The 57671-nt window shown below is 48.2% G+C and carries 57 protein-coding genes and 6 tRNA genes (1 of these 63 running past the window's edge); 17 read left to right on the top strand and 46 right to left on the bottom strand.

Going from position 1 to position 57671, the window contains the following annotated elements; genetic code table 11:
• The 4 genes in view from ACOZB4_RS30690 to ACOZB4_RS30675 are tightly spaced (at most 15 nt apart) and all read right to left on the bottom strand, a layout consistent with a single transcriptional unit that may run on beyond the window.
• Nucleotides 1–867, bottom strand: the 5' portion of a protein-coding gene (locus tag ACOZB4_RS30690) for a type II secretion system F family protein (RefSeq protein WP_076324652.1). It extends 6 nt beyond the left edge of the window; 867 of the gene's 873 nt are visible here — the first part of the coding sequence; the start codon lies at nt 865–867; the stop codon falls past the left edge of the window.
• 15 nt (nt 868–882) lie between these two features.
• Nucleotides 883–1740 (bottom strand): type II secretion system F family protein, encoded by an 858-nt coding sequence (locus tag ACOZB4_RS30685; RefSeq protein WP_339291726.1) that lies wholly within the window; start codon nt 1738–1740, stop codon nt 883–885.
• On the bottom strand, nt 1737–2987 hold the full coding sequence (locus tag ACOZB4_RS30680) for a CpaF family protein (protein ID WP_379416300.1): 1251 nt from the start codon (nt 2985–2987) through the stop codon (nt 1737–1739). The genes ACOZB4_RS30685 and ACOZB4_RS30680 overlap by 4 nt, the downstream gene beginning before the upstream one ends.
• Nucleotides 2987–4141, bottom strand: a complete 1155-nt coding sequence (locus tag ACOZB4_RS30675; protein ID WP_379416298.1) for a hypothetical protein — start codon at nt 4139–4141, stop codon at nt 2987–2989. Before ACOZB4_RS30675 ends, ACOZB4_RS30680 begins: the two co-directional genes overlap by 1 nt.
• Before the next feature lie 310 nt (nt 4142–4451).
• Here ACOZB4_RS30675 and ACOZB4_RS30670 point away from each other — a divergent pair, with 310 nt between their 5' ends.
• The 3 genes from ACOZB4_RS30670 (at nt 4452) to ACOZB4_RS30660 (ending at nt 7327) form a co-directional block, all read left to right on the top strand.
• The gene (locus ACOZB4_RS30670; RefSeq protein WP_339267740.1) at nt 4452–5318 is read left to right on the top strand and encodes a thermonuclease family protein; all 867 of its coding nucleotides are present in this window, start codon (nt 4452–4454) and stop codon (nt 5316–5318) included.
• Nucleotides 5319–5396: 78 nt separating this feature from the next.
• Nucleotides 5397–6809 (top strand): PepSY-associated TM helix domain-containing protein, encoded by a 1413-nt coding sequence (locus tag ACOZB4_RS30665; RefSeq protein WP_379416296.1) that lies wholly within the window; start codon nt 5397–5399, stop codon nt 6807–6809.
• 41 nt (nt 6810–6850) lie between these two features.
• Complete coding sequence (locus tag ACOZB4_RS30660; RefSeq protein ID WP_379416294.1) at nt 6851–7327, top strand: FixH family protein; 477 nt, start codon at nt 6851–6853, stop codon at nt 7325–7327.
• Between the two features lie 12 nt (nt 7328–7339).
• Here ACOZB4_RS30660 and ACOZB4_RS30655 read toward each other — a convergent pair whose 3' ends face one another.
• The 6 genes from ACOZB4_RS30655 to ACOZB4_RS30630 form a co-directional block, all read right to left on the bottom strand.
• Nucleotides 7340–7765 carry a thiol-disulfide oxidoreductase DCC family protein gene (locus ACOZB4_RS30655; protein WP_379416291.1) on the bottom strand — a complete coding sequence of 142 codons (426 nt, stop codon included), beginning with the start codon at nt 7763–7765 and terminating at the stop codon, nt 7340–7342.
• Nucleotides 7766–7853: 88 nt separating this feature from the next.
• Nucleotides 7854–8129 carry a hypothetical protein gene (locus ACOZB4_RS30650; protein WP_076324660.1) on the bottom strand — a complete coding sequence of 92 codons (276 nt, stop codon included), beginning with the start codon at nt 8127–8129 and terminating at the stop codon, nt 7854–7856.
• 89 nt (nt 8130–8218) lie between these two features.
• The gene (locus tag ACOZB4_RS30645) at nt 8219–8461 is read right to left on the bottom strand and encodes a zinc ribbon domain-containing protein (RefSeq protein WP_379416289.1); all 243 of its coding nucleotides are present in this window, start codon (nt 8459–8461) and stop codon (nt 8219–8221) included.
• A gap of 139 nt (nt 8462–8600) precedes the next feature.
• On the bottom strand, nt 8601–9020 hold the full coding sequence (locus ACOZB4_RS30640) for an Ohr family peroxiredoxin (protein ID WP_076324661.1): 420 nt from the start codon (nt 9018–9020) through the stop codon (nt 8601–8603).
• 187 nt (nt 9021–9207) lie between these two features.
• Nucleotides 9208–9290, bottom strand: a tRNA-Leu gene (locus ACOZB4_RS30635).
• Nucleotides 9291–9399: 109 nt separating this feature from the next.
• The gene (locus ACOZB4_RS30630) at nt 9400–9756 is read right to left on the bottom strand and encodes a helix-turn-helix domain-containing protein (RefSeq protein ID WP_076324662.1); all 357 of its coding nucleotides are present in this window, start codon (nt 9754–9756) and stop codon (nt 9400–9402) included.
• A gap of 176 nt (nt 9757–9932) precedes the next feature.
• Here ACOZB4_RS30630 and ACOZB4_RS30625 point away from each other — a divergent pair, with 176 nt between their 5' ends.
• Nucleotides 9933–10577 carry a hypothetical protein gene (locus ACOZB4_RS30625; protein ID WP_379416286.1) on the top strand — a complete coding sequence of 215 codons (645 nt, stop codon included), beginning with the start codon at nt 9933–9935 and terminating at the stop codon, nt 10575–10577.
• A 96-nt stretch (nt 10578–10673) separates the two neighbouring features.
• Here the strand turns inward: ACOZB4_RS30625 and ACOZB4_RS30620 are convergent, their stop codons facing one another.
• From ACOZB4_RS30620 to ACOZB4_RS30560, 13 genes are all read right to left on the bottom strand, one after another.
• Nucleotides 10674–12317 carry an alpha/beta hydrolase gene (locus ACOZB4_RS30620; RefSeq protein ID WP_379416284.1) on the bottom strand — a complete coding sequence of 548 codons (1644 nt, stop codon included), beginning with the start codon at nt 12315–12317 and terminating at the stop codon, nt 10674–10676.
• Between the two features lie 22 nt (nt 12318–12339).
• Entirely contained in the window at nt 12340–13359 is a 1020-nt protein-coding gene (locus ACOZB4_RS30615) for a FecCD family ABC transporter permease (protein WP_379416282.1), read from the bottom strand.
• Complete coding sequence (locus ACOZB4_RS30610; RefSeq protein WP_379416280.1) at nt 13352–14359, bottom strand: FecCD family ABC transporter permease; 1008 nt, start codon at nt 14357–14359, stop codon at nt 13352–13354. The genes ACOZB4_RS30615 and ACOZB4_RS30610 overlap by 8 nt, the downstream gene beginning before the upstream one ends.
• Nucleotides 14360–14399: 40 nt before the next feature.
• A complete protein-coding gene (locus tag ACOZB4_RS30605; protein ID WP_213643366.1) occupies nt 14400–15422 on the bottom strand; it encodes an ABC transporter substrate-binding protein in 1023 nt (340 codons plus the stop codon).
• A gap of 118 nt (nt 15423–15540) precedes the next feature.
• Entirely contained in the window at nt 15541–17130 is a 1590-nt protein-coding gene (locus ACOZB4_RS30600) for an AraC family transcriptional regulator (protein ID WP_379416276.1), read from the bottom strand.
• A 340-nt stretch (nt 17131–17470) separates the two neighbouring features.
• Nucleotides 17471–17935, bottom strand: coding sequence for a KGG domain-containing protein (locus ACOZB4_RS30595; protein WP_076324669.1), 465 nt, complete (start codon nt 17933–17935; stop codon nt 17471–17473).
• Nucleotides 17936–18249: 314 nt separating this feature from the next.
• Nucleotides 18250–18332: transfer RNA gene (locus ACOZB4_RS30590), tRNA-Leu, on the bottom strand.
• Between the two features lie 39 nt (nt 18333–18371).
• A tRNA-Lys gene (locus ACOZB4_RS30585) sits at nt 18372–18447 on the bottom strand.
• Nucleotides 18448–18531: 84 nt separating this feature from the next.
• Nucleotides 18532–18606: transfer RNA gene (locus tag ACOZB4_RS30580), tRNA-Glu, on the bottom strand.
• A 116-nt stretch (nt 18607–18722) separates the two neighbouring features.
• Nucleotides 18723–19418, bottom strand: a complete 696-nt coding sequence (locus ACOZB4_RS30575) for a peptidase E (protein ID WP_339291737.1) — start codon at nt 19416–19418, stop codon at nt 18723–18725.
• 180 nt (nt 19419–19598) lie between these two features.
• Nucleotides 19599–19687 (bottom strand) — tRNA-Ser (locus ACOZB4_RS30570).
• 3 nt (nt 19688–19690) lie between these two features.
• Nucleotides 19691–19766 (bottom strand) — tRNA-Asn (locus tag ACOZB4_RS30565).
• A 26-nt stretch (nt 19767–19792) separates the two neighbouring features.
• Complete coding sequence (locus ACOZB4_RS30560) at nt 19793–20299, bottom strand: SprT family protein (RefSeq protein WP_379416273.1); 507 nt, start codon at nt 20297–20299, stop codon at nt 19793–19795.
• 97 nt (nt 20300–20396) lie between these two features.
• Between ACOZB4_RS30560 and ACOZB4_RS30555 the strand changes: the two genes are divergently transcribed.
• A complete protein-coding gene (locus ACOZB4_RS30555; RefSeq protein WP_071222576.1) occupies nt 20397–20747 on the top strand; it encodes a hydrolase/acyltransferase in 351 nt (116 codons plus the stop codon).
• Nucleotides 20748–20827: 80 nt separating this feature from the next.
• Nucleotides 20828–20959, top strand: coding sequence for a cortex morphogenetic protein CmpA (cmpA, locus tag ACOZB4_RS30550; protein WP_015737250.1), 132 nt, complete (start codon nt 20828–20830; stop codon nt 20957–20959).
• Between the two features lie 98 nt (nt 20960–21057).
• Here cmpA and ACOZB4_RS30545 read toward each other — a convergent pair whose 3' ends face one another.
• Nucleotides 21058–21528, bottom strand: a complete 471-nt coding sequence (locus tag ACOZB4_RS30545) for a DinB family protein (RefSeq protein WP_379416270.1) — start codon at nt 21526–21528, stop codon at nt 21058–21060.
• Between the two features lie 146 nt (nt 21529–21674).
• Between ACOZB4_RS30545 and ACOZB4_RS30540 the strand changes: the two genes are divergently transcribed.
• On the top strand, nt 21675–22238 hold the full coding sequence (locus ACOZB4_RS30540) for a CGNR zinc finger domain-containing protein (RefSeq protein WP_379416268.1): 564 nt from the start codon (nt 21675–21677) through the stop codon (nt 22236–22238).
• A gap of 66 nt (nt 22239–22304) precedes the next feature.
• On the top strand, nt 22305–22745 hold the full coding sequence (locus tag ACOZB4_RS30535; RefSeq protein ID WP_379416265.1) for a GNAT family N-acetyltransferase: 441 nt from the start codon (nt 22305–22307) through the stop codon (nt 22743–22745).
• A gap of 110 nt (nt 22746–22855) precedes the next feature.
• On the opposite strand, the gene ACOZB4_RS30530 is transcribed toward ACOZB4_RS30535, so the two are convergent.
• The 10 genes from ACOZB4_RS30530 to ACOZB4_RS30485 form a co-directional block, all read right to left on the bottom strand.
• Nucleotides 22856–25069 carry a Tex family protein gene (locus ACOZB4_RS30530; RefSeq protein WP_379416263.1) on the bottom strand — a complete coding sequence of 738 codons (2214 nt, stop codon included), beginning with the start codon at nt 25067–25069 and terminating at the stop codon, nt 22856–22858.
• Nucleotides 25070–25510: 441 nt separating this feature from the next.
• Nucleotides 25511–25861 (bottom strand): type II toxin-antitoxin system PemK/MazF family toxin, encoded by a 351-nt coding sequence (locus ACOZB4_RS30525; RefSeq protein ID WP_006212388.1) that lies wholly within the window; start codon nt 25859–25861, stop codon nt 25511–25513.
• Between the two features lie 3 nt (nt 25862–25864).
• A complete protein-coding gene (locus tag ACOZB4_RS30520; protein ID WP_028406492.1) occupies nt 25865–26146 on the bottom strand; it encodes a CopG family ribbon-helix-helix protein in 282 nt (93 codons plus the stop codon).
• A gap of 225 nt (nt 26147–26371) precedes the next feature.
• Complete coding sequence (gene alr / locus ACOZB4_RS30515) at nt 26372–27559, bottom strand: alanine racemase (RefSeq protein ID WP_076324674.1); 1188 nt, start codon at nt 27557–27559, stop codon at nt 26372–26374.
• Between the two features lie 271 nt (nt 27560–27830).
• Nucleotides 27831–28943 (bottom strand): outer membrane lipoprotein-sorting protein, encoded by a 1113-nt coding sequence (locus tag ACOZB4_RS30510; RefSeq protein ID WP_076324675.1) that lies wholly within the window; start codon nt 28941–28943, stop codon nt 27831–27833.
• A gap of 260 nt (nt 28944–29203) precedes the next feature.
• Complete coding sequence (locus ACOZB4_RS30505; RefSeq protein WP_379416471.1) at nt 29204–30532, bottom strand: MFS transporter; 1329 nt, start codon at nt 30530–30532, stop codon at nt 29204–29206.
• A 65-nt stretch (nt 30533–30597) separates the two neighbouring features.
• The gene (locus tag ACOZB4_RS30500; RefSeq protein ID WP_379416473.1) at nt 30598–31095 is read right to left on the bottom strand and encodes a helix-turn-helix domain-containing protein; all 498 of its coding nucleotides are present in this window, start codon (nt 31093–31095) and stop codon (nt 30598–30600) included.
• Nucleotides 31096–31269: 174 nt separating this feature from the next.
• A complete protein-coding gene (locus tag ACOZB4_RS30495) occupies nt 31270–31830 on the bottom strand; it encodes a GNAT family N-acetyltransferase (protein WP_379416475.1) in 561 nt (186 codons plus the stop codon).
• Between the two features lie 41 nt (nt 31831–31871).
• Entirely contained in the window at nt 31872–33200 is a 1329-nt protein-coding gene (locus ACOZB4_RS30490; RefSeq protein ID WP_379416477.1) for an alpha/beta hydrolase, read from the bottom strand.
• A gap of 169 nt (nt 33201–33369) precedes the next feature.
• On the bottom strand, nt 33370–33939 hold the full coding sequence (locus tag ACOZB4_RS30485) for a GbsR/MarR family transcriptional regulator (protein WP_339267776.1): 570 nt from the start codon (nt 33937–33939) through the stop codon (nt 33370–33372).
• A gap of 373 nt (nt 33940–34312) precedes the next feature.
• Between ACOZB4_RS30485 and ACOZB4_RS30480 the strand changes: the two genes are divergently transcribed.
• From ACOZB4_RS30480 to ACOZB4_RS30470, 3 genes are read left to right on the top strand one after another with little or no spacing between them, the layout of a single operon-like run.
• On the top strand, nt 34313–35515 hold the full coding sequence (locus ACOZB4_RS30480; protein ID WP_076324681.1) for a quaternary amine ABC transporter ATP-binding protein: 1203 nt from the start codon (nt 34313–34315) through the stop codon (nt 35513–35515).
• The gene (locus ACOZB4_RS30475) at nt 35508–36341 is read left to right on the top strand and encodes an ABC transporter permease (RefSeq protein ID WP_379416480.1); all 834 of its coding nucleotides are present in this window, start codon (nt 35508–35510) and stop codon (nt 36339–36341) included. Before ACOZB4_RS30480 ends, ACOZB4_RS30475 begins: the two co-directional genes overlap by 8 nt.
• Nucleotides 36342–36343: 2 nt before the next feature.
• Nucleotides 36344–37264, top strand: coding sequence for a glycine betaine ABC transporter substrate-binding protein (locus ACOZB4_RS30470; protein WP_379416482.1), 921 nt, complete (start codon nt 36344–36346; stop codon nt 37262–37264).
• 988 nt (nt 37265–38252) lie between these two features.
• Here the strand turns inward: ACOZB4_RS30470 and ACOZB4_RS30465 are convergent.
• On the bottom strand, nt 38253–38912 hold the full coding sequence (locus ACOZB4_RS30465; RefSeq protein WP_379416484.1) for a TetR/AcrR family transcriptional regulator: 660 nt from the start codon (nt 38910–38912) through the stop codon (nt 38253–38255).
• Between the two features lie 120 nt (nt 38913–39032).
• Between ACOZB4_RS30465 and ACOZB4_RS30460 the strand changes: the two genes are divergently transcribed.
• The 3 genes from ACOZB4_RS30460 to ACOZB4_RS30450 all read left to right on the top strand — a co-directional run bounded on the left by ACOZB4_RS30460 (nt 39033) and on the right by ACOZB4_RS30450 (nt 42330).
• Nucleotides 39033–40598 carry an FAD-dependent monooxygenase gene (locus ACOZB4_RS30460; protein WP_379416487.1) on the top strand — a complete coding sequence of 522 codons (1566 nt, stop codon included), beginning with the start codon at nt 39033–39035 and terminating at the stop codon, nt 40596–40598.
• 98 nt (nt 40599–40696) lie between these two features.
• Entirely contained in the window at nt 40697–41623 is a 927-nt protein-coding gene (locus ACOZB4_RS30455; protein WP_379416489.1) for an ABC transporter ATP-binding protein, read from the top strand.
• Nucleotides 41620–42330 carry an ABC transporter permease gene (locus ACOZB4_RS30450; protein WP_379416492.1) on the top strand — a complete coding sequence of 237 codons (711 nt, stop codon included), beginning with the start codon at nt 41620–41622 and terminating at the stop codon, nt 42328–42330. Before ACOZB4_RS30455 ends, ACOZB4_RS30450 begins: the two co-directional genes overlap by 4 nt.
• A gap of 265 nt (nt 42331–42595) precedes the next feature.
• On the opposite strand, the gene ACOZB4_RS30445 is transcribed toward ACOZB4_RS30450, so the two are convergent.
• The 3 genes from ACOZB4_RS30445 to ACOZB4_RS30435 all read right to left on the bottom strand — a co-directional run bounded on the left by ACOZB4_RS30445 (nt 42596) and on the right by ACOZB4_RS30435 (nt 45400).
• Nucleotides 42596–43327 (bottom strand): DUF6081 family protein, encoded by a 732-nt coding sequence (locus ACOZB4_RS30445; protein ID WP_127593381.1) that lies wholly within the window; start codon nt 43325–43327, stop codon nt 42596–42598.
• A 17-nt stretch (nt 43328–43344) separates the two neighbouring features.
• A complete protein-coding gene (locus ACOZB4_RS30440) occupies nt 43345–44271 on the bottom strand; it encodes a prenyltransferase (protein ID WP_379416494.1) in 927 nt (308 codons plus the stop codon).
• A 151-nt stretch (nt 44272–44422) separates the two neighbouring features.
• On the bottom strand, nt 44423–45400 hold the full coding sequence (locus tag ACOZB4_RS30435; protein WP_379416496.1) for a LacI family DNA-binding transcriptional regulator: 978 nt from the start codon (nt 45398–45400) through the stop codon (nt 44423–44425).
• Between the two features lie 365 nt (nt 45401–45765).
• Here ACOZB4_RS30435 and ACOZB4_RS30430 point away from each other — a divergent pair, with 365 nt between their 5' ends.
• Complete coding sequence (locus tag ACOZB4_RS30430; RefSeq protein ID WP_179090683.1) at nt 45766–45942, top strand: hypothetical protein; 177 nt, start codon at nt 45766–45768, stop codon at nt 45940–45942.
• A gap of 181 nt (nt 45943–46123) precedes the next feature.
• Here ACOZB4_RS30430 and ACOZB4_RS30425 read toward each other — a convergent pair whose 3' ends face one another.
• The 5 genes from ACOZB4_RS30425 to ACOZB4_RS30405 all read right to left on the bottom strand — a co-directional run bounded on the left by ACOZB4_RS30425 (nt 46124) and on the right by ACOZB4_RS30405 (nt 51162).
• On the bottom strand, nt 46124–46954 hold the full coding sequence (locus ACOZB4_RS30425; protein WP_379416498.1) for a phosphoenolpyruvate hydrolase family protein: 831 nt from the start codon (nt 46952–46954) through the stop codon (nt 46124–46126).
• 64 nt (nt 46955–47018) lie between these two features.
• Nucleotides 47019–48230, bottom strand: coding sequence for a Tm-1-like ATP-binding domain-containing protein (locus ACOZB4_RS30420; protein ID WP_379416501.1), 1212 nt, complete (start codon nt 48228–48230; stop codon nt 47019–47021).
• A 127-nt stretch (nt 48231–48357) separates the two neighbouring features.
• Nucleotides 48358–49563, bottom strand: coding sequence for a phosphoenolpyruvate hydrolase family protein (locus ACOZB4_RS30415; protein ID WP_379416503.1), 1206 nt, complete (start codon nt 49561–49563; stop codon nt 48358–48360).
• A gap of 79 nt (nt 49564–49642) precedes the next feature.
• Nucleotides 49643–50278 (bottom strand): pyridoxamine 5'-phosphate oxidase family protein, encoded by a 636-nt coding sequence (locus ACOZB4_RS30410; protein WP_379416518.1) that lies wholly within the window; start codon nt 50276–50278, stop codon nt 49643–49645.
• 71 nt (nt 50279–50349) lie between these two features.
• Nucleotides 50350–51162, bottom strand: coding sequence for an undecaprenyl-diphosphate phosphatase (locus tag ACOZB4_RS30405; protein WP_076324692.1), 813 nt, complete (start codon nt 51160–51162; stop codon nt 50350–50352).
• A 486-nt stretch (nt 51163–51648) separates the two neighbouring features.
• On the opposite strand from ACOZB4_RS30405, the gene ACOZB4_RS30400 reads away from it, so the two are divergent.
• Complete coding sequence (locus tag ACOZB4_RS30400; protein WP_379416506.1) at nt 51649–52809, top strand: hypothetical protein; 1161 nt, start codon at nt 51649–51651, stop codon at nt 52807–52809.
• A gap of 159 nt (nt 52810–52968) precedes the next feature.
• On the opposite strand, the gene ACOZB4_RS30395 is transcribed toward ACOZB4_RS30400, so the two are convergent.
• From ACOZB4_RS30395 to ACOZB4_RS30385, 3 genes are all read right to left on the bottom strand, one after another.
• A complete protein-coding gene (locus ACOZB4_RS30395; RefSeq protein WP_379416508.1) occupies nt 52969–53550 on the bottom strand; it encodes a hypothetical protein in 582 nt (193 codons plus the stop codon).
• Nucleotides 53551–53569: 19 nt separating this feature from the next.
• Nucleotides 53570–54169 (bottom strand): hypothetical protein, encoded by a 600-nt coding sequence (locus ACOZB4_RS30390; protein WP_379416510.1) that lies wholly within the window; start codon nt 54167–54169, stop codon nt 53570–53572.
• Between the two features lie 405 nt (nt 54170–54574).
• Nucleotides 54575–56377, bottom strand: coding sequence for a hypothetical protein (locus ACOZB4_RS30385; RefSeq protein ID WP_379416512.1), 1803 nt, complete (start codon nt 56375–56377; stop codon nt 54575–54577).
• A gap of 369 nt (nt 56378–56746) precedes the next feature.
• On the opposite strand from ACOZB4_RS30385, the gene ACOZB4_RS30380 reads away from it, so the two are divergent.
• Nucleotides 56747–57472, top strand: a complete 726-nt coding sequence (locus tag ACOZB4_RS30380) for a stalk domain-containing protein (protein ID WP_379416516.1) — start codon at nt 56747–56749, stop codon at nt 57470–57472.
• The last annotated feature ends 199 nt before the right edge of the window (nt 57473–57671 follow it).

Genomic DNA, 57671 nt, shown 5'->3' with positions numbered 1-57671 from the left:
GTTCATCATCATAAATGCAGGCGCTCCGAGCAAAACAATCACGATCATGAAAATGACCACCATTGGCAGCACCAGCTTTGAGGAGGCCTGCTCGCCCCTTGTTCTTGCAATGGCCTTGCGCTTCTCCCACAGCACGCGGGACAAATCCCGCAGTGCCAGGACAAAGTCATTCCCGCCACGCCTAAAATTAAGCAGGACGGTTGTTGTAAATATCGATACCTCCTGAACGCCGCACCGTTTATTGAACTGCTCGAAGGCTTGCTGGAACGGATGGCCTCCCTCCCATTCAAGCACCATTCTCTTCAGCTCAGCATACAGGGGATGGTTCGCGTCCTTGTTCCGTTCCACGCAATGAATGATCGCCCGCTGCACCGTCTCGCCGGCGCCAACAAGCAGCACAATCTTGTTCAGAAGTTCCGGCAGCTCCATCACGATATCCTGCTCACGCAGCGTGACCTTTTTATGGAGGTCCTTTACCAAAGCGACGGGCAGCAATGCACCCAATCCCAATCCGGCCAGAAGTCCGATGACATCCCCCAACAGCAATGTCCACAGGCAGCCACCGATCAAAATAAGCCATGTATACGCAAGTGCCTCGGCCATAAACAATAATGTCATTTCTGTGCTGTGCCGCAAGCCATGGATCTTCTGAACGGAGCCCTGCATTCGATAAAATATAATCGGCAGGCGCATCGGTACCTTCCCTCGCTCGAGCAGAAACAACAGAGGCGGTGCTAACCGCTGCAGCCTAAGACCTTCCATTGGCACTTTGCCAAGACGATGGTACCGTTCGCCGCACGTTTGATTCAGCACCACCCAACCACCCACAAGCAGAACCATCAGCGCGCCGGATATCCATGTCAGCATGCCCGCCTCACCTCCTTACACCTTGATATTCATCATTTTGGTGATCCATAAGAAACAGCCTCCTAGAGCCGCCAGTGCAAAAGTAGAGATTATGATCCCCGATCCGCTATACATGGACTCCATATAATCTGGAGATGTCATATTCATGAACAGCAGCAGGAGGAAAGGAGCCGCAAGAAGCGCCTTGGATTCAAACCGCTTCTGGGCGATCATGACGGATATCTCCTGCTGAATATCCAGCTTTTCTCCGATGACAGAAGAGGTTCTGCGCACGACTTCAACCAGATCACCGCCTGTTCGTTTGCAAGTCGAGAAGACATCGGCAAAGTTCGTCAGATCCTCCATCCCCGCCCTACGTGCAAAATCCTGCAAAGCTGTTTCAATAGGCTCGCCGTACTCCAAACGGGACACAATGACTTTGAGTTCGAAGATCAGATCGCTGTTCCCCCCGGGATCCAGCAGCAGCAAGTCCTGAACGGCGTCCCTGAACCCATTCTCTACGGAGCGGCCAGCCGACAGAGATGAGGACAAGGAATACAGAGCTTGCTTGAAGTGAAGATTCAGCGTCTTGCGCCTGATTTCCAACATAAACCGTCGCCAAAATTTAGGGACCGTCAGACCTCCCGTTCCAAGCAGCAGCGACAAAATCAGATTGTGATAAAACAGATAACCGATGAAGAAAAACAAAAGGCCGCCAAGGATGACACATGCTGTTCTCTGTCTCAGCGAGAGATGATAGACGCCGTAATCCGGGAGAGTGTTGGTTCGAGTAGGCGCAGCATGCTCACGCTTTCCAGCCCCCTTACTCCTCTTGATCACCCGCTCACCTTGATCCTCTTCCGGAGTCAATACAGCACCGCCAGATTGCTTCATGACGTCACCTCCATCATCTTCTGCAGCGGCCAAGCCGTAATCCCGGCCATATGAAGCTTGTCCGCCGATTGAAGCGGGTTACCGCAAGGTTCAAGACACCCAATCACCCGGCCGCCTGATTCGCCCGTCTCGCGGAACCGGTACAGTGGATTCAGCAGCACCTCGCCGCCGCTCATTCCGATCACTTCGCTAATCTCCGTTACGCGCCGCGATCGATCTCTAAGCCGGGATAAATGAACGAAAATATCAATCGCCGAGCTAATCTGCTGACGGACTACGCTGATCGGAAGATCCGCACCGCTCAGCACCATCGTTTCCAAACGGCTGATCATGTCCTGCGTGCTGTTGGCGTGCCCCGTCGATAGACTTCCGTCATGCCCAGTATTCATGGCCTGCAGCATATCCAGTGCCTCGCTTCCCCGTACCTCGCCCACCACGATCCGATTGGGGCGCATCCGCAGCGAGGAACGAATCAGATCGCGTATCGCGATTTCCCCCCGGCCTTCCGTGTTGGCATTCCGGGTCTCCAGCGACACGAGATTCGGAACCGTCACGATCTTCAATTCCGCCGAATCCTCGATCGTGATGACACGCTCATCAGGCGGAATATACTGCGATAATGCATTCAGGAAAGTCGTCTTCCCCGAACCTGTCCCTCCGCCTATAAAAATATTGTATTTACCCTTGACCAATATCCGAAGCTGCTCCGCTGCCTCCTCTGTTAGCGCGCCCCTTCCAACCAGGTCATCCATCGTCATCGGCGATTCCGGAAACTTACGGATCGTCATGGTCGGCCCTTTCAGCGCTATTGGAGGCAGTACAATATTTACCCGCGAGCCATCCTTCAATCTGGCGTCAACGATGGGCGTTGATTCATTCACCACCCGGTTTACCGTACCGACAATGCTCTGAATGATATCCTCCAGGCGGCTCTGCGATTCGAATTGGAGCGGCAGCTTCTTCACCTCGCCATCCTGCTCTATGAATATGTCCTGGTGGCTGTTAATCATAATTTCCGTAATTCGAGGATTATCCACTAATGGTTGAAGCACATCCAACCCGCGAAAAGAATCAAATACCCTGCGCACCAGCCTTCGCTTCTCAGCGGCTGTCAGCTCCATTAGTTCGCGTCTTCTCCACACCAGTTCCTCGATGCGGGCCATCAATTCCGAATTGTTAATGCTCGCACTCATATCAAGCTCGGAACGAACCTGGTCACGAACCGACTTGAACGGATCCTCCATCATCACTGCTCACCACCCGCTTGCACTGGTGTGATACTTGAGCCCTCCAGCAGCTGCTGGCAGAGCTTCAATACCTCTCTCTGATAGATGGGTGAGGACAACAGCAGTTCTTCCCGATGGAGCTGTTTCCATGAAGGAATATAAGGCAGTACGCTGTCTATGCTTATATCCTTGCGGGGGAATCCGTTAACAAGTTGTCCTGTGTATCGATTGACAATGAATCGGCTCCGCTTCTTCAAGTTTCCGAAAAGCACGGAATCCTTGAGCTCCAGTTGATCCATCCATACACCGCTTTTATACATACTCATTAAATCATCCAGTAAAACCCAGAATAGTACTCCGGCCTGTTCAAGAACCGCCTGCATTCGTTCCCCCATGTATCCCTCGGTATCCACGACAATGGCATCATATTGATTACACGATACGAGGGAAGCCAGCAGCAAAGCGGTGTCCTCCATGGTCATCTCCGTGATTTCCTTTACATTGAAGCTGGGCTCAAAGGAATCGCACTTCAGGCCATGATGTCGGATGATATAAGGGGTTATCGACAACTCGGTCCCCGAAGCCGATTCTTGTGAGGCCTTAATGTCATACAACAATCTTGAAAAGCTGCCCTCCATGCCCACCGAACCGGAAGGAAATAATGCACTGCTGTTCACCGTCTCCAAATTAAGATAGAACACCTTCAATCCCAGCACGCCCAGCTGCTTCGCCATGTTCATGGCTATCGTTGACTTCCCGCTCCCGCTCAGGGGAGATACGATGCCAATCACCGAGGTTGTTCCGACATTCAGTTTCTCCAGCGCCCCACCGCTTCGCTTACAGTGGGTGATGATGACTTCCATCAACTGAGGCAGCGGTTGATACTTGAATGTACTGTTGCCCCCCTCTACGAGAGAAGATGATGAATGGCCTTCACTTAGAAGCAGCCAAGGAACCGAAGTCTCCCCCCGGCTGAGCCAACTCTCCAGCATTTCCGTATCCCCCGCGACCAGATTCGGCACTTCCCCCACTTCCATATAATGTAGAAATGAATCGGTGCGGGTAAATGCGGTCACCTGAAGAACCGATCCGTAAGAACTTCCATGCAAATAACTCAGCAGCGGTTCAACATACCGGGAATCCTGCACTGCCAGCACAAGTCGGGCCGGTATCATAAAGCCAATCCCTCTTTTCTGTAACAACGCCAAAAAAGCACCGTCAAAGGCCGCAATATGCGGTCAATGAACGGTGCTTCCGTTGTCTGTTATAATTTGACATTAGAATATCACAGTTGCAGCAGAACGGCAAGATTTTATTTTTGATATACAGATAGCCCTTAATCACTATTGTCAAAACAAGGATAAATGTCCTACTATATAGGCTTAGAACGAGTGTTCTCTATATAGAAACTTCTTATATAGAATTAACATATATAAACTCCTAAACCATCTAAACCAATACTTCCAAGCTTGGAGAGTGACACCCATGAACAAACGTATATTAGCCGCGTTTCTAACCGCCCTGCTGTTATTATCCGGCTGCAGCCAGCCGCTGATGTCCCCTGCGACATCAAACAATGAAACCGCAACAACCGTTAAATCCGAAGCCAAGTCAAACACCAGCACGACGAATTCCAAACAAACGACCTATCCAACCGATGATCTGAATCTTCCGCGGGTAGCCGTGGAACTGGTTAAAGCCGTTGACGGAGACACCATCAGCGTAATGTTCGAAGGCAAAAAGGAGAACGTTCGGATGCTCCTGGTCGACACGCCCGAGACGAGTCATCCGAAGCTGGGCGTACAACCATTCGGGCCCGAGGCCAAGGCTTTTACGAAGGATCTGGTGGAACAAGCCGATCAACTTGAATTGGAATTTGATATCGGTCCGAACCGCGATAAATACTCCAGGCTTCTTGCGTATGTATATGCCGACGGAAAAATGGTCCAGGAATCGCTGCTTGAAGAAGGACTCGCCCGCGTGGCCTATATCTACCCGCCCAACACCCGCTATGTAGACAAATTTGATGACTTGCAGCGGATCAGCCGGGACAAGGCGCTTGGCATATGGAGCGTAGAGAACTATGCCCAGGAAGACGGCTTCCATCCGGAGGAGCAGGACGACGCCAACAACAAGAACAACAGCAGCGTAAATGGCACAGCAGCAACCCAAGCCCCGAAAGAGAACAGCCAAAAGTCAAAGCAAGGCTGCGACATCAAAGGCAACATCAACTCGAAGGGTGAAAAAATCTACCACACACCGGAATCTCCATACTATGAGCGCACGAAGCAGGAGCAGTGGTTCTGCAGCGAGGCAGAAGCCGTCCAGGCCGGTTTCCGGGCCCCGAAGTAAAATCATCTGATATATGAAATGAACGCTCATGTTCATCTTATATAAATTTTAGCCGTAAATGAAAAGGAGCCACCAGCCATGGGGAAAAAGAAACCTCCAGCAAGCAAACCAAATGAAAGTCAACCGCCAAATCCAAGCTCTGCCGCATGGTACAAAATCGTATGGAGATGGCACTTCTATGCCGGCATCATCTTCGCTCCCTTTCTGATCATCTTGGCTATCACCGGCTCCGTTTACTTATTTAAGCCTCAGATTGAACAAGCGCTATATCGGGACTACTACACGGTAACCCCTCAGGTTGAACGGGTAACGCCCAGCAAGCTGGTCGGACAAGTTAAAGAGCTCTACCCTGACGCTACGATCACGAAATACCGCCCAGGCGAGTCGGACTCCCGCTCTACAGAGATTAGTTTGACCTCAGGGGGCGAATCCATGACCGTCTTCATGGACCCCTATACGGGAGAAAAGATTGGCGAGCTGAAAGACAAAGACCGCATCATGGACAAAATCGAGGAGTTCCACGGCGAGCTGATGGTCGGGACCGTGGGGGACCGGATCGTGGAGCTTGCCGCCTGCTGGGCGATCGTGCTGATCATGACCGGGGTGTATTTGTGGTTTCCGAAAAACAAAAACAGAAGCAAAAAGAAAAGAAGCCTCGCGGGCATCCTGTACCCGCGTCTGGGCAAGGGCAAGCAGATTCTTCGTAGAGACCTGCACGCCGTTCCTGCATTCTGGATTGCCGCAGGCATGTTGTTTCTTATTATGACCGGGTTGCCCTGGTCAGGCCTGTGGGGCAGCAATTTTCAAACCATGGCGACGAATACCGGTGCCGGTTATCCGCCGTCCATCTGGTCGGGTAGTGCTCCATCCTCCCATGTCATGCAGACCAAGGAAGTGGCCGAAGTACCTTGGGCCGCCGAGAATCTGGCAGTTCCCAATTCGACCATCTCTGACTTTACCCCGCTTCCCATCGAAGATGTGATGTATGTGGCCCGAAGTGAGGGGATCCATCCAAGCTACACCATCAGCATCCCGCAGCAAGCGGACGGGGTGTACACATTGTCTGCCTATCCGCCCAAAGCACAAGACGAGGCTACCATGCATATCGACCAGTACAGCGGCGCGGTCTTGGCGGATTATCGCTATGATCATTACGGAATCGTCGGCAAAGCCGTGGCCCTTGGCATTACGCTGCATAAAGGAACCCAGTTCGGTATCGTCAACCAAATCTTCAGTTTGCTTATATGCATAGGAATCATTTTTATTGCGGTAAGCGGTTTGTACTTGTGGTGGAAGCGTAAACCGGATCATGGACTGGGGGCACCAAAAGCGCCCGAGGTAGATGCCAAAAAAATGAGGCTGTTTCTTCTGCTGCTCATCGCTTTGGGGATCCTATTCCCGCTTGTGGGCTTGTCGCTCATCATCGTGTGGATCATCGATTATGTCATCGTTCGGAGGGTACCGGCGATCAAGACATTTCTAAATGCCTGATTCGGTTATATACTCAAACTACAATAAGGGGTGGCGGTTTCATGATCATGAAAAGCCGTTTTATATTATCCGTTCTGCTATCGGTCCTGCTGCTGAGCGCTTGCTCGGCCAGTCCCGATGCAGCCAACCGGTATGAAAAAGAAATCCCGCTGATCGCCGAGGTGAACATTCCGGATGCATTATCCGTACATCAACCGGAGACCATCGAGATTATCCTTACCCAGGATGGCAAAAGAGTACCCGGTGCGGATTTTGTCCACTATGAGCTGTGGAGCCATGACGGCTCCCTGCGGGATCCCATGACGGATGCGGTAGAGGTCGGTGATGGTGTGTATACGGTAACCAAGACCTTCGATAAAGAAGGGCTGTATTTTTTCAAGCTGCACAGCGGCAACAACGGTTCCATCATCATTCCCCAGAAACCGTTCGCCGTCGGCAAACTGTCCGAGGAAGAGGTTGCCTATCTGCAAGCGGGTACCCCCACATTTCAAGAAGGTACAACAGAACACCATCATTAATACAAGATCGCATTAGGACAAAAACCGGCGCCGAATCTCCGGCGTCGGAACCATGCATTCAGTGGATTGTCCGAACCACCGGTAACGGTTCTTCGCCACCCAGCGGTACACCAGGTTCCGTAAAAAAGGGGGAATCAGAATCAGAATGTACGACAGCGGCCAAGGAAAACGAAGACGTCGTGCAATCCGAAGAGCGCCAGTCGACCTTGTGTAATACTCCCCCTGTTCAATCAGAACCATCGTTTCCGTAGTATCTCCACTAAGCCCTCCCTGCCTCAACAGCTCCTGCCCAATCTCGGATTGTAGCGAAGCAAAGCGAAAGGCACCCCCAGGATCTCTCTTGATAATGAACTGCGTCAGACCCTGGCACAAATGGCACACACCATCAATCAGCACAATGGCATATTCCTCATGATTTTCCGTTGCACGATCCTTCATATACTCCTTCACTCCCTTCCCATACCCATAAACAAGAAAAAACGCAGGAGCCCTCTCCTACGCTTGATCAAGTACGCTTATTGGTTTATTACTCAGCAGCTTTGTTCAGCCACTCGCCGTCTTTCATCTGCTGGTCGAATTCGTTTGAGAATTTCTCCATGCATTTGCATATGAAATCCTTACGACAAACCGGGCAAGGTACTTTCCCAAGTCGGCTAAGCGCAGTCAGTTTCCATTCCGGGAAGCGGTTATAGAATACGCGAATATCCGTTCCGTCAGCCGTGTGGATAATGAATTCGTAAAGCCCTTCTTTTTCATTGCTTCCAGCTGTGGTCACATTTGCAATCTGCGGTCTGTATGGCATGTTCATCACCCGTTTATTTTATTTAAATTCCCTATGACTGGTTTGTACTTTCTGGTACTTAGTCATATTAAAGAATTTTAGGGGTGATGTCAACCGAAGAACACATCCAGGATCGAGCCAAGCTGCCCCCTCTTTTTACCTTCTAATATATCCGGGTTGAACACTTCCACATATCCGCAGTTCGTGCAGGAAACAAATAGGAAATGATTGTGCTGAATATCAAACATCTTACTCAGCCCGGCCCCAGACATCGAGACCTCTTTCGTCTGGCAGTAATTTCCTCCACATTTGCTGCATACAAACCGTTCCTCTATCATTTGTTCAATACGCATCTTAAGCGCCCCTTTCCATTTCATAGCTTTAACTGAAATACGGCGTATCATGTAAAAAGTTTCATATTCAGCTTCATAAGTCGACAAAAAAAGATGACCCTCCATTGTCAGAGAGCCACCCGAATTCCTTCCTTTATGGTCAGCTTACGCTTAACTCCACGTCGATGTTGCCCCGGGTTGCTTTGGAATACGGACAAAACGCGTGCGCTTTCTTCGCGAGATCCTCCGCCTGGCTTCGTTCGATACCCGGCATTTCGATCTTTAGCTTCACTGCAAGCTTAAAGCCGTCAGCGCCTTCGTCCTTTCCGATCATAACCTGGGAGTGTATCACAACGTCCTTGAGCTCGACGCCCTCTTTACGGGCGATATTAGCCAGAGCGCTTTCGTAACAGGCGCCATAGCCGGCCGCAAACAGCTGCTCCGGATTGGTTCCGTTACCGCCCGGTCCTCCAAGCTCCTTCGGCATGCTTAATTTGTGATTAAGAACCCCATCCGTAGATTCAACAGAGCCTTCACGCCCTCCAATGACTTTTACATCTGCTGTGTATAATGGTTTCATGCTCGTTCATCTCCTTCATGCCCTATTATGGTCTCTACATGTATTCTTTAAACTTGCAGCACAAATTGAAACGATAAATAGGGCAACTCGCAAAAGAAACAGCATATTCCCAGCTCGGGAAAGGCAAACAAAAAAGCTGTTTATCAAAGGAAGAGTTCCTCTTGATAAACAGCTTCTTCATAAAGTATGCGGTAGAGAGGACTCGAACCTCCACGGGTATACACCCACTACCCCCTCAAGATAGCGTGTCTGCCATTCCACCACTACCGCATGTTATAAGGGATGTTCTGTAGCGAACATTCCCTATTATACTGTTCCATCATACAAAAGTAAAGAACCAAATTATGGGTCATTGGCTTAGGCGCAAGAGCAGCTAGTTCTAGTCGTTTCGCTTTTCCTTCCGGTAGGCTGAAAACTCAATATATTCACGGATAAACTCCTTCTCATTCTCTGCCAATCCGGACATTAAGGGAAGATCGGAAGATTCCGAGTCCACTCCATACTCTCCACGCGCTTCCCTGACTCGGGTAGGGTTGCCCTTGCCAATAATCAACCAATCCAAGCTTACGGAAAAGAATGCTGCTATCTCAATTAATTTATTCGTGCTCGGCGTTGTTTTCCCCCTCTTCCAATCACCAAAATTCCCTGTGCTGATCCCGAGGGTTTCACAAAACGCCTTCTTGGTCATGCCTCGGCTTTCTATGAGATGTTCGATTCGTTGGTAAATAGACTGCATCAAACAACCGCCTTCCTAATTCTCTTTGAAAGAAAATTACTTATGTACGTATTTTTCTCTTGCAAAACCACTTAATTAAGTGTATAATCAACATATATTGCCTAAATTATACCATAGTACTCATGGAACGTTGTATCTTTTAGTCATGAGTCTATTTAGTATGAGGAGCGAGTCATTTGCCCTACGATACCATGATCACATCCTGGAATAATGCGGTTCATTCCTTGAATAAAGGACTGATGATCCTTACCCCGGATGGCATCATAGACAAAATTAACGATCCACTCATTACCATGGCCGAAAGATATGGTGTTTCCGCTGAGTTTGGGTGGGAGGGGGCATCTTTTTTTAATATCGCTTCCCGGCCCTTGAGTTTGGCTTCATTTGATCATTTTTTCCATGAGTTGGATGTGCCCTCCGTAAGAGATGTTATGTTGGGTAAGCTGTCTGATTATTCCTTTGAATATGCGGTGCAATGGAACGGCCAAGAGATTTGGGTTTTATGTGAGGTACTGCCGCTGCTTATCAACAAGGACAGCCGTATTCACGGAGCTATGATATTATTTACGGATATTACGAAGTTCAAACGCAAGGAACTGCTGCTGGAACAAGCGCTGGCTCACAGCTTTCCCCTTCCCGGGCATATTCCGATCTGCGCCGTATGCAAATACGTTCACCACGGGCAAGAGTGGGAACCTGTGGAGAGCTATTTGGAGAGCCGCCTCCCTATTGAATTCACCCACGATATCTGTCCGGGTTGCATTCGCAGATTATACCCGAAGTACTCTTCCATCCTTGATGATCCGGAATTACTGGATTAACTCTCTGCCTACATGCAACAACACTGAATAAGCAGCTTCATTATCCGGCTTTAGGATATGAAGCTGCTTATTTATGCTTAAGGCATCATTCTCATATTACGCGTTTACAAAACGAAGCAGAGGGCTTATCAGAGCTGGCAGCACCGAGACGTGGCCTTCTCCCTCAATTTCATGAAACGTAGTCTCCAGCACCTCATTATGTCCTTTGAGGAATGCATAGAGTTCCCTGGCGTCTTGCACCATGGACGGCTTCTCCTCGGCTCCCACGTACAGACGCAGCTCTTTGCGCTGTCCACTCTGCTGTAAACGGATTTTTCCCTCTTCCCATCGCTTGTACAATACGTAGTTCTTCCACCACACCGAGGGACAGGCCGCAATATACCGCGAAAAGGCTTCCGGTCTGGTGAATAATGTATACAAGGTGAAAAAACCACCGAGCGAGTGCCCGAACAACGCCTGCTTCGAACGGTTCACCGCGTATTGACGCTCTACGGCCGGCTTCAGCTGAAACTCGATAAACGTAAGGAATGCTTCAACGCCGCCTGTTTTCGGCCAATCCAATCCGTTAGGACGGACCGGCAGTTCATGGTCTTCAGCATATTCAGTAAAGTTATAAAAACGCTCGCTGCTCACAATGGGACTGTCGCTGTCAAAGCCGATCCCAACAATAAGCACCGAGGGAATGCCACGGGGCGTCCGGGATTGCACTCGGATTGCCTCCGCAAGCGATCCAAAGGTCGCATTGGCATCCAGCGAATATAACACAGGATAACCTCCTTCGGGTGGCGGTCCCATCGGTTCGGCAATAAAAATACGGTATTCACGGCCTGTGACGTTGGATTGCATGGACCATGTCACCGTTCCCGGTATGCAAAACAAAGAATCCTTTTCGAGGTTATTGTTATGGTCATCGCGGTTATCGCGCTCTTCATCCTTTTCGTGTTTTTCGTGATGATCCTTACCTTCATGCTGAGAACGCGCCATCTCGGATTCTTGGTCATCTTCTTCCTTGACGAACAACCACCGCAGCGCATCCGGAAATCTTCTGGCCATAAAAATGGGATCATGGGTTCCATCAGGATCTACCGCCAGCTGGATCCGCTCGGGGTTCACCCCTTGTTCGATCCAGAACCGATGGGCCTCGACGTTATTCGAAAACATATGTTTCTGCGCATTTTCCTTGTACGCACCTTCCAACTGTCCAACAGACATATACACCCTCAGTCCGGCAGGCAATTCTCCCTCCTGTCTGATGTAATCCATAACCCCGTCATACCATAACGAAGCCGACAGCATCCCGATCCGTCCAAAGGTCTCGGCACGCCAATATCCCGCGAACATCGAGATCAAACCGCCAAAGGAACCGCCAATGATAGCGGTATGCTCGGGTGCTGCGAGTGTACGGTACTGTCTGTCTATGTACGCCTTGATGACATCCGCAACCTCATCGACATAAGCTCTGCCCTCCCCGCCGAAAGGAGGATTGCCCTTCAACAGCGGCTCAGCCGGCCAAGGCGTATACTCACGATTCCGGTTCGTAGACGATATGCCAACCAGGATGACCTCGACCAGTTGGCTTGCTGCAAACAGATGATGCAGATAGTTGAGGCAGTCCGTAAACATATCTCCTTGATCCTGTACATAGGCAACAGGATAGGAACGATCCGACTCATGATAAGAAGGAGGTAAATACAGTGTGAGTTCCCTGTCCTCAACCACCAGCTGTTGATAACGATTCATGTGATCCTCCCGAAAGCTGCTTTTATTTTCTCATGCGAATTAATAGATAGACAAAATACGGAACCCCGATGACGGACACCACAATGCCTGCAGCCAGCTCGGCCGGAGCGAATATCGTTCTGCCGATGAAATCGCCTATGACCACAATCGCCATACCTGCTATACCGCTGATCGGGAGGATATGCCTGTGCCGCAGCCCAACCAGCTGCCTCGCCAGATGCGGAGCGATCAGACCGACAAACCCAATGCTGCCGGATACGGCAACGCTCGCACTGACCAAACCGATGCTGCATAGAAGCAATACCTTTTTCTCACGCTCGACGGATACCCCGACACTCTTCACGCTTTCCTCGCTCAGCTGGAACAAGTCGAGCACTTGAGAGCGGAGCCAAATGATAGGCGGCAGCATAATGAGCCAAGGAAGCATCGTGACCACGAACTTCCAGTTGGCGCTGTGAAGGCTGCCGGCCAGCCAAGCTACGGCCATCTCGTAATCCGATGGATTCATTTTCAACGAGAGGAACATCGTAATAGCCCCGAAGCCGGAGGCAATCGCTATTCCCACAAGAATTAGCCGCTGCGGATCCAGCTTTCCGTTTTCTCTCGCGAACATAAATATGGCCGTAGTCGCCGCCAAGCCGCCAGCGATACCGAACATCGGCATCATCATAACCCCGAGCCAGCCGGTCATCGTGATCTGTCCTTGCAGCAAGAACATAAACAACACAACCGCCATGCCTGCACCTGCATTGATGCCGAGAATGCCCGGATCCGCGAGTCCGTTGCGGGTAACCCCCTGGATAACGGCACCGGCCATACCCAGCGCAAACCCGACGAGAGCGCCAAGCACAATACGCGGCAACCTGAATTCAAACACGACGAGATCAAAATCGGAATTGGGACTCAGCCGCAGCAGTGTCTGAAATACTTCCTTTATGGACATATCAAACGTTCCGTTAGTCAGACTCAAATATACGGCAGTCAATACAACCAAGATTCCTCCAGTAAGAACAATCGGGAATCGATAGTAGGTGTTACGCACGCTGAGCCCCTCCCCTCGTCTTGATCAAATAAAGGAAGAAAGGAACGCCGATCAACGAAGTAATAACACCCACTGGCGTCTCAAACGGATCATTCACAAACCGTGCGAGAATATCGCATAATGCCAGAAACATGCCACCAAGCACGCCCGACACCGGTACGATCCATCGATAATCCGAGCCGGACAGGAAACGAGCAATATGAGGAATAATTAAACCTACAAAAGCAACCTTACCCGCCAGCGCAACAGATACGCCGGTCAGAATAACAACAGCCAGCATCGCAAGGGCTTTGATCAGCCATGTATTCACACCGAGCCCCTTGGCCGTCTCGTCCCCGAGCGACAGCAGCGTGATCGATTTGGACAAAACGACGGCAAGGCATAAACCAACGATAGCAAACGGAATGCTCAGTTTGATTAGTTCCGGGTCCATTGCGTGCAATCTGGCATTGTACCAGAAGCTGATATTTTGTGATATTTGAAAATAGGCCGCCAATGCCTCTGCGGTACCGTTAAGAAACGTCCCGATTACGGTTCCGAGTATAGCCAGTCGAACCGGACTGAGTCCGCCAGGAATAAGCCATGCCAAGCCGAACACGACGGCTGCTCCGATGGCGGAGCCGATCAACGAACTGACAATGTACATATTGGAGCTGGCGTTCGGGATAAATACCATGAACAGTGTCACCGCGAACACCGAACCGTCGGATACCCCCATGATGGATGGGGACGCCAAATAGTTCCTTGTCATTCCTTGCATTAACGCACCTGATACCGCGAAAAAAGCGCCGATGAGCATTGCGCCAACGACTCTTGGCAATCGAGAACTCACAATGATCTGGTGATCGATGTTCTCCGAATCAAAAGCAAAGATGGAATCCCAAACGGTATCCATCGTAATATTCTTGGCTCCATACAGGATGGAGGCCGCTATGAGCAATAAACAGACTGCCGGGGCCATCACAAGGATGACAGCCGGCAGTGATTTTTTGAACCCCATGAACAACACGCCTTATAGGTTTATACTGAAATGTTTGATGTTACTTTGTCAGGCTTTCGACCGCAGCTTTCAGAAACTCGATTTTGCTGTACGCAGTTCCGCCTTGAGCGAGTGGATCCACCACGTTGACAAAAGCGGTGCCGTTCTTGAATGCATTCAAGTTCTTCATGATTGGATCATTCTGCAGTTCTTCCAAAGCATTCGGCGTATCTTTATTCTCATCTGGCGAGAATTGGACAAATACGTAATCCGGATTCATCTCTGCAATCTTCTCTTTCGAGATCAGTTCCTGTGCTTTGGCTGCGGCTACTTCAGCCGGTACTTCAATCCCCAAATCCTCATACAATACCGGGTTAAAGAACACCCCTGCCGGATAGATGTACATCTCACCTGCACGAATCCGAAGCGCCAGAACTTTCTTGTCCTTCAGGCTATCTCCAATCGTCGCTTTGACTTTTTCCAAGTCCTCTTTATATTTCGCGATTTCCTGTTCCGCTTGTTCCTGTTTGCCGCTTAACTCGCCGAGCAATTTCAGGTTGCTCTCCCAGTTGGTCGAGATATGGGAGTACGGAATCGTGGGAGCAATTTTGTTCAACTGTTCAATGACTTCAGGCTTGGCTTTGGACGATGCCAAAATCACATCCGGCTTCAAAGACAGGATCGTTTCGAAATTCGGCTCCATTTTCTCACCAATCGACTGGGCGTCCTTCGTGATCGACTCAAACATCGGCGGGAATTTACCCGAGAAGGTGATCGCTCCAACCGGGTTCACTTCCAACACAATGGCATCCTCCATGGCTTCGACCGCACCCGTGATGACGATGCGCTCCGTTTTCGCCGGAAGCGTATATTCCTGATCGAGGTATTTCACAACTTTAGTATCGGACGATGCGGGGGTCGCTTCTTCTTTCGCAGCGTTATCCTCCCCGGCTGTATTCGTGCTTTCTGCTGCATTATTCGTGCTTGCTCCGTCTGTATCTTTAGCCTCGTTACCTCCACCGCAAGCGGACAGTACCAACGCAAATGCCAGCAATAACCCCAAAACCCATTTCATTCGTTTCATTTCTCTCCAAATACCCCTTCCATGATCTATGATCACTCGAATAATTGATAATGATTATCATTATTGATCATAGTATAGGATTTGCTCTCTTAGTTCCATGGACAAATAACCGGATTCCTCATGGACAATTTCCGGAAAACAACCGGAAGGCCTCTTCCGCCATCTGCTCCATCGCAATGGGAGAGTATTCGCGCCAAGGGTAAGAGGATAATGGATGGAACGTTCCTTCTCGCACCGCGGGAATGGTCATCCACTCCGGCGTTGCCTGCAGTTTTCTCCAATTCGCCAACGTTTCGGAATCCTGACGGATCAAGAGCAGAATGTGGTCTGCGCGGCTCTCCTTGATCTGCTTAATCGTTAAACATCCTTCATCCTCCCAATCCATAGGCATCGCCGGCTGAAAATTGAAATAATCAAATAATAGTTCCTTCATGCCCGGATGGCTGTAAGTCATCAGTTCATCCTGATGCAGGCGTGCAGTCAAAAGCGTGCGTGCACCCATCATTTCAGTGGGGAGCTTCTCACGGTAAGTCGATATTTTATGATGAAACGTTTCAATCCATCGCTCTGCTTCAGGCAGCTTGTTCAGCAATTTAGCGAGACCTAGCAGATTAAACTGCCACCCTTCCTGCTCTGCCGGCATTTCGTAGAGGGGGGCAATCAGCCGAAGCTGTTCCTTCTCCCAATCCTCCACCCCCTGTGCGCAGACGATGAGCTCCGGACGTGCCGAGGCCAGCTTATCCAGATTGGCATATCTGTTATGATTCTGGCGGTATGCATCCAGATGGACCGGGATATCCGGCCCAAGAAGGTTATAGTAATGCTGTGACCACTTCGGATGGAGGGGAGCCGCATACGGCGTGAAATCCAGCGGCATGGTGTAACCCAGGAGGGCTGTGGAGCCGTACATCGCCAGTTTATTTTTCCTTGTCTTCATATACACCGAGGGGGAGATCCCGAATGCCTTCTTGAACTTGCGGCTAAAATAAAATTCATCCTTATACCCCACCATATGCGCCACTTCACGCAGCAAAGAATCCGAGCCCAGCATCAGCTGCTTCGCCTTGTTCAAACGGACATGGGCCAAATAATCCATTGCGCTGTACCCATACGTCTTCTTATATACTTCTACAAAATATTTAGGACTCAGCTCGGAGAGGTTCGCCAATTGTTCAATCGTTAAATCTTCATCATAATGCTCCTCGATATACTCCTTCACCCGCTCCAGCGCTTGCCGCTTATCATTCTTGGAGTATGGGCTGCATTCGGCAATCATCGTATACAGCAGCTCTTGAAAATCCAGCTGAACCCTCCACTGCTTCATAGGCTCCTTGCTGTGAAAATCCTTATACATCGACCTGCAGACGAGATTCAAGCGGTCCGGAGAGCTGATGACAAAGATGCCGTCATAGGGTATGAGAGTGGCGCCGTCCACCTCATGCAATCGACCGCAGCCTGAGACACCTTCCATGAAACTAAAATGAAGGATTGCAACCGAAGCCTGCTCGTGTTCCTCGGAACTCTTGTGATCGGTACCCGTAATTCCGAAAGTAGACCCTGCTGCACAAAAATAAACACATCCCTTATTCATACGGGTGATTTGCTCTGCCTGTTGTAAACAGGTTTCTCCGCTCAGCGGGATGATCAGGGCTGGCTGCACTGCTAACTGCTGTTCCAAGGAGAGTTCTTGTCCATGAACAATATCCATATTCCATAAACGGGCCATGAGCCCGCTGTATTCACGTGAATCTTTTTTGCTACTGCTATTCGTCGATAGGTTTACCATATGTACAGACCCCAACCTTAAATGAGAATGGTTATCATTATCATATAATTATCACACACTGTCCCAAAAGTCCAGCACGATCTTCTCTTCTCCACCTTATCGCATGACGATGTAAGGCAAAAAGAAAGCAGCCACGCGCTCCCTGTCAGGGAGTCGTAGCTGCTGCTTTTCAAATGGTGTGGATGAGGCGGATCTTTCTCATGTGAGCAATTCAGTCCCCTTCAAGGGAGGGAAACTTTATCTCAAATCCACCGGATTGTCATTAGTTCCCCCGCTGGCGCTGCCTAGCTCTCGCCTCGCCGCCTTTGCGGCCCGCTTCTTCACGGCTCATCTTGCCGTCCCCGTTGCTGTCGCTGCCGCTTCTGGCTTCGCCGCCCTGCTGCCCAATCTCTTGATAGAACTCACGTCCATGGGAATCCGAGGTAGCCTCGCCGCCTTTGCGTCCGATGTCCTCATAGAATTCTCTGCCATGAGAGTCGGAAGTCGCTTCCCCGCCCTTCTGGCCGATTTCCTGATAAAATTCCTTATCATGAGAGTTTGACGTGGATTCTCCGCCTTTTTTACCGATATCCTGATAAAAGTCTTTGTCATGGGAACGGGAAGTTGCTTCGCCGCCCTTCCGTCCGATTTCTTGGTAGAATTCTTTGTCATGTTTGTTCGCAGTTGCTTCTCCACCTAAACGTCCTGCTTCTTCACGGCTCATCTTTCCATTGTTGTTATTAGCCATTCTGAATCACTCCTTATAGGTAATTTGAAGTTGTTGCTCGTCCACGTTATGATATTAAACTTCTGACCAGAGATGAAACACCCGTTTTGCATAAACGCGCACTGAAAATCGATGAAATCCGTGATGAATCCTATGTAAACCTTGATATAAGAAAAACGTCTATCGACGTACATTCTAGAGAAGACAGACCGCGTTTAGATGTTGTTTTTCTTGCGATATTAGGTAGGCCATGCTCCGAGGTTTATACTTTCTGATATCTTAAACGCAAAAAAAAGCCCCGCACAAAGTGCGGAGCCTTTTTCTTAATGTTCGTATGCGGTAGAGAGGACTCGAACCTCCACGGGTATACACCCACTACCCCCTCAAGATAGCGTGTCTGCCATTCCACCACTACCGCATAATATAAGGGATACATCATTTCGTTACTTCATAAAAATGGTGAGCCATGAAGGGCTCGAACCTTCGACACCCTGATTAAAAGTCAGGTGCTCTACCAACTGAGCTAATGGCTCTCGATGACAATCGTGCGGCTGCCATATAAGAAAGTGGTGACCCGACGAACCGACGGGGTTCTCATCCCGAGGTTATATAGAAAGTGGTGACCCGTAGGGGATTCGAACCCCTGTTACCTCCGTGAAAGGGAGGTGTCTTAACCCCTTGACCAACGGGCCACTTTAACCACGTCGCCTTGACGACAAGATTGAGTATAGCATAATTTCAAAAATGCTGGCAAGCTTTTTTTTCGTAAATTTTAATATTTAATTTCAGAGCTTTTTCGGCTTATAAATCAGCCTAAAAAATCCGGCGTTAACTTCTCTTCTTGAACGCGATTTCCTTCGAGTCCCACATGATATGCATGTGCATTTTTCCTTGAGCTTACGATCCTATGCAGCCGTCCGTCCATAAAATGCAAAGCAACCCCATCATCAGCTGCATATCCTGCTTGTGCTTCACCTTGAAGCACAAGTTTATGATAGGCAGGTCTTCTTTTGCTCTCACCATCATAATGCGGGCAATGACTGCCTTGTAATATACCCAAACCCTCAAGCTTGTACAAAGGCGCGTTCAACGGGTCCGTCACCCCTTGCTCAAACCAGCAAATGGAACCAGCGCTTAGCCCAGTTAAGATGACACCCTGTTCATACGCCTCCTGGAGTATCTGATCCAGGCCCCATTCCTTCCACAAGACCAGCATATTGCGGGTATTGCCCCCGCCAACATAGATGATATCCTTCTCGAGTACAAAAGACCGAAGATCGGCAAAGTTCGGCTGGAACAGCGACAGATGAATGGGAGTACACGGCAGTGTCCGGAAAGCATGATAGAAACGTTCAATATAACCATCCGCATCCCCGCTTGCTGTCGGAACAAAACACACCTTAGGCATTTCTTTCGGTACTTGTGCCAAAATATAGCGATCAAGCAGCAGATTATCCGGTTCCATCGAGAAACCGCCGCCACCCATGGCAATTATCTGTTTCATTGTTCTCTGCCCCCATTTACGCTAGGCCAAAGAGAGAAGGATACTCTCTCTTTGGTCGAGACTGCGAAGAATGCCTAACGCTGCTTATGCTCCGACGAACCCTATCAAGGATTCTCATCCCTATGCAAAAAAAGCTCCCGATCACTTGGTGATGGGAGCTTTCTTCGATGTAACGCTCAACGGAGAGAGAGGGATTCGAACCCTCGCACCGCTTACGCAGTCTAACCCCTTAGCAGAGGGTCCCCTTATAGCCACTTGGGTATCTCTCCATATGGCTCCCCGAACAGGACTCGAACCTGTGACAACTCGATTAACAGTCGAGTGCTCTACCAACTGAGCTATCAGGGAACATTAAGTTGGATATTAATAATTTATCATGACTTCATAGGGGAGTCAAGTTTCAGAAGCGTAAGGCGTCCGGCGCACTTTCCACACCGATAACGAGCCGGATTCATCTTCCGTTTACGGAGGTATTCCGTCCCGCAGGCACTGCAGCGAAGTTTATATCGATAAGGTTCCGGCTCCCGACGGCCCGCAGCCTTGCCCTTCGGCAAGGACTTGCAGAAACGGCTCCCTCCAACGGCTTGCAGCAGGTTTTTGAAATCAGCGTCCCGATGCCGATAACCCCTGCCCGCAATATGCAGATGATAATGGCACAGCTCATGCTTGATGATCTTCTCCACCTCTTCCCTGCCGTGCGTAGCCAACTGATGCGGATTGATCTCGATATGATGGCTTTTCATGAAATAGCGGCCGCCTGTTGAGGACAATCGCCGGTTAAACGTCGCCTTGTGCCTGAACGGAACCCGGAAGCTCTCCAGTGAGACTTTCTCAACCCATGCCTGCAGTTCTTCATTGCTCATCTCGTTTATCGTCACCATGTCTTTCCTTCCTTTTGCCTTATAAATGCTACTTGAATTTTAACTTCTCTCTGGGCTACACTGTCAAGTAGAAAGTATGGAGGGAGAACCTGCAATCATGCCAAACATGCGCTACGTTATTTTAAAAGGACAGGACGAGCTGTTATTTGTCGAAATGCCCAGTGACTATGCTTACCAGCTCAGTGCTTTAAATTTACGCCTCAATAAGGAAATCGATAAACTCACCGCCGCAGGCAAACCTCAGCTGCCACTTGCTGTAGCCGAATGCGACAATCTGGATTTGCTGCAGGAATCGCTGAGCATTCAAGGTGGTCTGGAATACATAAATGAGCTTGAGCAAGCTTTTGCTTCCCTTAAGGAAACGGAATATCCACTCATCTCGCTGCTTACCGAAATTCGGGCTCTCCAAGCGCAGCTTGAGCAATGGTACGAGGAAGAAGCGTTATAATCGAGGTAGACCTGCACGCTTTGGGCTTTTTCCCCATATGCTATCCATACAGATGGAATTAGCAAGAGGAGGAGATACCCTTGCCGCAATGGCTCTGCAATCAATTGACACGCGCTTTTCGCAAAAAGGACAGACGTCAGATCAAGCTGCTGAACGAATGCTGGTACTTTTACCGGAATTCCCCGGGCGAAGAAAATTCGAATGCCCGTTAGGGCACTGCAACCGATCCATAGGTATGACAATAAGCCGGACATCCTGTCCGGCTTATTTTTGCATTGTATTATGATGGCTGAATGGTGGGATTTTGCACTTATAGATCGCTGCGTTTAGCTGGCCAGGACCCCTGCAGCTTCCGGAGAAAAACAATTTGCCCCGTATGATATGCATCATGCATGATTAAACTAAGTATTCGCTGCGGCGATTCGATGACCTCCACCTCCGGCATCTCCTCAATCTTCTGTCTTAACGCAGCATGAACTTCCTGAAGCTGCTCCCGAGCCGTATTCCATGCGTCCTCACTTGTTTCGTGAATGAGAAACGTCTCGTCGTTACCAATCCCTTCATTATGGAGCGGTGTCCCTTCCAATCTTCCGAGCAGACGCTGTTTGTAATACAGCAAATGCTGCACGTTCTCCCATATGGAATTCGCCGCCTGCCCTTCCGGTTTCCACAAAGCCTGCTCAACCGTAACATCCTTCAAGGCAGGAAGAATCGGCGGATACCAATCCTCTTGCCCCATCGCATAATCCCAGTTTTGGAGCAGCAATTCCTTCATGTTCATAACCATCGCCTCCGTCTCATAATTGTAACCATCATAAATAAAATAGGACGTTACATAAAAATTAACACACTTCAGACCCCATTACAAGTAACTAGCAACATGAATATTAACTTGTTACAATAATGAGACGAGAAAGGATGAGCTTCATGTTATGGGATGATTTTATAAACAGCGAATGGCATGACTGGAGAGGCAGCGGCCGATCCGAGGATCGGCTTGCCCGTGAGGATTGGCTCACCGATTTTATAAACGAGTACAATCTCCCAATCTCCGTTCCGCTGACCCCGGATGAACTGGGGCTGCTGAGGCAGCTTCGTTCCTTCCTATTGACGTGTGTTCAACACATCGCCGCGGGAGAGTCTCCTTCCCCCATGGAGATAGAGGAATTAAACCGCTGGATGGCTGCCGGACCCGTTATTCGCCAGCTCAAGATAGATGAGGATCAAAAATTTGTACTGGCTTATATCCTGCAAAAACCTGGCCTGCAAGACGCGGCTGCCGAGATTGCCGGCTCCTTTGCGCAAGCCATCGAGCAAGGCGAGTTATCCCGGTTTCGCATCTGTACGAATCCCGATTGCCTCTGGGTATATTACGACGACACGCGAAACCGTTCCAAACGATATTGCGATGATAAAATGTGCGGCAATCTGATGAAGGTCAGACGGTTTCGGGCTAAGAAAAAGCAGCAATCTTCGGGCAGCGAGAGTTAAGCCGGGTGTTTATGCTGGGCACAGTCTAACGCAATATACATTTCGAACTAACTGAGGTGAGTAGTCATGAGCATTAAAAGGGTAACTCAAGCAGAATTGCCTTGGGTCAATCAACAATACGAACAAATCGGCTTTCAGCCAAGTTCACTGGACAATGAAATTATTGCCATCGTCATGTCGCAAGACGACTACGCAGGGATCGGCCGATTGGTTAAACTTAATGACCACGAGGCGGAGCTCGGCGGTATTTATATTCTGGACAAGTTTAGAGGACAGTCCCTGGCACACGAAATCGTCACGTTTCTTGTAGAGGAATCAAAAAGATTGGGCCTAGATACGGTATACTGCATTCCGTTTGAAGAGCTGCAGCATTTCTATAAGAAGTTTGGTTTTCATGAATTCGATGTATCTGCTCCCACAGTCGAACCCAAAATTCTAACAAAATATCACTGGTGTCTCGATAGTTACGATAAAAACGTCCTGCTGCTAAAGCTGAACCATCGCTAAACCCATCGCCAGGACATATCCCCATTAGCTATTAGTACAGGGCAGTTATGCAAAAAAGAGCCGTTTCTCCCCAAAGGAGATACGGCTCTTCTATTACGCTGCAATTCCTATCACTGATCTTTCGGCTTGCGCATCGTCAATCCGACGCGGCCTTTTTTCAAATCTACATTCAGCACCCACACGGTAACGTTATCCCCCACAGAGACAACATCCATCGGGTGTTTGACAAATCCATCGCTCAGCTGGGAAATATGCACCAGGCCGTCGCTCTTGATGCCGATATCCACAAAGGCGCCAAAATCGATGACATTGCGTACCGTTCCCTGCAGCTCCATTCCCGGCATAAGATCCTCGATCTTCAGCACGTCCTGGCGGAAAATCGGCAGCGGCAGCTCCTCCCGCGGATCGCGTCCCGGACGCTGCAAGCTGTCCAGAATATCGCGCAGGGTCGGTACACCAACCTCCAGCTTCACGGCAAGGTTCTCCGGCTGCTGGGCATCTAGCAGTTCAGCGAGCTCCTTGCTGCCGAGCTTGTCCAGACTTACCTGAAGCTCCTGGAACAAACGGTCAACCACCGCATAGGATTCCGGGTGAATCGGGGTGCGATCCAGTATGTTCTCGCCTTCCGATATCCGCATAAAGCCCACGCACTGTTCATAGGTCTTGGCACCGAGACGCGGAACCTTCTGCAGCTGCTTCCGGCTGACAAACTTCCCGTTCTCTTCCCGGTATTTCACGATATTTTTGGCAATGGTGGCATTGATGCCAGCCACATAGGAGAGTAGTGACGGCGAAGCCGTATTCACATCCACCCCGACATGGTTAACCGCAGACTCTACGACGGCTTTCAGGCTCTCCTCCAGATGCTTCTGGGTGACGTCATGCTGATATTGGCCCACACCGATCGATTTCGGATCGATCTTGACCAGCTCGGCCAGCGGATCCTGCACACGGCGTGCGATCGAGGCCGCGCTGCGCTCGGCAACATCCAGATCAGGGAACTCTTCTTGAGCCAGCTTCGAGGCCGAGTACACGCTTGCTCCCGCTTCATTGACGATGAGGTAAGCCAGCTCAGGGTCAGCAAGTTCCGCAATGACTTCTTCGGCTACGAATTGCTCCGTTTCACGGGATGCCGTACCGTTTCCAATGACAATTAGCTTGATGCCGTATTTTGCAATCAGCTCTTTAATCTTCGCGGCCGCCTCCTGCTTCTTGTTGACCGGCGGCGTCGGATAGGTTACAGCTACCTCTAGCAGCTTGCCTGTATCATCGACCACCGCAAGCTTACAACCGGTACGGTAAGCCGGGTCCACGCCCAGCACACAGCGACCTTTCACCGGCGGCTGCAGCAGCAGGCTGCGCAGGTTCCCCGCAAAGATGGAGATTGCCTGGTTCTCCCCTTTTTCCGTCAGCTCACCCCGCACTTCCCGTTCAATCGATGGGGCAATAAGACGCTTGTATGAATCCTCGATCACCGCCGTAAGAATATCCGAGACGGCAGATGGACCTTTAAGCACCTGCTTGCCGATATACGCGTGAATGGAATCGGAAGGAACATCAAGCCCCACCTTCAGAATATTCTCGCGCTCTCCCCGGTTAATGGCCAAAATCCGGTGCGGCGGCATTTTCTTTGCCAATTCCCGATAATTGTAATAGTTCTCGTATACGGATTCCACTTCGGTATCCTTCGCCTCTGAGGTCAATATGCCGTGGTCCAGGCTGTATCTGCGTACCCAGGAACGAACGGTTGCGTCATCGGCAATGTTTTCGGCCAATATATCCATCGCGCCTTGCACAGCCTCTTCTGCCGAAGCCACACCCTTCTCCTCATCAACATACTTGGCTGCCTCAACCATCACATCAGCCTGCTTCGGCTGCGACCATATCCACTCCGACAGCGGCTCAAGTCCTTTTTCCTTGGCGACGCTGGCCCGGGTTTTACGTTTCTGCTTATACGGACGGTAAAGATCTTCTACCTCCTGCAGCTTAACGGCGGCCGTAATCGACGCCTTCAGATCTTCTGTTAGCTTGCCTTGCTCCTCTATGATGCGAATGACTTCCCGCTTACGGACCTCCAAATTGCGCAAATAACCTGTCCGCTCTTCAATATCACGTAATTGGTTCTCATCCAGTTCGCCTGTCATTTCCTTACGGTAACGCGCAATAAACGGTATGGTATTGCCCTCATCCAGAAGTTCAACGGTCGTGCGCACCTGTTTTTCGGATAATTGAAGCTCCTTCGCGATCTGCTTCACGATCCGTTTCGATTCTTCCTTGCGAATCTGTTCCTCATTTACTTCCACAACAGCTTCTAATTCAGACAATGATATCCCTCTTTCTTCAATGAAACTATATTTGCTATTATCCCAAACTTAAGCGCTCATTTCCACTACATCACTCACTTCGTAAGGCTTTAAGCTGCTTTTAATGTCAATTTCATCTAATTTTAAGATTTAATTTATATTCTTATTGTACGAACATGCCGCTGCCGGATATCCACACCTCATTAAAATCAGGGGGGTCACCTTAAATGAATGACAAACATGCGATTGCCTGGTCCGTTGTCTGCCTTTTGTTTATCGCAGCGGCGGTCACTACGGCCTACATCCTCATACCTACAAACATGTAATCCACCAATCTCCAGTCCCATGCAGCAATTGCCGAGCCTTCAAACATACCATCCATATAAAAACCCTCAAGGAATTACTCCTTGAGGGTTTTTAGTCATAACATTCTATGTGGAAAACGTTAGTGCTTGAATGGAATCAAAAATCAATCAAGCCCAGACTTATTTGCAGGGAATCATCCACCTTACTCATCATTTCATCATCAAGATGGGTGATTTTGTCCGTTAGCCGCTGCTTATCAATCGTCCGGATCTGCTCTAGCAAAATGACGGAATCCCGGTCAAATCCATGCGACGCCGCGTCGATTTCGACGTGAGTCGGCAGCTTGGCTTTTTGAATCTGTGCCGTAATGGCTGCAACAATCACAGTCGGACTAAACCGGTTGCCGATATCATTCTGAATGACAAGGACCGGCCTTACGCCGCCCTGCTCAGAACCGACAACAGGTGATAAATCCGCAAAAAATACGTCGCCCCGTTTAACGATCACTGTCTACACCCCGCTTACTAAGCGGTCTAGAGTGTTGTCTGCATCTTCCTCCGCGTGAAACGCCTCAGAAGCCATGGTCAGGTTAATTTTGGCCATTTCCATATAACCCCGCTGCATGGATTCACGAATGTAACGTTTCTTCCGTTCATTCAGGTACAACTTCATGGCTTGCCTAATAAGCTCACTGCGGTTGGAATTTTCCAGCTGAGCGATCCCGTCCACTTCCTGCAAAAGATGATCCGGTAAACTGATCATGATTCGTTTGGTGTTCTGCATATTGGCCACCCTCTATTACACCCCCACAACCTTCTCGCCTGTGCACCAGTATTACATTATTCAAGGAAAATTATACAAAAGAATATATATGCCGAAGGTATATCAAGTATGCTGCATATCATTATAAACTACAATCGACACTTTCGTACAGACTTAAACGACATATTCCTAATTCGGGAAGGTCTGTACTTATTCCTTCTTTCCTGAATAAATTACTTAGGGTGACATGACTTGTTAAAGGTTGCTCCAGAGTGCGTTTACGGTCTTCACGGGTATATCATCACGTATATACTGACGTGGTACCCGGTGGGCAATCATGCAGACGACCTCGTAGTGGATCGTCCCCAGCTTGGACGCCAGCTCATCTGCCGTAATGCATTCGCCAGACTGCTGACCGATGAGTACAACCTCTTCACCAGCTTTAATTTGTTCCGCCTCATCGGCGAAAGGTTTGAGCGATACCATACATTGGTCCATACAGATAGTTCCGACTACAGGGACGCGGCGGCCGCGTATCAGTACTTCCACTTTACCGCTCAGCATACGAGAGAAGCCATCGGCGTAACCGATGGGAAGGGTTCCAATTTGCTCTTCCTCCCCCGTTACATACTTCGTCCCGTAGCTGATACCGGAATGCGGAGGTAAATTTTTGACGTAGACAAGCTTTGTCTTTAACGTCATGACAGGGCGGAGGCTCACTGTCTTTCGATTCACCTCATCCGAAGGATACAGTCCGTACAAGCCGATGCCGACACGAACCATATCATAGGATAATTCAGGTGTATCAATCGCAGCAGCACTGTTGCCCGTATGTATGATGGGGATATGGTAGTCCTTATCCCGAAGAGCGTCCGCTACGCCCTGAAAACGGCGGTACTGTCCCAACGTATAGTCTTTGTTCTCTTCATCCGCTCTTGCAAAATGGGTAAACATTCCTTCGACAACAACCTGCGGCAGCGAAAATACTTCTTCTATAAAAGAAATTGCATCTTCGCCTGGAAGCAGGCCCAAACGACCCATTCCGCTGTCAATCTTGATGTGTACCTTGAGTGGCTTCTCCGGCTGGACCGGCAGTGCCTTTATCGCTTGGAGCACTTCCGCACTGAACAGGGTTATGGTCACATCATGCTCATAAGCGATCTCTACAGCCTCCGGTGGTGTATAACCGAGCACCAGGATTGGGCAAGAGATGCCTCCTTGCCGAAGCTCGAGCGCTTCATCCAGAAAAGCTACGCTTAAGTAAGCCGCCCCCAGTTGCTGAAGTTCGCGAGCCACTTCTACAGCTCCGTGACCATAGGCGTTAGCCTTCACACAAGCAAGCAATTTCATGTGGCTTGGCAGCGCCTCACGAAAAGCGTTATAGTTGGCGCGCAGATGGTCTAGGTTGATCTCCGCCAGGGTAGGTCGATATATCGCTTGCAATTCCAGTCACCTTCTTACCATTTTGAAAAAAGCATTATGCTTTGCAATAGATTAATGGTAATGTTCCGGGGGGCAACTGTCAATTGAGACAAACTGCTTATTTATGAGGCTCGTGGTCCCCCCGGGGTGGCGAAACTTGGTGAAACATCGGAATATCTGCAAGAAATAGCGATAGGTCTACGGACGAAGTTCCTTTATTTGGAAAAGAGGCGAATGGCCTCATTGTCGGAATGTTGCCCTCCTTCAATGCTCGGTATCCGCCTACTTCGTATTATTTACCCGATTCTCCCTGCATGGAAGCAGCGACTTTCTTCATTTCTTCGACAGGCAGATTGGCGCTCGTAATTCGGTATTCCACGCCTTCCGAATTCCAGGTCAGCGTTCTTTGCTGATCGCCGGTGAGCAGACCTACCGTCGTGAAATCGATATACACCGCCTCGCCCGGTACGAGGGAGACCGCACGATCCACCGGTCTGGATTCCATAATCGTATATTGGTACACACCGTCATACTTCAGAATAACCGCATGATCCTTGTTCTCTGGAACTTCCATTGTGTCTTTGTTCGTGACCCCTGCAGGCACATATTCCGGATAGATGATGCCGAAGGATCCCATATCGCGACCGGAAGCCGCTTCTGTCAAACCTTCGGTTCCCTGAGTGCCGTTACCTTCCGTACCGGAAGCCACCGGTACCCCGTTCTCGTCCACTTCCGCCATGGTCCCCTTCGCATCGTTCATCGCACTTAGATTCTTGTTCGTATCAAACGAATCCTTTGTCAGGTTCGTATCGAAGGTAAAGGTGTTGAATTTCACCTCAACAACCACTTTCGCTTCGGAGTCTGACACTTGTACCTGTTTCGGTGTGTAGTTGTCCTTGGCGAGCCAAATCTTCTGACGAATCAACGAATGGCTGTGGTAATTGGCAGCCACATCAAATACGTAACTTTCCTTATCCTCAGCAAACTGACGGGTGTTGTCGCTCAAAATGCTGCTAAGCAGCGTTTGGTACAGATATACCTGTCCCTGATTATCCGGCCAGTCGCTCTTGAAGCGGAAGCTCTTGTTCAAGCTAGGCGTCAGAACGAACACGCCATCATCGTTGCGAAGCACGATTTGCGTAATATCCTTTTGCCCATTGGTTAAGCTGATCCGATAGTAAGATGGAGACTGGTACCATACCTCAACCTGATACTCCTGCGGCGCCGAACCGGTATGTATGGTCATAACGCCCGCTCCCTGGTAAGCGCCCTTGGCACTTTCCAGCTTATCAGCCACCTTGCCCAGATCCTTCACAACGCTGTCTGCATTCTTCTTCCCGCATCCCGCCAGTATTGTTGTTAAGCATAATACTACCGCGAGCAGCACCCATGAAATCCGGCGCATGTCATCATCCCCTTCAACACTTGTTTTGACTTGATTGATACATGTCTATGAGGGACTTGGTCACATTATGCAGACTAGCCTGACAAGCACCGCTGCGGTGCTTGTCAGGCGTTTACACTTCGTCTAAGTGAAAAAAAGAACCGTGATGAATCCGTCGATCGCTGATTCATCCTCGGCTCGGTTATTTGAGAAGTTTCCAGTACGGGCGATCTTCTTCAGCCCTCTGTATAAGCATGGAAGCTAATCGACGTTAGCCATCTCTAAGGGGCTGTATTCATAGAAATGGATTTTTCAGGTGTTGCATTCGTATAAGGCGCAAACCATTTCTCATCCACATTGTCAGGTGATGGAAGACTGCGGGTGGTCGAGTCAAAAATCCAGAAGATCCCTACGCAGAATACGGCGATTCCGCATCCTGCGATAACGGACGAGCTTGCTGCAACAACGCCAAGAGCACCTCCAATTAGGCTGCCAAGCGGCATGGCAATTCCGCTGAGTCCGCTAGCTGCCGCGAACACCGTGCCCAATCTTTTCTCGGGTATCGCTTTCTGAATGACCGAATTGATGATAACGTTCGTAATGCCTCCGGGAAACCATGCCAAGCCGTATACCAGGACGACAAGCCATGTCCATGGGGTAAATACGCTGAGACACCAAGCAGCGCCAGATAAACAAAATGCTCCGGCAAAAAGATATCCAAGCGGCAGGCGCTCCAGCTTCAAATACGGAGCCAGAATCGCGCCCAACAAACTTCCGCAAGCCTGGGCCATGAGCAGAACTCCGTATACACCCGCCCCGCCGAGGCTGTCCGCAAACGCAGGCATAACCGTAAAGGTAGCGCCGCCCGCTGCATTGATGACGATAATCCCCATCTGTACCCGCGCAAGCGGGGTTGCCAGGATGTAGCGAAGCCCCTCTTTCATGTTCGCCCAATAATTTTTAAGGGCATTTCGCATAGATTTTGAATTTGCGGTGTTATTCGTTGATGTTTTATTTACGTTGTTATCAGAAGTTTTGATAGACTTTTTGATTTTCAGTTGCGAGAATAACAGCGCTCCGATGAAAAATCCGATCGAATTCCATAAGTAAAGGGATACTGCGCCCAGCACAATAATCAATACGCCGGATATTGCGTTGCAAGCGACATCGATGCCTTGATAGGCTAAGGAGAACAGCGAGTTTCCTTGCGTCAGCTGCTTCTTATCAAGAATTTTAGGAAGGGCCGACATTTGGGCCGGATATACCCACATATTCAGCGTGGATAGAACCGGTGTAATCGCCAGCACAACGCCTACTGTCAGAAAGTCGAAATAAAATGCAAGCGGAACGATCAACAGTAGAACCGCCTGAAATAACTGGGTGTATACCAGAAGCCCCCGTAAAGGAACGCGGTCAATCATCGGACCGGATAACAGTTGAATGATTCGGGGGAGAATCGAGAGGAATCCGGCAAGTCCCGTATACAGCGTCGATCCTCCCAGATCGTACACCAGCCACATGGCCGCTACCGCGTACAAGCTATCGCCGATATTCGTAAGGATTCGGCCAACGAACAACAGCAGGAAATTGCGATTCTTTAATATTTCCACGAAAGAAACACTCCTTGATTTAAAGTTTAGTAGTTTTGGAGAGAAGGGGCTAAAGAAGCCCCTTCCTATTCGGACGTTTCCGTCGAAACCACGTTGATCCCTACCGCATATTCCCTGCTGTCGTCCCCTTTTGTCGCAAGGGTCTTGGTCACCCATTTTTCGAGCAGTTCTCTGAATTCCTTCGTCATTTCTTCGTATTGCTCGGCGTTCAGCTGCATTCTCAGGCTTATCCTTGTGCGGCTGGCCGCTGCATAATCTTCGGCAAGAACCGGGTCTACCATTTGCGTTCCCTTGGTGTTAAACCACTTCGCTTTGGATTTATAATATTTCTCTACGATGCCGCCGACGGTCCGGGTCTCCACCAAATCTATTAATCCACCATCATATAACTTCTGAATATGATAGTGAATGCTTCCCGGCGAATCTCCCAATTCATCTGCTACTTGTTTGGCAGTTTTGGCCATATCCAGCATGGTTCCGAGAATCTTCACCCGCTGAGCGCTGCCGAGCAGCTTCGCTTGTTCCACCGATATTTCGATACTCTGATTATGATCTTGATCCATGACGCAAACACTCCATTCTAAATTAAAATAGACATTCTAATTGTGTAATTCATACGGTTATTTTCGTTCATTCTAATTTAATTTATCATTCTAATTTTCTAGATCGATATGACACAATAATAAACCACCTATTACCATTTGTAAATAGGCGGCTTATAAATTGTTTATTTTTTTCTAAACCGGTTTGACCATATGATAATAAACATGCCCGTTAATCAAGATGTCCTTATCTGTTTGATAACCTCTTCTATCGTACAAAGAATGAGCGCGATGATTGTCCGTCACCACGGCAAGAGCAATTTTACGATACGCCAGCTCCTTTGCCCGATTCTCCGCGTGATGTATAAGGGCCGAACCAATCCCCTTACCTCCAAACTGCGGAGAAACCGATAACGTATCGATATAGTACTCATCCTCGTCCGCTTCTTTATCCAGCACTACGGAAGGGTCATTCTTGAGCTTCCGCAAACGATCCAGAATCGGACGATCCAATTCAGCCGCTTGATCACCGCCGTAAGCAACGATAATGCCAGCCACCTCGCCGTCGATCTCTTTCACGGCAGCCTGTCGGTAACTGAGCCTGCCCTCGTCCGCCCGGAAATATTGCTCCAGCACTTCAAGCACTTTCTCTTCACTGTCTTCCCCTGTTAATTGATGCGCTACGTCATGCAGTGCATCGTACAACAGTCTTATCGCTGCAGCTGCATCTTGTGGTTTTGCTGATCTGATGGTCATGCCTATTCATCCTCCATTACAATTCAATGCAATTTAGTAATTCAAGTATCCCAGTCCTCAACCTCATACAACAGCTCCATCTCGGACGATGCTGTAAAAGAACGCCGTTTCACTTCAGGATCCCCGATCTTTTCGTGCAGTCCAAACCCTCTTGATACCTTGAACGTAAAAGACAAACCATGAGGTACCATCGCACTTCCTCTATATAGGCCATCTCCGCAGTATGGAATCTCAAATCCGGCATAGATTGTGGGGGAAACCGGTGTGGAAGGCGGTACCTTCACTTGAATCGCGATTTTCACAAGCTCAGGCAGCTCTTCCACGATCGTAATCTCTTTATCTGCACTCAAGCCTCCCATTTGCAGCGTAACCCAGGTGCTGCCAGGAATTCTAGGCTTCAGCGTTCCGTTCGGCAGCAGCGTTAGCCATTCCGGCTCCTCAACATGATAAGTTCCGTTCATCAACGTTTGTACAAATCCGCTGTCGTATGTAATGACCGGATTCAATTGTTTGACAGGCCCTTTCACCCCTACGACTCCATCACCATGCAGCTTAATCGAGGTTGGTTCTCCAATGTCGCCGAAAAAATACAGCAGCGGCGCTTGCGCTCTGCCTGCCCAGTCGCTTTGACTGTGAGCCGCTCCCGGATCAAGAAACAGCATGAGATCTTCTCCCGGAACAAAGCCGTCTTGGATCAAGCGTGCTGCTTCCTCCCGTGCGTATTTTTCCATGAAGACCCCTTCCGCGCCGCCCATATCAAGCCATACCTTAAGATTCGGATGCGTACCGTATCTTTCATAAAAAGGATATTCCTTTAGCTCTCCTTGAGCATCAAAATAGGCTTTGACGAAATAAGGTGACATGACCGCTATGCTTCCGAACACATCCGGCCTTCTAAAGCCGATATTGTAGGTGACAATCCCGCCCGCAGACGAACCCATCATGGCCGTGTGCTCCGGACGCTTCAACGTGCGAAAGTTCTCATTGATATATGGTAAAACCTCTTCGATAATAAATAACTCATACCGTTCGCCGGCAAACGGGGGATCGAATACCTGATGCATCCTTGGATTGTCATGGAAATATTCATTCAGTCTTTGATGAGGAACCGTTGCGATGCCAACGATGATAATCTCCTGCATCCGTCCTTCGGACACCAGCCGATCTGCGGTGACATGCATATCCCACGAGCCGCCTCGCTCATCCGCTGAAAATACATGCTGCCCGTCATGCATATAGAGTACGGCATAATGCTTCTCCGTATTCTCATGATAACTGGGTGGAAGGTATACATACAAACTTCGGGTATTGCTTAAGTTAACCGATGGAAAATCTGCAATTTCTACCATTCTTGAGGACATATTGACCATTCTAACCCCTCCTGACTATTTTTGCACCCTATGCACTTGCATTCGATGATTCACCCTTAGGCGATGCCAGATAACAAAAAAAGGCACAACCCGATAAAATCAGGTTGTACCTCTTAGGTAAGCATTGCCTTACTCCACATTATACTGGGGAAATTCCCATTTTTCAATATCAGGATTTGTCCTCTGGCGGCTCTTTTGGCACATAATTAAAGATATCGCCATCCACAAAAGTATCAATCAATCGTTCCAGCCATTTATAGTAAGCAACGGCCTCGCGCATCTTTGCCTGATCCTCTTGCAGCACCGCTGCCAGCTCTTCGTCATCTTCATGCGCTTTACGGAGCTTCTCCGTTTCGTCGAGCGCTTTGCGCAGGACCAAAATGTTGCTTTCCACCGATTTACGCCATTTAATATCGAAGAAATCCAAGAAGGTCTGGTACCAGTCATACTCCACTTCATACAAATCCTTGCGGGAACCCTTCTCCCACACCTTGTTTACCATTTTATAATCGAGCAGCGTCCGCACGCCTGTACTCATGCTGGTCTTGCTCATCTTCATTTCCTGTCCCATTTCATCGAGGTTCATCGGTTTATCCGCAAAATAAAGCAATCCGTATAAATGTCCCGTTGAGAGTGGAATGCCGTACAAATCCATATTCCGTCCAATATTTTCAATGACACGCTTACGAATCTTATGCACGGCTGCCTGCCGTTCATCATCTAAATGGTACAAGCCCATGCTTGCAGCCTCCTCTATCTGTAACCATCCAAGAAGTCATGTCAATATAACAAAACTAGGTGGACTCGAAGTGTAGTGTGAACGATCTCCATGAAATTTAAACAAGCCCTGATCCACACACATTCTCTGATCTATTGTAGGGAAAGCTATTTTAAAAGTAAAGAAGATCACTCTAGAGGATATCGGAGCATATGGGAGCATTTCAAAGGATAACTTTGTACAGTTTTTACTGTACGTACTTTACGTACGGATATAACGTTTGATACTTTACGTATCGGTTGTTACAATGGGTGACATGGGTTTACGAGACGACAGGAATAAGAAGACTCGGTCAAATGGACGCGTCTCTATACAATAAAAAGGAGGAGTACTTTTGGCTATTCTGCAAGTTAACAAAGTCAGCAAATTGTTCGGCGCGAATCCGGAACAAGGGATTCAATTGCTGGAGCAAGGCTGGAGTAAAGCGCGAATTGCGAAAGAAAAAAATATAACGGTTGGCGTTAACCGTGTCAGCTTCGATATCCACGAGGGCGAGATTTTTGTCATCATGGGGTTGTCAGGCAGCGGTAAATCTACATTGGTCCGTTTGCTAAATCGGTTGATTGAACCAACATCGGGCGAAATATTGATTCACGGCAAGGATCTCCGAAAAATGAACAAGGAACAGCTGCGTGATGTACGTCGCAAAAAAATCAGCATGGTGTTCCAGAAATTCGCCTTGTTCCCTCATCGCTCGGTTGTAGAAAATGTGGAATACGGATTGGAAATTCAAAAGATAGACAAAAGCAAGCGGCACGAAGCGGCCATGAAGTCGCTCGAGCTTGTAGGTTTGAAAGGCTGGGAGGAAAAAATGCCCGATCAGCTTAGCGGCGGCATGCAGCAGCGTGTCGGGCTTGCCCGTGCACTCGCCAATGATCCGGAGATTCTGTTGATGGATGAGGCTTTCAGCGCACTGGATCCGCTCATCCGCAGAGACATGCAGGACGAATTGATCGAGCTTCAGGACAAAATGAAAAAAACCATCGTGTTCATTACTCATGACCTGGACGAAGCTCTTCGGATCGGCGACCGCATTGCCTTGATGAAGGACGGTTCGATTGTACAGATCGGAACGCCGGAAGAAATCTTGACCCAGCCTGCCAACGATTATGTTGAGCGGTTCGTGGAAGATGTGGATCTGTCCAAGGTGCTTACCGCATCACGGGTTATGCGCCGTCCGGAGACCATTACGATGGATCGTGGACCTCGCGTGGCGCTTGAGCTGATGCGTGAACGGGGGATTTCGAACCTGTTCGTCATTGACCGTTCCAAGAAGCTGCTTGGCGTCATTACGGCCGAAGATGCATCCGATGCCATGAAGAATAACCGCAAGCTTGAGGATATTCTCATCACAGACGGTCCGAGTGTTGGACCCGATACATTGCTGAATGAATTGTTTGAAATTACGAGTATGGCTAAAGTGCCATTGGCCGTTGTGGATGAGACCGGCAGGTTGATGGGCGTTATCGTCCGCGGCGCTGTTCTTGGTGCCCTGGCCGGAGAAAGCAAGAGCGAGGAGGTGACGCAAGATGCCTAAGATCCCTCTCGCAAGCTGGGTTGATTCCTTGGTCGAATGGATGGGAGACGTCTTCTCCGGTTTCTTTGACGCCATCTCCTTCATTATCAAAAACGTTGTGCAGCTGTTTACGGATTTGTTCATGCTTCCTCATCCGTACCTGTTCATTTTCATCCTGGCTGTCATTGCCTACCTATTAGGTCGTCTGCCGTTGACTTTGTTTACAGCCATCGGTTTTCTGCTCATCGATAACTTGGGCTATTGGTCACAGACCATGAGCACGCTCAGTCTGGTTATCACGGCAGCCTTGATCTCCGTTATACTGGGTGTTCCTCTGGGTATATGGGCGGCCTACAGCAAGTCGGCATCCCGCGTGATCATACCGGTTCTCGACTTTATGCAAACCATGCCGGCGTTTGTATACTTGCTCCCTGCCGTCACATTCTTCAGCTTGGGCGTAGTTCCAGGGGTTATCGCTTCGGTTATCTTCGCCATTCCGCCAACGATTCGCCTGACCCGCCTTGGCATTATGCAAGTATCAGGTGAACTGACGGAGGCTGCAGATGCATTCGGTTCGACTTCCGGGCAGAAATTGTTCAAGGTTCAGCTTCCACTGGCCATGCCGACCTTGATGGCCGGCATTAACCAGACCATCATGCTGTCCTTGTCAATGGTCGTTATTGCTTCGATGATCGGTGCCCAAGGTATCGGTGCTGAGGTCTACCGGGCCGTAACTCAGCTGCAAATTGGTAAAGGGTTTGAAGCTGGCTTGGCTGTCGTCATTTTGGCGATTGTCCTCGACCGCTTTACACAAAATATATTTAAAACGAAAAAAAGGGGTGCTTAATTTTGAAGAAACAAAAGTTTTGGTTGCTGCTAAGCTTGGCTGCTATTCTGGTTCTGTCTGCTTGCGGACAGGGCGGAAACGGCGGCACGGATGGAACAACGGACAAAGGGACTGACGGCGGTGCTACTGCTTCCCTTGGCGAACAAGTGAAACATGAAATCATCGGTATTGATCCAGGTGCAGGTATTATGAAAGCTGCGGCTGCAGCGATTGATGAATATGGATTGACCGACTGGAAACTGATCGAAGGCTCCGGTGCTGCCATGACCGCAACCCTCAACAAAGCCATCAAGAACGAAGATCCCATCATTATTACCGGTTGGACACCGCACTGGATGTTTGCCAAATATGACCTGAAGTATCTGGAAGATCCGAAGAAAGTATTCGGTGAAGCGGAAGAGATCCACACCGTTGTCCGTCTTGGACTGAAAGAAGATCATCCGGAAGCTTACAAGTTCCTGAGCAATTTCAAGTGGACATCCGACGATATGGGTCAGATTATGACGGCAATCCAAGAAGGCCAAGACCCTGAGGCTGCCGCTAAAGAATGGGCAGACAGCAACGCAGAGAAAGTGGATGCCTGGCTTGAAGGCGTTCAGCCGGTTGACGGCAAAAGCTTCAAGTTCAGTTATGTAGCTTGGGATTCGGAGATTGCCAGCACCAACCTGCTGAAAGTGATCATGGAAGAGAAGCTCGGATACAAAGTTGACGCGCTTCAAGTAGAAGCAGGCCCAATGTGGACCGGCGTTGCCAATGGCGACGTGGATGCAACCGTAGCAGCATGGCTTCCATTGACGCATGCCGACTATTGGGATAAGTTCAAGGACCAAGTCGAAGACCTTGGCGCTAACATGGAAGGCGTAAAAACCGGCCTGGTGGTTCCATCTTACGTGGAGGCAAATTCGATTGAAGATCTGAAGTAAAAATAGGCCATCCCATGGTATATGGGATGGCTTTTTTCTTTTCGATGCTCAAGATTGTCGGCCTGTTCTGAGGAGGATGTATCCGTTCCGGTCGCTGTTGAAACCAGGAAAACGGGATGATATTCTTGCGGTATTTTCCCGGTTTCAAAGGCGAACGCCAGGTCTCCTCCACGGATACATCCTCTATTCTCGGCTGGCCTCCAATCTTTCCACCCATCAAAAGATAGCCATCCCTTTCATCAGGGATGGCCTTTTGGGGGCTGGGCGGGGGAGGGGCTAAGCTGACCCGTTCAACACGGTCAGCTAGCCTGATTTATTGCCGATCATGCTGTGAATCCCCTTGGGACTCACAGGCTTGCCGGCGCAGTCTTTGAAAGGATTGATGTTACATGGCATGAGCATCTCACCTTCCAAATTAAAGCGGCGATTTCTACCCGATTAGTTTCGGGAGAAAGTCGCCGTTTTATATTATAAGATTTTTTTATGATAGGTAAGGTGTCATTTTCACAGCATTTCTTAGTATTCGAGAACATCTTTTTTGTGGCTATGCCGACAATTTGACGGTTTTAAACGCTAAGCGTTAGCGATCATGGCAATATTTTATTTTACATGACAGTTCTCTTTTCAAAAAATCTTTTATACCCTTTTTGAAAATCTGGTTTCCGAGGATCATTTTGGATAGTTTCAGCCATATCATACAATCCATAGATTCTCTCATATAGTTGGCTTCTTTCATATAAGTTGCTATCTTTTGAACTATACTCCTTCAATACCGCATTCTTAATAGTACTACACCTCAGCCGACGCGCTGGGCTATTCTTCGCCCAGCAGTTTCATGACGATGTTCCGACGTGCTTTCGGGAACTCACCAGGCTGTTATTTGGCGACACGGCAAGAGAATGCTGGCAGGTCCCCTGTACGTCCGTAGCGTATTATTTCCATTAAATTGGTGGCCACACCAGTCTTTTATCGTTAAGCAAAATCGCAATCAGTATGATGGTTGATTTTCGTTTTGAACGGTGCGTTTTCCATAAGCGCAAAGAAAGACGCGTACGCCTTCAGTGATGATACGTTTGGTTTGTTCCTCCTCCAAATTCCCTGCTTTTATCGGTTGATCAAATACCAATAAAAACGTTAAGGCAGCGAAGTGCTTTGTAGCCATTACAGGATCTGGCACATCGAGCAGTCCGTTTTGTCCAAACTCGGTAAACCTCCTGACAATCCCCTCTTCCGTTGCGTTATCCAGTTTTTCTAAAAACGAGGCTGGCAGGTTGGCGGCTTCCATTGTAACCAGACGGATCAGAGCGCTGTAATCGGACGAACCGTTCGCAGAAGCTACGAATTGTTCGCAGAATAAGATGAGCGCCTGCTCCAGATCCTCGAATTCCCAGAGGTAGTCTGATATCCCTTGCTTGATCATGTCCAGAACCGCCCGACTGGTTTCTTCCACAACAGCAAACAGCAAGTTCTGTTTGTCGCCATAATAATCATAAACGGTCCTTTTGGAAACCCCCGCTTTAGCTGCGACCGCATCGACGCTGGAGCGGTCAAACCCATCTGAAAGAAACAGATCTCGTGCCGCTGCAATAATTTTAGCTCGTTTGTCTGCAGAGCCTTTGCGGATTTTTTTGTTTTCCGTATTATCCATGCTTACGTTTCCCCCTAAAGGTATACTATCAAAAATGAATTCCAATTTACAAACTACACTGCACGGTGTAGTATAATCAATGTAACATATCAAAATCAATGATCAAGGAGGACTTTATCCATGAAAACCGTGCAGTCTTTTGTTGATGTTCTCATTGTCGGGGCCGGACCAACAGGGCTTACACTTGCCTGCGACCTTGCCCGTCGAAATGTCGACCATCGTATTATTGAACGAAGCACCTTATATAACGTAGCTTCTCGCGCCAAAGCAATCCAGCCCCGCTCGCTTGAAGTCGTCGATGATTTGGAGGCCGTTCGGTACATTATTGACACAGGTGTCGTGGATTTGCCTGTTCGTTATTATACCGCAGACGGCAGGAGTATGGACAAGCCGGCTATTACCGTTGCAGCTAGCGCCGAACTTGAGACACCCTATCGTGATCCGGTCTGGATTGCTCAATATGATGTAGAAAAAGCATTGCGCGACCGATATGCAGTGTTTGGCGGTCAAGTTGAATTGGGCATGGAAGCAGTAGGGCTTGTTCAGGATTTGGATGGTGTAACGGTAACCGTGAAAACACCACAAGGAGAAGAGCAGATTCGCGCTCGTTATGTCGTCGGCGCTGACGGGGGCAAAAGCAATATCCGCAAGTTTATTCACTTGCAGCTGGTTGGAGAAACACACGATGATGAGCGATGGTATCTTGGCGATGTACGATTAGAAGGGTTGGATCGTGACCATATCCATATCTGGACATCTTCGGAGGGGATGGTCGGGGTGACACCGCTGCCGAAATCCGATATTTGGCAGCTGCAGGCTACAATTCCGGCAGACATCAAAGAACCAGAGCAGCCGTCGCTAGAGGCGTATCAAGCCATGTTTGACCGTCGCGCAGGAGCCGGACGTGCTCGGCTCACGGATGCTTCCTGGCTGTCCATCTACCGAGTCAACGTCCGTATGGTTGAATGTTACCGCAACGGCCGGGTTTTCCTTGCCGGCGACGCCGCTCATGTTCATTCGCCAGCTGGCGGTCAAGGAATGAATACGGGGATGCAGGACGCGTACAACCTCGGCTGGAAGCTGGCGGCTATCATACGCGGAGCGGACGCCGCCTTACTCGACACGTACGATGAGGAGCGCCGCCCTGTGGCTCAAGCCGTGCTCGAGGATAGCACGAAGAAGATGGGAGGGGTCATAGGAACGGCGACTGAAGGCGGAGGGTTGTCCCAATCCTTGAGCACCATATCCGACGATCTGACGAGTGGGCTTCTCATTTCCTATCGGTCAAGTTCTCTTACCCGTCCGTCTGCTCGAAGAAATGCTACCCGTTCATTTCCTGGAGATCGTGCTCCTAACGCTACGAGCCTGCAAGGCACCGGATTTGCAGGAGACGTCTTTGACCTATTGCGAGGTCCGCACTGGACGCTTTTGGCTTTTGCAAACTGCATCGATCCTTCTCTGAAGAACTTCATCAACGACGAACTCCATGTGCATTATATCCTGCCATCGAAGATGGAGGGGCCGGAAGGCATAATAGACACAGCAGGGAATGCCTATCGAATTTACGATGTGGCAAGCGAAGAACTCGTATTGATTCGTCCTGACGGTTACATCGCACTGCGTACCTCCATTGATGATACCGCATCGATCTTGAATTACTTGAATTTCATTTATCGCGAAAACTGATTTGGAAAAGCCGGTGCGATCTTTTACAACATCTCAGGTGATCGACAGCGCTTTTAATGAACTGAGTTTAAACTGATGATATGGGAAGGACTGTTTCTATGGAAGAAATTATTCGAACCATTAACCTGACAAAGCAATACGGAAATAAAGTCATTGTAGATCGCGTTTCGATTTCCGTTAAAAAAGGAGAAATCTATGGATTCCTGGGGTTGAATGGCGCAGGGAAAACGACAACCATTCGAGCTCTTCTCGGAATGAGTAAGCCTTCTTCCGGAGAAGTGTATTTGTTTGGTCAGCGCTGGGCGAATGGGAATCCCGATTTGTCGAGACGAGTAGGTTATATGGTGGAAGTTCCTTATGCCTACCCTAACTTTACGGTTAGGGAAAACTTGAGTCTGATGGCCAGGCTACGAGGATTACCGGTTCCGAGGGCAGTTGACGAAATTATGGAGCAATTGAATTTGAACCAATATGCGGATAGTAAGGCAAGAGATTTATCACTTGGTAACGCGCAGAAACTTGGATTGGCCAAAGCGTTAATTCATAAGCCGGACGTTCTGATTCTTGATGAGCCAACGAATGCAATTGATCCAGCCGGAATTGTCGAGATAAGGGAAATGCTGAAAGCTCTAGCTTCTCAACAAGGGATTACCGTGTTTATATCGAGCCATATCCTTGAGGAAATGTCCAAAATGGCTACTCGAATCGGCATTATTCACAAAGGCGCATTGCTTGAAGAACTGACAGCAAAAGACTTTGAAACCATCCGCCGAAAGCAGTTGATGATTGGAACGAAGGATGCTCGGAAGGCTCAAGCTATTCTTTCAGACTCCGGGTATGCGGTACATTCGACTTCGAATAACTGCCTTGCACTTCCGGATGATCAAGCCGTGAAGCATCCCGAACATATTGCGAGATTGCTTGCTCATCATGAAGTGCCGCTCACCATGCTTAACATTGAAGAAGAGAATTTGGAACATTATTTTCTCAAAGTGATCGGAGCCCAGGAGGGAAAACGAAAATGAGACCATTGTTGACAGCCTGTAGCGTTGAAGTTTACAAATTGCGTCGATCCTTTGTTTTATGGGGCACGCTTCTGTTTATATTGTTTGTCATCACGTTGTTCTTGGGACAGCCCGATTGGCCTTCTTTTTTTGAACGGACTGCGTTTTTGTATGCATCCGTGTTTGGGCTGCTGGGATTTGGATTGGTGACAAGCTGGACATTTGGCCGTGAGTATTCTGATCGGACGCTCAAGGATTTGCTCGTTTTGCCTATATCTCGCGGTAAAATAGCGATTGCCAAATATGCCGCAGTTATTTTCTGGTGTTCTGTAATGATGTTGATCAGCTTTGCTTATGCCTTAGTGCTTGGTTTTGCTATTGGCCTTCCTGGCTTTTCGTTTCCGATTGTACAACATTATTTGTTCCTAATACTTATCATTGGCGCTCTCCACCTATTATTAAGTGCCCCTCTTGCCTTATTGGCCTGTATATCGCGCGGTTATCTGGTGCCGATCGGCTTTGCTTTTACAACTTTGATGCTGGCATTGGTATTCGGTCCCACTGCCATTGGCACGTATCTGCCTTGGTCTGTACCTGCTTTGCATTTGAAGGAAAACGGCATCGCATCATTTCCCTTGGCAGGTATCAGTTATTTTCTGGTATTTTTAATAGGGCTGGCAGGCTTCATTGGGACGGTTAAATGGTTGCAAACCAAGGAGCAACGATGATTTACTAGAAAATGTTTCTGCATAGAAATTCATTTGGAACGGGATGATGCACGCTTAAAGTGCCTTCTAACCCTTTGAAAATCACATTCGAAAAAATAAGAATATTTAAAAGCCCTGATCTCCCGATGTGGTTGGTCAGTTTTTTTTGTGAACTAATGTGTCATAAAGCATCTTTTGGGAATATACAAAAAATACCACTTTATAAAAAAGATCATGCCCACATCAATGAGCATGATCTTCTTAATTCTACTATACTATATACTTGCTATTCTTTTATCGTAACCGTTACGGGAGAGTATTCGGCAATGACGGTTTGTCCATGCACGGATACGCTGCCCTGCGGCGTAAGGTCTTTTTCGGTCATGATGCCAAGCGCGATAGTGAATTTGTTGAACTTGATCGGGATGTTCTTCTCCCGGCGGATCTCTTCGCCGTTCACGTAGAAGATCGCTTCGTCCTCGGCACGGTTATACGTGATTTTATATGTGTTGAATTCCCGCGGCGTGAAGTGTGTATCCTCCTCTTTGAAAATGCAGAAGTAACGGGTCTTGTCCGATTCCGGCACCTGCACACCCGGGAACGGCAGAACGGCATACACGCTGGCATACTTGTCATTCGAAGCAAAAAAGTCCAGTGCTGCGCCCGTGCTGAAATCAAGCAGATTCAAAGATACGTAGCCGTCATACAAGTCGCCGGGAACCGTACCTTGGGTGCGTGCCCGAATTTGCAGCTCGAACGTGACCTCGCCGGATTCCGGCACTTCCACCTCTTCGTTAGAATAATACATATGCTTGGCATTATCGAGAATTTGGATCTGATCATTCTGGCGGCTCAGCGGCGCGCGCACGTACAGGATGCCGTTGCGGACGATCACGACCGCATTCGGCTCGCGATATTCCCAGAATGAACCGTCCGGCAGCGGGAAACCGCCGATCTTCCAAGTCCCGGTCTCGGACAGGATAGAGTGAAAATCACCAAAAACGCGTTGTTGTTCCATCTAATTCCCCTTCTTCCTTACAAAGTCTGAATGATTCCTTGGATAAGCAATGACAGGATCAGCACGCCGCCGCAGCGCATAGTCGTCATCGTTGAGGCGCCCATCAGCGGTAAATACGCTTCGGAACGGTTGCTGTCCTTCAGTCTTCCATAGACAAGATACAACGGAATCATCGTAAGCAGTGCAATTAATGCGTAAGGCGGAAGCGCCCCGGCCAATACGCAGGCTATCAAGGAGAGGCATGCCAGCAGCAGCAGAACTCGAGAGAAGTTCAGCGCTCTCTTTTCACCCCATACCACAACCAGGGTCTTCTTCCCGGCCTGACGGTCCGCCTGCCAATGCAAAAAGTGATGATTAAACAAAATCAGCGTTGTCAGCAGCCCGATGGGCAGTGACAGCAGCAGCGCCCGGACATCCATATGTGAGGTTTGAACGTAGTATGCGCCCATCACCGGCAAAATACCAAAGGATAGCAGAATCGCAATCTCGCTGAAACCCTTGCCGCGATATCCGAATTGAATTGGCGGTGCGACATAGAAATAAGCGATCAACCCGCCAAGTCCGCCGAAGATGAAGGCCCACCAGCCGCTGATCAAACTGAGGATGATGCCGCTCAGCGCCGCAATCCCGAATAACGTCCAGGTAACGATTTCGAATTTACGGAGCGACCAGACGCCCTTCGTAAGAAATCCGGAGTTCGTGGAGATCGCATCCACATGCTCCTGCGCTTCCGTATCCGTTCCGTTCTTATAGTCCCACAAATCGTTCACCATATTGGAGAACAGATGGGCAGCGCCGCTCCCGATCAAGGTCAATAAAAAGAGGCCTAAATGAACTTCACCTGTCCATACATAAGCCCCGAGTGCTCCCAAAGCAACCGGAATCAGCATAACAGGAATTACTTTGATTCGGGAAGCTTTTTTAAACTGTTCAAGGGCATCCACTTGGTTATGCTCCTTTCCTTCTATAATACAGAATAGAACGCCTGCAGACAGCTGCAGACGTTAACGTTGTGAAACATGGAACTTGCATAAATAAGAATATCATAATTGTCGAACTTTGTAATCCGTTTGTTAGAACTTGGCTATGCAGCCATTATACCGATGAACGTTCGATCAGCTCGAAGGCAAGCTCCTTGCGAACCGGCTCTTCCTGCTCCCCTTGAATATGCGCATACAGCATCTTGAAGGCCTCGGAGCCCATATCAAACAGTCGGTTATCAATCGTGGTGAGACCCAGCATTTTACCGATCGGCTGGTTGTCGAATCCGATGACAGCGAGCTCTTGCGGAATGGACAGTCCTCTCTTCTCGGCTTCATAGATCAATCCGGCGGCCACATGGTCACCCGTTACCAGCAAACTACTTGGACGTTCCTCCATAGCGGACAGCCGATCCATAATCGCCGCACCGTCCTCCAGATCGATACAGCCATCCAATATCCATTCCTGTCGGTAAGGCTCTCCGATCTCCTTAAGCACTTCTTCATACGCCACTTGGCGCGCTCTCGTGCTCGGACTGTCCAGTCTTCCCACCGTGAAGCCGATGCGTCGATGTCCCCGCTTTATCAAATATTGCATGGCACTGCGAAATGCCTCCGCATGGTTTATATATATAGAAGAAAATAATCGTTCGCCCGCATCCTGACAGCATACGATCGGTCCGTAAGTGCAGTAGGCTTCGATCTGTTTTGGAGTCACGGCCGACGATAAAATAATGATGCCGTCAATCTCGCGGTTACGCAGCATCTCCAGCACTTCCACTTCCTTATCCGGCGCATACCCGGTTTGGCACAGGATCAGGCGATAGCTAGCGGCAAGCGCTTCTTGTCCAGCTCCTTCCATCAGCAAGGAGAAGTAGGCATGATTAATAAACGGCAGCATGATGGCAATATTCATCGTTTTCCCTGTAATCAGATGGACCGCATTCATATTCCGGGCGTATTTCAGCTGTTTCATGGTCTCCAACACGCGTGTCCGCTTATCTTCTCTGACATAGGGATGATTGTTCAGCACCCGGGATACCGTTGACACCGAAACGCCTGCCAGCTTGGCAATCTCTTTAATATTAGCCACTCCTTCAAGCCCCCTTCATCCACTGGTTCCTTCCTGATACTATCATGATTGCTTACCCTATTCAAAGAGAGGCAACCCGGTAGCAAAGGCTGTATTACGATCAGAAACCGTCCCTTGGAAATTCCAGAGCTAATCTCAGCGCGCTGAAGGATTACAAGATGAATGCAAAAGATGAACAACGATAAAAAGAAGACTTGATCTGGTATGCTTTTCATACTTTACACTGAGGTTGGGTGGAAACCTTCATTCATTGTCAGCGTGACCGCAAGGGCGTGATGGCAAGGGCAAGGCTTCTGCCTTTTTATCATGATTCGTGAAACTTAGACCTTGTCCATAACGTCATCCTTGTCAAAGGGAGCTGATGGATGATGGAGACGTTCGGCAGAGGCTGCCTGTACTTGATCATTGGCATGGTGGTATTATTGCTGCTTGCCCTGTTATTGGGGACGACAATTACGATCCCTTGGTTTATCTTCATTCCAATAATTATTATTGCCTTTGCTATAGCTGCATCCAAGAGCAAGCACAAGGATGATGATTAAGCGAAACCGCAGGTCACGTCGCCGGATGCTAAATGGGTTGTTTACGCCTCGTTTTCGCGAACCACATGCAAGTTCAGCCCATCAGTCCGATTACCTTCCCACCGTACACCAAAAAAGACTCCCTTCCCGGGAGTCCTTTTCATTCCATATGATTCCGATCATTCTGTATCAGGCTACCTATTTATTTCGAGATATTCTTGAATGCCTCTGTCTGCTGCTTAATGCCGACCTCGGTGGCAAAACGCTCGATGCTGGAAGCTCCGAAGAATCCCTCGACTCCCTTGGTTCTGGACAATACATACGCCGCATCCTCAGGTTCTGCAATCGGACCACCATGGCACAGAATCATAATGTCCGGGTTAATGGCTTTACCGGCATCACAGATCGCTTGAATCTTTTCAACGCAATTGTCGAGTGTCAATGCTGTTTTCGCACCTATGGTTCCTTTGGTGGTAAGGCCCATATGGGCAACCAGGACATCGGCTCCGGCTTCAGCCATCTTCTTCGCTTGATCGACATCAAACACATACGGAGTAGTCAGCATATCCAGCTCATGCGCCTTCCGGATCATCTCAACCTCCAAATCATAGCCCATGCCCGTCTCTTCCAGATTCGCCCGGAATACGCCGTCAATCAAGCCAACCGTGGGAAAGTTCTGCACACCGGCAAATCCTTGCTCCTTAAGCTGCTTGAGGAAAATATCCATGATCCGGAACGGATCCGTGCCACAAACACCCGCCAATACTGGCGTATGCTTCACGACCGGCAGCACCTCGTTTCCCATGTCCACCACAATCTGGTTCGCATCTCCGTAAGCCATCAGTCCCGCGAGCGAGCCGCGCCCAGCCATCCGGTAACGCCCCGAATTGTATATAATAATCAAGTCCACACCACCGGCTTCGGCACTCTTGGCCGAGATGCCTGTCCCTGCTCCCGCTCCCAATAATACTTTACCCGCTGCTACTTCTGATTTTAATTTTGCTAACACTTCTGCTCTTGTTGTCATTGCCATGATCATGTCCTCCTTCAGTGTGAATACTTGAGTATGAGTGTGTAACCTGTAACCTGCGCCAGACTTATTGCCGTTTCATCAATTCCATCAGCTTATCGGCCGCAGCCACGGCAAAAGCTTGATCATTGATGTCGGTATTCATCTCGATCAATTCAACGGTTTTACGGTCTATGCGTTGTTTTAACGTATCAAAGAGCATGTTATCTTCTTCCGGTCCATGGAATGCTTCACCTTCTACATCGAGCATCGATACGCCCTGCAAAGGAAGCATCAGTACGGTAGGTCCTTGCGACATATTCAATTTGTCAGCAATCAATTCCCCAAGCTGCCGGTTCTCCTCAACCGTGGTCCGCATCAGCGTAACCGAGGGGTTATGCTTGTACAGATTCCGTTCCCGGAATGCCTCCGGCACGGTATCATATGGACCAAAATTGACCATATCCAGCGCTCCGGTTGATACGACCTGCGGTACTTTGCAGCGACCGGCGGCTTCCAGACGATGCGGACCAGCCGCCAAAACGCCTCCCACCAGCTCATCGCACCATTCCGTTGTTGTCAAATCCAGCACACCGTCTATATATCCGGCCTCAATTAGGCTTTCCATCGTTTGTCCGCCCGTACCTGTTGCGTGAAATACTAGCACTTCATAACCATGCAACTCCAGATGCGCCCTGGCATAATCGATGCACGGGGTCGTAACCCCAAACATCGTCGCTGCAATCAGCGGCTTTTTATCCATCGGGGGCGCCGATTCGAACTGAACCATACCGGCAATCGCATGTGCCGCGTTCGTGAATATTTTGGTGGAAAACGAATTCAGTCCGGATACATCCACGATGGACGGGAACATGATAATGTCACTTGTCCCCACATAAGGTGCCGTATTGCCGGATGCGACCGTGGACACCATCAGTTTCGGAACGCCGATCGGCAATGCCCTCATGCCCGCCGTGACGATCGAAGTACCTCCAGTGCCGCCAAATGACAGCATGGCGTCAAATTTGCCCTCTGCATACAGCTTCGGTACGATTTTTTCCATTCCTTGAGCCAATGCTTCAGTCCCTGCGGAACGGTCCTTTCGAGCCGCAATCTCACGTATATCCACACCAGCTGCCGCTGCAACTTCGATGTTGGATACATCCGGCGTGAACATCGGCTCGAACACACCGCTGTGGATCATAAACGTCTTTAACCCCAAGCTCTCGATAACGGATTTAACGTATGAAAACTCGGCACCCTTCGAATCAAATGTCCCCGCAATAGCTACCGTCTTCACCGTGCAGACCTCCTCCATATCTCATCTCAGGATCGCTTGCACCCGTCCTGACAGGTCCGGTATAGGATCCCTACAAGACCATAATACAGCGCTTTCAAATAAAAAGGATCGTATCGATGTACGATCTTTATGTATATTTGTCTTTCAGATGCTGACGGTAGGATTGGGGAGAAGTTCCCGCGTATTTTTTGAAGGTTTTGCTGAAATGGACATAGTCAGGGTAGCCCACGAGCTCGGCTATTCTGCCCAGGGACAGTTTGCTGTGCTTCATGATCTCCTGTGATTTGTGAATCCTGTATTTAGCTATATATTCCGGAAAGCTGCATCCCACTTCCCTATTAAAAAGCGCGCTCAGATGCGTTCGAGAAACATGAATACGCTCTGCCAGCTCGTTCATTGAAATGGGGTCCGCGTAATTCTCGGCAACATATTCCTTCACGTAGGCAACATAATCCATCGGCTCTTCGAGCCCCGAGAGCTTCTCCATCAGTTGCCGATCCTGCTCCAGATGGCCCGTTGCCTTAAAACGATGCGTGGCATCCACAATGGCCTCTTCCGTCGGTGTTCGTTCAAAGCTCGAACCGCCCACGTAACCCATGGCTGACGTGTTGTCATACATATACTGAACATCGATCGGCGTATGGACCGGACCGCCATACACCAGCTTGATCGGCCGCCTGCCCGAAGCGTCACTTACTTCAAATATGTTTCTGGCGATTTCCGCCCCCTTCTCCAGCGACCATGCTTTCGTGGTGCCCATCAACCCGCCTGCCGTGACGCCTAAATGGGCGCAGATGATATCGGCCCCAGCCTCCAGCATCCACTTCGTCTGCTCCGGAGTAAAAACAAAGGCCATCGTAAACATATCCTGCTCATGGGCAGCCCGAATGGCCTCCACCTCCTGCAAATAGGTGATGCCTTCTTCCTCCAGGGCTTCACCGAACTGTCCATCAATCATTCCCACGGTCGGATAGTTGACTATGCCGGCAAAACCGCTGCCGCGGATGGATGCCAAGTAATCGGGAAGCTGAATGGTTGGATCTGTCCCGCACAGACCGAAGATCACCGGTATGTCACCGACCACCGACAGAATCTCCCGCGAGCCGAATTCCATCACCATTTCATTGCCGTTCGCATAGGGCATGAAACCCGCCAGGGAGCCAAGCCCCATCTGCCGAAAACGGCCCGAATTCAGGGCCAGTATCAAATCTGCCCCGCCCTTAACCGCATATTTTGCCGAGATCCCTGCCCCTGCCGCAACGCCAATCAGTCGCTCCTGCGTCTGTATTCCTTTATGTAATCGGTCTACAATTTGTTCTCTGGTCGTTATCAAAGCTATTGGTCCCCTTATCTTCAATCTGACCGTCATTTATATCGTTTCCCTATGTCGCTACACCTATTATAAATGAATATCAATAGAGACGCTTGTCGTAGCTGTCCCGTAATCCTTGAGTAACTGATTCCTCCGTCACACGATCTTGATTCACATGATCCGCAATGATCCGGGACGGATTCGGCAGCTGCTCGCCTGATATCCAGGAATCAGGATTCCATGTTTGGGACCGTATGAAGGCTTTTGCGCAGTGCATATAACATTCCTCAACCCGTACTCCGATGCCAAGCCATGGCTGTTTGCCTTGTACGCTGAGCTGCTCCAAAATGTTTTCGTCCCTGATCAGAACGGCACTGCCGTTGACTCGCAGGGTCTCCTTCAATCCCGGTATGACAAACACGATGCCGACCCTAGGGTTGGACAAAATATTTCGCAGTGAATCAAAGCGGCGATTGCCCGGCCGTTCCGGAATAACCAACCAGGATTCATCCATCACATGCACAAACCCCGGCGCATCTCCCCTCGGCGAAGCATCGCAGTAACCGGATGCGTCCGAAGTAGACATAAATAGCAATGGACTCTTGGCAATAAAATCTTTACAGTGATGATCCAATCGATCAATCGCTTTATGTTTGACCACATGATTGGACTCGCCGAACAGGTCCCGAAGCTTCTCCTCCGATGTAATGATGGACCGAAAAGGACATTTTGTCATCATAATCACTCTCCTACGTATGAAAAGAAGCCCCCCAAGTTCAAAGAACTTATGGGGGCCCTTCTCCATTCTTATAAGAAGACAAGCAGCAAAATACCAACGACAAAGCAATAATAAGCGAAATATTTCAGATTCCCGCGCGCCATGATATTCATGAACCATTTCATCGCAAAATAGGTACAGATCAATGTAGCAATGAACGCAATCAGATAAGGGATTAGCAACGAAGAAAAGTTGGGATCCGATGTGATATCCGACACGCCCAGCACCATGCCGCCGAGACTTATCGGGATATACAGCATAAAAGAAAACCGAAGCGCTGTCTCCTGCTTCATCCCCACAGCGATCGACGTAATGACGGTCGAACCGGATCGGCTAATACCCGGGATCAGCGCAACCGCCTGGGCCAAACCTACGATAAGCGCATCCTTGAATGACAGGTCATTGTCCAGCTTGCGGCCACGAAGATTCCGAATCAGCCAAAGAGCGACCCCCGTGAACAGCAGCGCAACGCCTACCGTACGTACAGAGGCAAATATTTCTTCAATTTGATCCTTGAACAACAGACCGATAATGACGGCTGGAATCGTACCTACAATAATATACAGAATAAACATGAAGTCGGATTTATACTCCGGTTTTCGTGTGCGCAAATAACTCAGGCCATTCACGATCAATCTCTGCAAATCCTTGCGAAAGATAAATACAATCGCAATTAATGACGCCGTATTGGTCAGAATTTCAAACGACAGCCCGTTCTGCTCCATGCCCATGAGTCTCTGGGCGACAATCAAATGACCGCTGGAGGATACCGGAATCGGCTCCGTAACCCCCTGCACAATACCCAACAGCAAGTACTTCAACCACAAGATGAAATCTTCCATAACTCTCCTACTCTCTTTACAACATTTGTATGGCTATAAAAAATACTAGTCTATCATAGCCCAAAAAAATAGCAATAATCAAACCACGAATAGGCAAAAAAGGTATGTAAACAAGAGAAGCCCCTCTAACCACGGAATTAGAGGGGCTCCTAATCTATTGTTAAGAGGTGATTCCATCTTAAGATATGCAGCTTAATGAAACCTTAAAGCTTCATTAGGGGAACATAAAAAGTTGTGAGTACTCCTTTGATCACTATGGTGAGACATGGGAAAGGCTAATATTCACAAGGAATAGTTCGATTCTCCCATTAACTTCTATAATTCTACAATATCCTTACTCTTTCGCTTTAAACATAGAAATATATACCTAGTTCTGATAGACTATTCTATAATATTCCTGTTTTAACGGGTTAACAACAAGCGACGGAAAATTTCCGTGCAAGCAAATCCCCTAGCCGATAGGGACTCAAGAAATGAGAAGAAGAAATGAAACGCTTGGCAAAATCAGCTCTGTTCATCCTGTTGTTATTGGTCATGTTGACTGCATGCAGTTCAGGGAAAGACGCAGCCGAAACTTCGTCCCCCCCTTCAACCCCGGAAAATGAAGCGGCAAAAAACACCGCCTCTGACAATAAGGAAAAGAATGAAGAACCTAACAAGACTCAATCATTTAAAGGGGAGAATTTCTCCTTTTCCTACCCTTCGACTTGGAAGGATGCAGAGCTTAACATCCCTCAAGTCATTGCGGCATTCGTAAATCCTAACCCCCAAGGAGCTTTTGTTGATAATTTAAATGTCGTTATCGAGGAATCGTCAGCTACTCCAGAGGAAGCAGCTAACGCTGCCATTCAAGGTTTAACCAATGGAGATGGGGGACCATTAATCCAAGATTTCAAAAAACTGAACTACATCGACGTTCCCAAGAAGGCAGCGGGGATTCTGGAATCTGAATACACTCATGGAGAGACCAACGCCCAGGTCATTTTGACTCAATATTTTGCCTCAAACGGCAATGAGCTTTACACGCTCTCCATTTCCTATTCCAAGACAGCCTACGATAATGGAGGAAAAGCGAGTGTCCAAAACATAATGGACTCGTTCGAAATCGTTAAAGTTAGTAATCAGGTGGAAGATGCGAATGCTAACGCTGGCAGTAATGTCGAAGGATTAACGGAAGAAAACCTTTTCGCTGAAATCATGGCTTATGTTATCCCAATTGAAATTGAAGACGGAGCTCTAGACGAGGTCACCTATAACTATTTTGTTCAGCATTATGAGTTGTTTCCAGCGCTTACACCTAAAGCTCAAAAGAAAGCGAAGGCAGAAGTCGATCCAAATATTACGTCCCGCCACCTCAACAAAAATCTGAGTCCCTATTTGGATCAGATGATCGAGGTAAGTGGATACGTTGTTGATATCATTGAAGATGAAGTCGAAGAGGGTATTACCCTTGCCGAAATACACATCATAGATGATAACGATAACTCCATTATCGGTTTTTATGCCCACTCTACCGGTGATATTCTGCAAGACGATTATGTCACGATGCGAGGAGTGCCGGCAACATTTTATTCATTTGAGAATGTAAGTGGCGGAACCACGAATTCTGTTCTTATCGGTGTGTCCACGCTTGAGAAGACGGAATAGTTTGTTTCTAATAGATGCTCTATTATCTTATCCTAAGCCCATTTTTGGGCTTTTCTTTTTGCATGAGGCCCCTCGAAGACATAATTCTTATCAATCTTTGCCATGCATTCGGGTTGGTTACTTTTTTCTAACCTATTTGAACGAGTTGCATAAAGCTCTCTACTGCAAATATTGAGAGGTTTTCAATTCCGAAAAAATATTTTGTTTGTTTTCGCTTTCATCATACACATCATCCGGATCAGTCCCATCCAAATTGAATTTACCAGCTTGCAAATTAATTACGCTATATTGTCCATAAGTATTTTTTTTCATAAATATGATATAACTGCTGCCGCTCTTCATTTCAGTATAATCCCCAATTGCTAGTTTTTCTTTACCTGATAGCGTTTGCTTCAGAGCAATGGGTTCTATTACTTTCAGGTTACTCGCGTCTTCCTCAGAGCCTTTCAAAACCTTTTCAACCTCAATCTCGGTTAACGTATAAAAATCCACAGGTATATCATTCTCAAGTGTTCTAATGGTCATTTCACGATCTTCAAAGTCCTTAATGGGCCTTCCGATAACAATCAACTGGGCATCAGAGGATAGTGCTTCTCCCGTTGAGTACCCCTTATAATCTGGGTGAGTTCTTACATCGCGAACAGAATTATAAATGGCAAAATAATAATAACAAGCTGCTGCAAGGATAATAACCAAAGCCAGTGAAAGAATTATGCTTTTCTTTTTTAGCAACATCTTCATTTCATAATCCTCCTATTTTTTAATTTCCCCATTTGTACTTTAATTCACCTTTATCATAGGTTGAAGGAGAAGTAATATTACGATTTTTAAATGTGTCGGTTCCCGCAGTCATGACTGAGGAAGCTCTTTCGGTTGAGTTAGAGATATTGGTATGAGCCAAAGCAAGTGAATGCCCTACTTCGTGTAAGGCACTATTCTTTATATTGGTGTCATTTTTCAAGCCATCTGAAGCCAGATTATTGTCGTATAATATGACAACAGAATAATCCCAATTACCTACATTGGGGTCAACAGTATTGGAGCCGCCGTTCTTATAGTTAATTACTTGACCATATACTCCACTTGTTGAAATGTTATCAACAAAATACATATCTGTGGTTTTATCTTGTTTACTGGACTTTCCAATCGATACTTTTGAAGAGATTCCAGACCATTGTGAGCGTGCCCAATCGAACTGCGAAGTATAACCATATTGAGCAACAGAATAGTCATAATAGGCATTAAAAATACCAGTTGTTCTCTTGTAACTAAACACGGTTGCATTAGCATTAGGAATAGCTGCAATGATAGTTGACAATGCGATGAGAGTTGAAATAATTAACTTGCTTCTTTTCTTCAATTTCCATTTACCTCCTTTAATATAATTACAAAAATATATTACCATATATTCCCTAATAAGTTAACCGTTTTATTATCTTGATTCAAAATGTAAAAAAGTGTGCCGATTGAGTATCGGCACACGCTCTCTCGTAAGCAAATTCTTACGGTAATGTATGTAACTGAGTTATAAGTAAAATATTCCTGTTTACTTTTTTACTGTTTTTTTGCTTGTTACATAACCTATAAAAGAACCAGTCAAACTGACAGCATACATTACACAAAATGTATCCAAATGCTTCGTATGAAACCGAGTAAGAAGTATCTTAGCAAACAGGTCCTAAGAGGATTATTCCTACCGGTATTGAAAGAAGTATGGAATCAGTGAGATACATTACAAAAACACTGCAAAATCGTCAAGCGGAATTCACTTTAAGGTGTCTGACTGCACACTCTCATTCGGAACGGATGAACGAACCACCAGCACGTTGGCCGAAGTGATGCTTCCCTTATATTGGGCATAGACCCGGGTTTTTCCCGGCTTCTGTCCGATCAGGTTTCCTTCCTTATCTACCTCGGCTATATCCGGATGATCACTGATGAATGTTGTTTGCCTTGTGATGTCGATTTCGTTTTGGTTAATATAGTTACGCAATACGACCTTCAAGTCCAGCATCGTGCCTTCCGCAAGCGAATACTCGTCAGAATCCAGCTTGATATAGCCAGAGACAGGTTCGAATTCGTCCGAGTCTTCCGGGAACACGGTAATGTTCAATCTGGCCGTGAAACCTTCGTATGTTGCTTCGACATAGGTGTTCCCCGGCTCGTTCCCCGTAATCCGGCCCAATACGTCGATTTCCACGATGGCGCTGTCCGCCGAGACATAATTCGCGGCGCTGGACAAATCGCTCTTTGTGCCGTCAGAATAAACCGCTTGAAGTACGGTGGAGACATTTGTACCTGCTATCAATTTCTTATCCTTTTCCGTAAACGAGATGTCCGTCAGCGTACGTTCGACTGGCCTGTCCGCTGAAGGCGACAGCTTCATCAGCTGGAACTTCTTCACGTCCCCCCGTACAACGGTTCCCGGAAAAATAAATCCGCCGTCAGGAGTTACTGCTGCACTTCCGACGTTGTTGATCGGAGGGCCCTTAAACAATTCCCTGCTGATAAACTGGCCGTTCCCATCGACGCTCAGCACATCGTATTGCCTTTTGTAATCCAGACTGTTTAGAGAAATATGTTCTCCTAGCATGGCGTAGCCGTCTTTGGTGTGGACAAGACGTTTGAAGTATTCGGAATTCGTCCCGTCTCGATATGTTTTTTCCCATTGTACCTGTCCGTTCAGGTCCGTCTTGGTCAGTACGTTCACATGATTGCGATTGACCCTTTTTCCACTGCCAATGACATAACCCCCATCTTCCGAAGCCGTAATGGAAAATGCAGACCATCTGCTATCCCGCTCTTTGAATTGTTTCGACCAAACCTCTTTGCCTTGATCATCAATTTTAACCATCAGCATCGCATCCAGGTCTCCCGTTTCATATTCCGCCCGGCCTACGCTGCCAACGGCAATGTACCCTCCATCATTTGCCGGAATAAGGTCGTTAAACTCTACGCTGTCTGTATAATTGTATTTGTTATACCACAACGTCTCACCGTTTATATCGATCTTTAAAATATAGGCTTTTTCATAGGCAACCCAGCCTACGGACCCACTCCCGCCTATAAAAAAATCGCCGTCCTCCGTTTCGACAATTGCAGTCGGGGTACTATGAATTGTATCATCCTGTACCTTCTCCCATAATACATTGCCCGATGAATCCAATCTGATTATATACAGCTGACCAACAATCGGTACGTCTTCTGAATTCGTGTTACCGGCTACGAGATATCCACCGTCCTTCGTCTCAATGACCCGGTATGCCATACTATTCGTAGTAGGATACATAGGCTTCTGTTCCCATTCAACCTGGCCCTCTGCATCAAGCTTTAAAATGTAAGCCTTTTGATACTTTCCAGCCTCGAAGATACCTCCAACGGCTATATAGCCGCCATCAGAAGTTGGGATCACTTCATTCCCTGCGGAGTTACTTCCGTAATCCCTGGACCATTCGACAGTTGACTGCGCCGAATCGGTAGATGCGTGGCCTAATCCAGGCATTAATCCGAACATCAGCAGCAATCCAGCAAAACACGCCATCAATAATCGTGAATATTTTCTAAACACAATCCTACCTCCATTAGCAAATGATATTTGTGAGATTGTCAATTTCTTCAATTCCTTTTCATTATTCATTTGATTCCCTGGAATTGATATCCAACAAATCTCATAATTTTCTGATGCAATGGAACTGGTTTCCAATTTACTTTGATATTTAGCCAAGTCAATATGAGCGATGCGTACCTTGACGATCACCATACTAAAAGAACCCCGTTAGCCTTAGCCAACAGAGTTCTTTGCCGATGCGATCATATTACTTATATTGCGATAACTTGATCACAATCGTGGGCAAATTGTTGGTTTATCTGCTATAAATTTTCACCCAGATTTTGCCGTAATAAGTGTTATACTTGACAAAAAAAGGAGTTGTATCACTTGAAGAAATCGTTTGTTAAAACTATGACCACTCTAGCACTTGGCATGATGATTGGATCGGCAACAATTGCAGCTGCAGCACCCGGTACAATTCAAGCTGTTTTATCAAAATTCACGATTATCGTAGATGGGCAAAAGCAAAATCTCAAATCTGATCCAATTATATACAAAGGTACAACCTACCTTCCGGTTCGTGAGGTTGCTGAAATGTTAAACGCTGAGTTATCTTCTTTCGATAATAAGGCTAAGAGAATAGAATTGAAGACTGGATCACAAACACCAACAAATCCCCAAGTAAATTCCAATCAAACCAATGCACCACAGACACCACTAACACTCAAACTTAATGAAACCGCTACTCGAGGTGATATGACACTAAAAGTTAACAGTGTAAGCTATACAAACTTCATCCCATCTGGACCTGGATCGACATCTGGTATGATTGCTGATAAAGGAAACAAGTTCGCTGTTATTGAATTTGAAGCAACGCTAAACGAAGAGCCGACAAACCAATTTGCATGGAGTGCATTAGATTTTTTTGATAGCGCTACTATTGGTGGCAAGAAGATCAGTTCAGCTACTTCTTATGACCATACCAATCTACTAAAAGGTGAGACAAAAACTATTCAAGTTACGCTCAACCTTCCAGAAAATATGGATATTAGTTCTATCACCTTTAGAGATCCAAGTAAAAATTCGATTTTCGGAACGATCAATCTTAAATAAACGATGCCAACGGCGGCTCCCCGGATACCGATATTCGGGCCGCCCACGCCAGAAACGCGACCTTCTGTGCTTCTATAAATAGAAAAGAGACCCCTCAGGGTCTCCAGGCTGTCGAGAAAGTCTCGACAGCTATTTTTATATCGAGATATTTCAACACGACACCGCGTTAATGTTGTATAATTATAGTAATAAATGAGAT

This window comes from Paenibacillus sp. NPDC058898, assembly GCF_049316025.1.
GTDB lineage: Bacteria > Bacillota > Bacilli > Paenibacillales > Paenibacillaceae > Paenibacillus_AQ.
This window is presented reverse-complemented; position numbering and strand designations above follow the sequence as displayed.

Excerpts from the sequence above, each read along its gene's own strand:
- ACOZB4_RS30460 (WP_379416487.1), top strand. The coding sequence starts at position 39,033 with ATGAAAACCGTGCAGTCTTTTGTTGATGTTCTCATTGTCGGGGCCGGA.
- ACOZB4_RS30500 (WP_379416473.1), bottom strand. The coding sequence starts at position 31,095 with ATGGATCAAGATCATAATCAGAGTATCGAAATATCGGTGGAACAAGCG.
- ACOZB4_RS30555 (WP_071222576.1), top strand. The coding sequence starts at position 20,397 with ATGCCAAACATGCGCTACGTTATTTTAAAAGGACAGGACGAGCTGTTA.
- ACOZB4_RS30675 (WP_379416298.1), bottom strand. The coding sequence starts at position 4,141 with ATGATACCGGCCCGACTTGTGCTGGCAGTGCAGGATTCCCGGTATGTT.
- ACOZB4_RS30450 (WP_379416492.1), top strand. The coding sequence starts at position 41,620 with ATGAGACCATTGTTGACAGCCTGTAGCGTTGAAGTTTACAAATTGCGT.
- ACOZB4_RS30430 (WP_179090683.1), top strand. The coding sequence starts at position 45,766 with ATGATGGAGACGTTCGGCAGAGGCTGCCTGTACTTGATCATTGGCATG.
- ACOZB4_RS30650 (WP_076324660.1), bottom strand. The coding sequence starts at position 8,129 with ATGCCATACAGACCGCAGATTGCAAATGTGACCACAGCTGGAAGCAAT.
- ACOZB4_RS30540 (WP_379416268.1), top strand. The coding sequence starts at position 21,675 with ATGTTATGGGATGATTTTATAAACAGCGAATGGCATGACTGGAGAGGC.
- ACOZB4_RS30680 (WP_379416300.1), bottom strand. The coding sequence starts at position 2,987 with ATGATGGAGGATCCGTTCAAGTCGGTTCGTGACCAGGTTCGTTCCGAG.
- ACOZB4_RS30455 (WP_379416489.1), top strand. The coding sequence starts at position 40,697 with ATGGAAGAAATTATTCGAACCATTAACCTGACAAAGCAATACGGAAAT.
- ACOZB4_RS30655 (WP_379416291.1), bottom strand. The coding sequence starts at position 7,765 with ATGAAGGATCGTGCAACGGAAAATCATGAGGAATATGCCATTGTGCTG.
- ACOZB4_RS30605 (WP_213643366.1), bottom strand. The coding sequence starts at position 15,422 with ATGAAACGAATGAAATGGGTTTTGGGGTTATTGCTGGCATTTGCGTTG.
- ACOZB4_RS30445 (WP_127593381.1), bottom strand. The coding sequence starts at position 43,327 with ATGGAACAACAACGCGTTTTTGGTGATTTTCACTCTATCCTGTCCGAG.
- ACOZB4_RS30595 (WP_076324669.1), bottom strand. The coding sequence starts at position 17,935 with ATGGCTAATAACAACAATGGAAAGATGAGCCGTGAAGAAGCAGGACGT.
- ACOZB4_RS30670 (WP_339267740.1), top strand. The coding sequence starts at position 4,452 with ATGAACAAACGTATATTAGCCGCGTTTCTAACCGCCCTGCTGTTATTA.
- ACOZB4_RS30510 (WP_076324675.1), bottom strand. The coding sequence starts at position 28,943 with ATGCGCCGGATTTCATGGGTGCTGCTCGCGGTAGTATTATGCTTAACA.
- ACOZB4_RS30465 (WP_379416484.1), bottom strand. The coding sequence starts at position 38,912 with ATGGATAATACGGAAAACAAAAAAATCCGCAAAGGCTCTGCAGACAAA.
- ACOZB4_RS30620 (WP_379416284.1), bottom strand. The coding sequence starts at position 12,317 with ATGAATCGTTATCAACAGCTGGTGGTTGAGGACAGGGAACTCACACTG.
- ACOZB4_RS30685 (WP_339291726.1), bottom strand. The coding sequence starts at position 1,740 with ATGAAGCAATCTGGCGGTGCTGTATTGACTCCGGAAGAGGATCAAGGT.
- ACOZB4_RS30485 (WP_339267776.1), bottom strand. The coding sequence starts at position 33,939 with ATGGGCTTGTACCATTTAGATGATGAACGGCAGGCAGCCGTGCATAAG.
- ACOZB4_RS30475 (WP_379416480.1), top strand. The coding sequence starts at position 35,508 with ATGCCTAAGATCCCTCTCGCAAGCTGGGTTGATTCCTTGGTCGAATGG.
- ACOZB4_RS30560 (WP_379416273.1), bottom strand. The coding sequence starts at position 20,299 with ATGGTGACGATAAACGAGATGAGCAATGAAGAACTGCAGGCATGGGTT.
- ACOZB4_RS30575 (WP_339291737.1), bottom strand. The coding sequence starts at position 19,418 with ATGAAACAGATAATTGCCATGGGTGGCGGCGGTTTCTCGATGGAACCG.
- ACOZB4_RS30630 (WP_076324662.1), bottom strand. The coding sequence starts at position 9,756 with ATGCAGTCTATTTACCAACGAATCGAACATCTCATAGAAAGCCGAGGC.
- ACOZB4_RS30535 (WP_379416265.1), top strand. The coding sequence starts at position 22,305 with ATGAGCATTAAAAGGGTAACTCAAGCAGAATTGCCTTGGGTCAATCAA.
- ACOZB4_RS30665 (WP_379416296.1), top strand. The coding sequence starts at position 5,397 with ATGGGGAAAAAGAAACCTCCAGCAAGCAAACCAAATGAAAGTCAACCG.
- ACOZB4_RS30660 (WP_379416294.1), top strand. The coding sequence starts at position 6,851 with ATGATCATGAAAAGCCGTTTTATATTATCCGTTCTGCTATCGGTCCTG.
- ACOZB4_RS30495 (WP_379416475.1), bottom strand. The coding sequence starts at position 31,830 with ATGACCATCAGATCAGCAAAACCACAAGATGCAGCTGCAGCGATAAGA.
- ACOZB4_RS30405 (WP_076324692.1), bottom strand. The coding sequence starts at position 51,162 with ATGGAAGATTTCATCTTGTGGTTGAAGTACTTGCTGTTGGGTATTGTG.
- ACOZB4_RS30425 (WP_379416498.1), bottom strand. The coding sequence starts at position 46,954 with ATGGCAATGACAACAAGAGCAGAAGTGTTAGCAAAATTAAAATCAGAA.
- ACOZB4_RS30640 (WP_076324661.1), bottom strand. The coding sequence starts at position 9,020 with ATGAAACCATTATACACAGCAGATGTAAAAGTCATTGGAGGGCGTGAA.
- ACOZB4_RS30610 (WP_379416280.1), bottom strand. The coding sequence starts at position 14,359 with ATGGGGTTCAAAAAATCACTGCCGGCTGTCATCCTTGTGATGGCCCCG.
- ACOZB4_RS30600 (WP_379416276.1), bottom strand. The coding sequence starts at position 17,130 with ATGGATATTGTTCATGGACAAGAACTCTCCTTGGAACAGCAGTTAGCA.
- ACOZB4_RS30490 (WP_379416477.1), bottom strand. The coding sequence starts at position 33,200 with ATGGTCAATATGTCCTCAAGAATGGTAGAAATTGCAGATTTTCCATCG.
- ACOZB4_RS30545 (WP_379416270.1), bottom strand. The coding sequence starts at position 21,528 with ATGAACATGAAGGAATTGCTGCTCCAAAACTGGGATTATGCGATGGGG.
- ACOZB4_RS30395 (WP_379416508.1), bottom strand. The coding sequence starts at position 53,550 with ATGAAGATGTTGCTAAAAAAGAAAAGCATAATTCTTTCACTGGCTTTG.
- ACOZB4_RS30645 (WP_379416289.1), bottom strand. The coding sequence starts at position 8,461 with ATGCGTATTGAACAAATGATAGAGGAACGGTTTGTATGCAGCAAATGT.
- ACOZB4_RS30410 (WP_379416518.1), bottom strand. The coding sequence starts at position 50,278 with ATGACAAAATGTCCTTTTCGGTCCATCATTACATCGGAGGAGAAGCTT.
- ACOZB4_RS30400 (WP_379416506.1), top strand. The coding sequence starts at position 51,649 with ATGAAACGCTTGGCAAAATCAGCTCTGTTCATCCTGTTGTTATTGGTC.